Origin of the sequence: Sphingomonas cannabina (assembly GCF_021391395.1) — a bacterium.
Lineage (GTDB): Bacteria > Pseudomonadota > Alphaproteobacteria > Sphingomonadales > Sphingomonadaceae > Sphingomonas > Sphingomonas cannabina.
This window is the reverse complement of the sequence record NZ_CP090059.1, coordinates 57672-111405: the sequence shown is the minus strand read 5'-3', so window position 1 is coordinate 111405 and position 53734 is coordinate 57672. Positions and strand designations below refer to the sequence as shown.

At 69.3% G+C, this 53734-nt stretch carries 60 protein-coding genes and 2 tRNA genes (1 of these 62 running past the window's edge); 23 read left to right on the top strand and 39 right to left on the bottom strand.

Annotated elements, in window-relative coordinates:
* Positions 1-769, bottom strand: the 5' portion of a protein-coding gene (locus tag LZK98_RS00605) for an undecaprenyl-diphosphate phosphatase (RefSeq protein ID WP_233784465.1). Its footprint begins 29 nt before the window's first position; the window shows 769 of its 798 coding nt (coding positions 1-769); it begins with the start codon at positions 767-769; its stop codon lies off the left edge, out of view.
* 53 nt (positions 770-822) lie between these two features.
* Positions 823-1755, bottom strand: a complete 933-nt coding sequence (locus LZK98_RS00600; RefSeq protein WP_233784464.1) for a complex I NDUFA9 subunit family protein — start codon at positions 1753-1755, stop codon at positions 823-825.
* Between the two features lie 123 nt (positions 1756-1878).
* On the opposite strand from LZK98_RS00600, the gene LZK98_RS00595 reads away from it, so the two are divergent.
* Positions 1879-1965 (top strand) — tRNA-Leu (locus LZK98_RS00595).
* A 167-nt stretch (positions 1966-2132) separates the two neighbouring features.
* On the top strand, positions 2133-3059 hold the full coding sequence (locus tag LZK98_RS00590) for a tyrosine-type recombinase/integrase (protein ID WP_233784463.1): 927 nt from the start codon (positions 2133-2135) through the stop codon (positions 3057-3059).
* 32 nt (positions 3060-3091) lie between these two features.
* On the opposite strand, the gene LZK98_RS00585 is transcribed toward LZK98_RS00590, so the two are convergent.
* Positions 3092-4603 carry an FAD-dependent oxidoreductase gene (locus LZK98_RS00585; protein ID WP_233784462.1) on the bottom strand — a complete coding sequence of 504 codons (1512 nt, stop codon included), beginning with the start codon at positions 4601-4603 and terminating at the stop codon, positions 3092-3094.
* 88 nt (positions 4604-4691) lie between these two features.
* On the opposite strand from LZK98_RS00585, the gene LZK98_RS00580 reads away from it, so the two are divergent.
* On the top strand, positions 4692-5165 hold the full coding sequence (locus LZK98_RS00580; RefSeq protein ID WP_233784461.1) for a MarR family winged helix-turn-helix transcriptional regulator: 474 nt from the start codon (positions 4692-4694) through the stop codon (positions 5163-5165).
* A 443-nt stretch (positions 5166-5608) separates the two neighbouring features.
* On the opposite strand, the gene LZK98_RS00575 is transcribed toward LZK98_RS00580, so the two are convergent.
* The 6 genes from LZK98_RS00575 to ptsP form a co-directional block, all read right to left on the bottom strand.
* Complete coding sequence (locus LZK98_RS00575) at positions 5609-5977, bottom strand: hypothetical protein (RefSeq protein WP_233784460.1); 369 nt, start codon at positions 5975-5977, stop codon at positions 5609-5611.
* A gap of 177 nt (positions 5978-6154) precedes the next feature.
* Positions 6155-8119, bottom strand: coding sequence for an ATP-dependent zinc metalloprotease FtsH (gene ftsH / locus LZK98_RS00570; RefSeq protein ID WP_233784459.1), 1965 nt, complete (start codon positions 8117-8119; stop codon positions 6155-6157).
* 80 nt (positions 8120-8199) lie between these two features.
* Complete coding sequence (gene tilS, locus LZK98_RS00565; protein ID WP_233784458.1) at positions 8200-9174, bottom strand: tRNA lysidine(34) synthetase TilS; 975 nt, start codon at positions 9172-9174, stop codon at positions 8200-8202.
* A gap of 1 nt (position 9175) precedes the next feature.
* Positions 9176-10090 carry a tetratricopeptide repeat protein gene (locus LZK98_RS00560; RefSeq protein ID WP_233784457.1) on the bottom strand — a complete coding sequence of 305 codons (915 nt, stop codon included), beginning with the start codon at positions 10088-10090 and terminating at the stop codon, positions 9176-9178.
* A 68-nt stretch (positions 10091-10158) separates the two neighbouring features.
* On the bottom strand, positions 10159-10989 hold the full coding sequence (locus LZK98_RS00555) for a helix-turn-helix domain-containing protein (RefSeq protein ID WP_233784456.1): 831 nt from the start codon (positions 10987-10989) through the stop codon (positions 10159-10161).
* A 236-nt stretch (positions 10990-11225) separates the two neighbouring features.
* On the bottom strand, positions 11226-13505 hold the full coding sequence (ptsP, locus tag LZK98_RS00550; protein ID WP_233784455.1) for a phosphoenolpyruvate--protein phosphotransferase: 2280 nt from the start codon (positions 13503-13505) through the stop codon (positions 11226-11228).
* Between the two features lie 175 nt (positions 13506-13680).
* Between ptsP and LZK98_RS00545 the strand changes: the two genes are divergently transcribed.
* A complete protein-coding gene (locus LZK98_RS00545) occupies positions 13681-13962 on the top strand; it encodes a hypothetical protein (RefSeq protein ID WP_233784454.1) in 282 nt (93 codons plus the stop codon).
* Positions 13963-14077: 115 nt separating this feature from the next.
* Here LZK98_RS00545 and LZK98_RS00540 read toward each other — a convergent pair whose 3' ends face one another.
* Genes LZK98_RS00540 through LZK98_RS00530 form a run of 3 tightly spaced genes read right to left on the bottom strand, consistent with a single transcriptional unit; the run spans position 14078 to position 16994 of the window.
* Entirely contained in the window at positions 14078-14662 is a 585-nt protein-coding gene (locus LZK98_RS00540; RefSeq protein ID WP_233784453.1) for a YdeI/OmpD-associated family protein, read from the bottom strand.
* Between the two features lies 1 nt (position 14663).
* Positions 14664-15692: an NAD(P)H-dependent flavin oxidoreductase gene (locus LZK98_RS00535; RefSeq protein WP_233784452.1), complete on the bottom strand. Its 1029-nt coding sequence runs from the start codon at positions 15690-15692 to the stop codon at positions 14664-14666.
* A gap of 45 nt (positions 15693-15737) precedes the next feature.
* Entirely contained in the window at positions 15738-16994 is a 1257-nt protein-coding gene (locus tag LZK98_RS00530; protein ID WP_233784451.1) for an aspartate kinase, read from the bottom strand.
* Positions 16995-17045: 51 nt separating this feature from the next.
* On the opposite strand from LZK98_RS00530, the gene ubiG reads away from it, so the two are divergent.
* On the top strand, positions 17046-17783 hold the full coding sequence (gene ubiG, locus LZK98_RS00525; protein ID WP_233784450.1) for a bifunctional 2-polyprenyl-6-hydroxyphenol methylase/3-demethylubiquinol 3-O-methyltransferase UbiG: 738 nt from the start codon (positions 17046-17048) through the stop codon (positions 17781-17783).
* On the opposite strand, the gene LZK98_RS00520 is transcribed toward ubiG, so the two are convergent.
* Entirely contained in the window at positions 17784-18863 is a 1080-nt protein-coding gene (locus LZK98_RS00520; protein WP_233784449.1) for an alkene reductase, read from the bottom strand.
* Positions 18864-18921: 58 nt separating this feature from the next.
* On the opposite strand from LZK98_RS00520, the gene LZK98_RS00515 reads away from it, so the two are divergent.
* Genes LZK98_RS00515 through ssb form a run of 5 tightly spaced genes read left to right on the top strand, consistent with a single transcriptional unit; the run spans position 18922 to position 23280 of the window.
* Entirely contained in the window at positions 18922-19866 is a 945-nt protein-coding gene (locus tag LZK98_RS00515) for a DMT family transporter (protein WP_233784448.1), read from the top strand.
* Positions 19859-20518: a COQ9 family protein gene (locus LZK98_RS00510; RefSeq protein WP_233784447.1), complete on the top strand. Its 660-nt coding sequence runs from the start codon at positions 19859-19861 to the stop codon at positions 20516-20518. Before LZK98_RS00515 ends, LZK98_RS00510 begins: the two co-directional genes overlap by 8 nt.
* Before the next feature lie 54 nt (positions 20519-20572).
* Positions 20573-20842: a FeoA family protein gene (locus LZK98_RS00505; RefSeq protein ID WP_233784446.1), complete on the top strand. Its 270-nt coding sequence runs from the start codon at positions 20573-20575 to the stop codon at positions 20840-20842.
* Between the two features lie 37 nt (positions 20843-20879).
* Positions 20880-22724: a ferrous iron transporter B gene (gene feoB, locus LZK98_RS00500; RefSeq protein ID WP_233786665.1), complete on the top strand. Its 1845-nt coding sequence runs from the start codon at positions 20880-20882 to the stop codon at positions 22722-22724.
* Positions 22725-22734: 10 nt separating this feature from the next.
* The gene (gene ssb / locus LZK98_RS00495; RefSeq protein WP_233784445.1) at positions 22735-23280 is read left to right on the top strand and encodes a single-stranded DNA-binding protein; all 546 of its coding nucleotides are present in this window, start codon (positions 22735-22737) and stop codon (positions 23278-23280) included.
* A gap of 114 nt (positions 23281-23394) precedes the next feature.
* Here the strand turns inward: ssb and LZK98_RS00490 are convergent, their stop codons facing one another.
* The 4 genes from LZK98_RS00490 to metX are packed head-to-tail and all read right to left on the bottom strand — an operon-like array spanning position 23395 to position 25803.
* The gene (locus LZK98_RS00490; RefSeq protein WP_233784444.1) at positions 23395-23631 is read right to left on the bottom strand and encodes a hypothetical protein; all 237 of its coding nucleotides are present in this window, start codon (positions 23629-23631) and stop codon (positions 23395-23397) included.
* A 28-nt stretch (positions 23632-23659) separates the two neighbouring features.
* The gene (gene metW, locus LZK98_RS00485) at positions 23660-24262 is read right to left on the bottom strand and encodes a methionine biosynthesis protein MetW (protein ID WP_233784443.1); all 603 of its coding nucleotides are present in this window, start codon (positions 24260-24262) and stop codon (positions 23660-23662) included.
* Entirely contained in the window at positions 24240-24692 is a 453-nt protein-coding gene (locus LZK98_RS00480) for a GNAT family N-acetyltransferase (protein ID WP_233784442.1), read from the bottom strand. Before LZK98_RS00480 ends, metW begins: the two co-directional genes overlap by 23 nt.
* Positions 24685-25803, bottom strand: coding sequence for a homoserine O-acetyltransferase MetX (metX, locus tag LZK98_RS00475; protein ID WP_233784441.1), 1119 nt, complete (start codon positions 25801-25803; stop codon positions 24685-24687). The genes LZK98_RS00480 and metX overlap by 8 nt, the downstream gene beginning before the upstream one ends.
* A 95-nt stretch (positions 25804-25898) precedes the next feature.
* Between metX and hisC the strand changes: the two genes are divergently transcribed.
* Together hisC and LZK98_RS00465 are read left to right on the top strand one after the other, a co-directional pair.
* Positions 25899-26999, top strand: coding sequence for a histidinol-phosphate transaminase (gene hisC, locus LZK98_RS00470; protein ID WP_233784440.1), 1101 nt, complete (start codon positions 25899-25901; stop codon positions 26997-26999).
* Positions 26999-27907 (top strand): prephenate/arogenate dehydrogenase family protein, encoded by a 909-nt coding sequence (locus LZK98_RS00465; RefSeq protein ID WP_233784439.1) that lies wholly within the window; start codon positions 26999-27001, stop codon positions 27905-27907. Before hisC ends, LZK98_RS00465 begins: the two co-directional genes overlap by 1 nt.
* On the opposite strand, the gene LZK98_RS00460 is transcribed toward LZK98_RS00465, so the two are convergent.
* From LZK98_RS00460 to ftsE, 5 genes are read right to left on the bottom strand one after another with little or no spacing between them, the layout of a single operon-like run.
* Positions 27901-28392, bottom strand: a complete 492-nt coding sequence (locus LZK98_RS00460; protein WP_233784438.1) for an anthrone oxygenase family protein — start codon at positions 28390-28392, stop codon at positions 27901-27903. The genes LZK98_RS00465 and LZK98_RS00460 overlap by 7 nt on opposite strands.
* Positions 28393-28397: 5 nt before the next feature.
* On the bottom strand, positions 28398-29096 hold the full coding sequence (locus LZK98_RS00455; RefSeq protein WP_233784437.1) for a lysophospholipid acyltransferase family protein: 699 nt from the start codon (positions 29094-29096) through the stop codon (positions 28398-28400).
* Positions 29093-29629 carry a YdcF family protein gene (locus LZK98_RS00450; RefSeq protein WP_233786664.1) on the bottom strand — a complete coding sequence of 179 codons (537 nt, stop codon included), beginning with the start codon at positions 29627-29629 and terminating at the stop codon, positions 29093-29095. The genes LZK98_RS00455 and LZK98_RS00450 overlap by 4 nt, the downstream gene beginning before the upstream one ends.
* Positions 29630-29631: 2 nt before the next feature.
* The gene (locus LZK98_RS00445; RefSeq protein ID WP_233784436.1) at positions 29632-30531 is read right to left on the bottom strand and encodes a cell division protein FtsX; all 900 of its coding nucleotides are present in this window, start codon (positions 30529-30531) and stop codon (positions 29632-29634) included.
* Positions 30528-31232 carry a cell division ATP-binding protein FtsE gene (gene ftsE / locus LZK98_RS00440; protein ID WP_233784435.1) on the bottom strand — a complete coding sequence of 235 codons (705 nt, stop codon included), beginning with the start codon at positions 31230-31232 and terminating at the stop codon, positions 30528-30530. The genes LZK98_RS00445 and ftsE overlap by 4 nt, the downstream gene beginning before the upstream one ends.
* A gap of 178 nt (positions 31233-31410) precedes the next feature.
* Between ftsE and LZK98_RS00435 the strand changes: the two genes are divergently transcribed.
* A complete protein-coding gene (locus tag LZK98_RS00435; RefSeq protein ID WP_233784434.1) occupies positions 31411-32238 on the top strand; it encodes an MJ0042-type zinc finger domain-containing protein in 828 nt (275 codons plus the stop codon).
* Positions 32239-32385: 147 nt separating this feature from the next.
* On the opposite strand, the gene LZK98_RS00430 is transcribed toward LZK98_RS00435, so the two are convergent.
* Positions 32386-33729 (bottom strand): MATE family efflux transporter, encoded by a 1344-nt coding sequence (locus tag LZK98_RS00430; RefSeq protein WP_233784433.1) that lies wholly within the window; start codon positions 33727-33729, stop codon positions 32386-32388.
* Positions 33730-33839: 110 nt separating this feature from the next.
* Between LZK98_RS00430 and LZK98_RS00425 the strand changes: the two genes are divergently transcribed.
* Positions 33840-33926 (top strand) — tRNA-Leu (locus LZK98_RS00425).
* A 26-nt stretch (positions 33927-33952) separates the two neighbouring features.
* On the opposite strand, the gene LZK98_RS00420 is transcribed toward LZK98_RS00425, so the two are convergent.
* From LZK98_RS00420 to flgB, 13 genes are all read right to left on the bottom strand, one after another.
* On the bottom strand, positions 33953-34858 hold the full coding sequence (locus tag LZK98_RS00420) for a flagellar motor protein MotB (RefSeq protein WP_233784432.1): 906 nt from the start codon (positions 34856-34858) through the stop codon (positions 33953-33955).
* A 3-nt stretch (positions 34859-34861) separates the two neighbouring features.
* Positions 34862-35725 carry a flagellar motor stator protein MotA gene (gene motA / locus LZK98_RS00415; RefSeq protein WP_233784431.1) on the bottom strand — a complete coding sequence of 288 codons (864 nt, stop codon included), beginning with the start codon at positions 35723-35725 and terminating at the stop codon, positions 34862-34864.
* A 154-nt stretch (positions 35726-35879) separates the two neighbouring features.
* Entirely contained in the window at positions 35880-36782 is a 903-nt protein-coding gene (gene flgL, locus LZK98_RS00410) for a flagellar hook-associated protein FlgL (protein ID WP_233784430.1), read from the bottom strand.
* 11 nt (positions 36783-36793) lie between these two features.
* Positions 36794-38125, bottom strand: a complete 1332-nt coding sequence (gene flgK / locus LZK98_RS00405) for a flagellar hook-associated protein FlgK (protein ID WP_233784429.1) — start codon at positions 38123-38125, stop codon at positions 36794-36796.
* The gene (locus LZK98_RS00400; protein ID WP_233784428.1) at positions 38122-38439 is read right to left on the bottom strand and encodes a rod-binding protein; all 318 of its coding nucleotides are present in this window, start codon (positions 38437-38439) and stop codon (positions 38122-38124) included. Before LZK98_RS00400 ends, flgK begins: the two co-directional genes overlap by 4 nt.
* Positions 38436-39539, bottom strand: a complete 1104-nt coding sequence (locus tag LZK98_RS00395; protein WP_233784427.1) for a flagellar basal body P-ring protein FlgI — start codon at positions 39537-39539, stop codon at positions 38436-38438. The genes LZK98_RS00400 and LZK98_RS00395 overlap by 4 nt, the downstream gene beginning before the upstream one ends.
* A 2-nt stretch (positions 39540-39541) precedes the next feature.
* Positions 39542-40225: a flagellar basal body L-ring protein FlgH gene (locus tag LZK98_RS00390; RefSeq protein WP_233784426.1), complete on the bottom strand. Its 684-nt coding sequence runs from the start codon at positions 40223-40225 to the stop codon at positions 39542-39544.
* A gap of 8 nt (positions 40226-40233) precedes the next feature.
* Positions 40234-41022, bottom strand: a complete 789-nt coding sequence (gene flgG / locus LZK98_RS00385) for a flagellar basal-body rod protein FlgG (RefSeq protein ID WP_233784425.1) — start codon at positions 41020-41022, stop codon at positions 40234-40236.
* A 16-nt stretch (positions 41023-41038) separates the two neighbouring features.
* A complete protein-coding gene (gene flgF / locus LZK98_RS00380; protein ID WP_233784424.1) occupies positions 41039-41788 on the bottom strand; it encodes a flagellar basal-body rod protein FlgF in 750 nt (249 codons plus the stop codon).
* A 28-nt stretch (positions 41789-41816) separates the two neighbouring features.
* Positions 41817-43145: a flagellar hook protein FlgE gene (locus LZK98_RS00375; protein ID WP_233784423.1), complete on the bottom strand. Its 1329-nt coding sequence runs from the start codon at positions 43143-43145 to the stop codon at positions 41817-41819.
* A gap of 29 nt (positions 43146-43174) precedes the next feature.
* Positions 43175-43861, bottom strand: a complete 687-nt coding sequence (locus LZK98_RS00370; protein ID WP_233784422.1) for a flagellar hook assembly protein FlgD — start codon at positions 43859-43861, stop codon at positions 43175-43177.
* A gap of 2 nt (positions 43862-43863) precedes the next feature.
* Entirely contained in the window at positions 43864-44274 is a 411-nt protein-coding gene (gene flgC, locus LZK98_RS00365) for a flagellar basal body rod protein FlgC (protein WP_233784421.1), read from the bottom strand.
* Positions 44275-44276: 2 nt separating this feature from the next.
* Positions 44277-44624 carry a flagellar basal body rod protein FlgB gene (gene flgB, locus LZK98_RS00360; RefSeq protein WP_233784420.1) on the bottom strand — a complete coding sequence of 116 codons (348 nt, stop codon included), beginning with the start codon at positions 44622-44624 and terminating at the stop codon, positions 44277-44279.
* Positions 44625-44907: 283 nt separating this feature from the next.
* Here flgB and LZK98_RS00355 point away from each other — a divergent pair, with 283 nt between their 5' ends.
* The 8 genes from LZK98_RS00355 to LZK98_RS00320 all read left to right on the top strand — a co-directional run bounded on the left by LZK98_RS00355 (position 44908) and on the right by LZK98_RS00320 (position 51177).
* On the top strand, positions 44908-45567 hold the full coding sequence (locus tag LZK98_RS00355) for a motility protein A (RefSeq protein WP_233784419.1): 660 nt from the start codon (positions 44908-44910) through the stop codon (positions 45565-45567).
* Entirely contained in the window at positions 45564-46070 is a 507-nt protein-coding gene (locus LZK98_RS00350) for a flagellar motor protein MotB (RefSeq protein WP_233784418.1), read from the top strand. Before LZK98_RS00355 ends, LZK98_RS00350 begins: the two co-directional genes overlap by 4 nt.
* The gene (locus tag LZK98_RS00345) at positions 46067-46600 is read left to right on the top strand and encodes a flagella basal body P-ring formation protein FlgA (RefSeq protein ID WP_233784417.1); all 534 of its coding nucleotides are present in this window, start codon (positions 46067-46069) and stop codon (positions 46598-46600) included. The genes LZK98_RS00350 and LZK98_RS00345 overlap by 4 nt, the downstream gene beginning before the upstream one ends.
* A gap of 67 nt (positions 46601-46667) precedes the next feature.
* A complete protein-coding gene (gene flgM / locus LZK98_RS00340) occupies positions 46668-46979 on the top strand; it encodes a flagellar biosynthesis anti-sigma factor FlgM (protein WP_233784416.1) in 312 nt (103 codons plus the stop codon).
* The gene (locus LZK98_RS00335; protein WP_233784415.1) at positions 46966-47277 is read left to right on the top strand and encodes a flagellar protein FlgN; all 312 of its coding nucleotides are present in this window, start codon (positions 46966-46968) and stop codon (positions 47275-47277) included. Before flgM ends, LZK98_RS00335 begins: the two co-directional genes overlap by 14 nt.
* 229 nt (positions 47278-47506) lie before the next feature.
* Positions 47507-48349: a lytic transglycosylase domain-containing protein gene (locus LZK98_RS00330; RefSeq protein ID WP_233784414.1), complete on the top strand. Its 843-nt coding sequence runs from the start codon at positions 47507-47509 to the stop codon at positions 48347-48349.
* 3 nt (positions 48350-48352) lie between these two features.
* Positions 48353-50437 carry a flagellar biosynthesis protein FlhA gene (gene flhA / locus LZK98_RS00325; RefSeq protein ID WP_233784413.1) on the top strand — a complete coding sequence of 695 codons (2085 nt, stop codon included), beginning with the start codon at positions 48353-48355 and terminating at the stop codon, positions 50435-50437.
* Positions 50437-51177, top strand: a complete 741-nt coding sequence (locus LZK98_RS00320) for a sigma-70 family RNA polymerase sigma factor (protein WP_406694242.1) — start codon at positions 50437-50439, stop codon at positions 51175-51177. Before flhA ends, LZK98_RS00320 begins: the two co-directional genes overlap by 1 nt.
* A gap of 3 nt (positions 51178-51180) precedes the next feature.
* Here LZK98_RS00320 and LZK98_RS00315 read toward each other — a convergent pair whose 3' ends face one another.
* Both LZK98_RS00315 and LZK98_RS00310 read right to left on the bottom strand, forming a co-directional pair.
* The gene (locus LZK98_RS00315; RefSeq protein WP_233784411.1) at positions 51181-51519 is read right to left on the bottom strand and encodes an antibiotic biosynthesis monooxygenase family protein; all 339 of its coding nucleotides are present in this window, start codon (positions 51517-51519) and stop codon (positions 51181-51183) included.
* On the bottom strand, positions 51516-51821 hold the full coding sequence (locus tag LZK98_RS00310) for an NIPSNAP family protein (protein ID WP_233784410.1): 306 nt from the start codon (positions 51819-51821) through the stop codon (positions 51516-51518). Before LZK98_RS00310 ends, LZK98_RS00315 begins: the two co-directional genes overlap by 4 nt.
* Before the next feature lie 71 nt (positions 51822-51892).
* On the opposite strand from LZK98_RS00310, the gene LZK98_RS00305 reads away from it, so the two are divergent.
* Entirely contained in the window at positions 51893-52561 is a 669-nt protein-coding gene (locus LZK98_RS00305) for an ArsR/SmtB family transcription factor (RefSeq protein WP_233784409.1), read from the top strand.
* 103 nt (positions 52562-52664) lie between these two features.
* Here LZK98_RS00305 and LZK98_RS00300 read toward each other — a convergent pair whose 3' ends face one another.
* The gene (locus LZK98_RS00300; RefSeq protein WP_233784408.1) at positions 52665-53483 is read right to left on the bottom strand and encodes a flagellin N-terminal helical domain-containing protein; all 819 of its coding nucleotides are present in this window, start codon (positions 53481-53483) and stop codon (positions 52665-52667) included.
* Positions 53484-53734: the final 251 nt, after the last annotated feature.

The following is a 53734-nucleotide window of genomic DNA, read 5'->3' as shown; positions in this document are numbered from 1 at the left end:
GCGCGCCGGCGGCGATTCGGTACCAGGCGAAGGGCGCGAAGCCGTGGCGGGTGACGATGCCGACGAACCAGCGGATCACCAGCAGCGCGACGACGAACGATACGACAAAGCCGACCGCGATCTGGCTCCAGCCGGTGTCGCCGAGATGTTCGTGGTTCTTGTAGAGGTCATAGGCCGAGGCGGCGAGCATCGTCGGCACAGCCAGGAAGAAGCTGAACTCGGCCGCGGTGCGCCGCTCGACCCCCAGGCCCAGCGCGCCCATGATCGTCGCCCCCGAGCGGCTGACGCCGGGAATCATCGACAGGCACTGGATCACGCCGATGCCCAGCGCGGTGCGCCAGCTCATCCCCTCGACGCTGTGCACCTTGGCGTCGCGCACCAGCCGTTCGATCACCAGGATGGCGACGCCGCCGACGATCAGCGCGACCGCGACGATCGTCGGATTCTCGAGCATCGCCTTGACCGCCTTGTAGACGATCACCCCGATCACCGCCGAGGGCAGGAAGGCGAGAGCCAAGTTGCGGATGAAGATCAGCGCCCCGCGCTCGACGCGGAACAATCCCTGCGCGACGTCCCAGAACCGCCGCCAGTAGAGCACCACCACTGCCAGGATCGCGCCGAGCTGGATGACGATGTCGAAGGTGCCGGCGCTCTCGCCATGGAAGCCGAGCAGCGCACCCGCCAGGATCAGGTGCCCGGTCGAGGACACCGGCAGGAATTCGGTCACGCCCTCGACGATGCCGAGCAGGATCACGGTCAGAAGGTCCATCACGGCCTCACTTTCAGGCCGCGGACGGGCGGCACGCTAACAGGAACTCGGGTTCAGGCGGGCAGGCGCTTGGCGAAGCGTCCGTGGCGGCGGAAGCGTACCAGCCAGGCAGGCGCGACGCTGGCGAGCGGCGTGGGATCGATGCCGAAGGCGCCCAGCCCCTCGGCGCCGACGCTCACGACATTGTCGCGCTGGAGCATCCGCCACTGGTCCATGGTGATCGGCGCGCCCGGTAGGAAGCCGAACGCCGCGATCAGGCTGCCGAGCGAATCGGGCAGGTCGATCATCGGCGGCTCGCGCCCGATGGTGCGGCCGAGCCAGCGATAGAGCTCGGTCATGGTGAGCACGTCCGGCCCGCCGAGCTCATAGGTGCGGCCGGCATGGTCCTCGGGCGCGGCGAGCGCTTTCACCGCCGCGCTCGCGACGTCCTTGACGTAGACCGGCTGGAAGCGGGTCGCTCCGCGCAGCACCGGCAGCACGGGCGCGCCCGCGATCATCCCGGCGAAGCGGTTGGTGAACTGGTCTTCGCGCCCGAACACCAGCGACGGGCGCAGGATCGTCGCGCCCGGGAACGCGGCGAGCACTGCCTTCTCGCCCTCGCCCTTGGTGCGGCCGTAGGTCGAAGGCGACTCGGGATCGGCGCCGAGCGCGGAGACATGGACGAGCGCGCCGATGCCCTTGGCGGCCGCCGCCTCGGCGACGACGCGCGCGCCGCCGGCGTTGACCGCGGCCATGTCGGCGAAGCTGCCGACGAGATTGACGACGCCGTCCGCCCCCTCGATCGCGCGGGCGACGGTGGCGGGCCTGGTCACGTCCGCGGCGACGAACTGGGTCTGCCCGAGGCCGCCGAGCGGCTTCAGGAACCAGGCGTCGCGGGGGACGCGCTGCGCGACTCGCACGCGCGCGCCGGCGGCAAGCAGTGCCTGCGCCACATAGCGGCCGACGAATCCGCCGCCGCCGAACAGGGTGATGAGCTGGTCCTTCATTGCGCCTGTCGAGGATTCCTTGGGTAGTCGCCGGCTCCATGCCCCGAGCGCGCGCGATCGGCAAGGCCAACAGCCGGTTGACAACCGCAGATCCCATTCATTAGAGCGCGCCGCCTACCCCGTGCCCAGATGGCGGAATTGGTAGACGCACCGTCTTCAGGTGGCGGCGCTCGAAAGGGCGTGGAGGTTCGAGTCCTCTTCTGGGCACCACTTTCCCGTCCACGGACGTCCAAGAACGTCCCGTAAGTGGCTCGGAAACAAGCGCTTTTTCTGCTACTTTGTCCGGCGAGGTTCGGGTGGGTTTGCCCACAGATACCCCGCTTTTGGGGTACTTTTCGGGGCCCATGATCCACCCGTTTTCGGATGGAGATACCCCCTTGGCGCTCACCGTTCTCGCCATCAAGAATGCCCGGCCTCGAGCAAAGGCGTACAAGCTCTTCGATGAGCATTCGCTCTTCCTTCTCGTCACTCCGACCGGTTCGAAATACTGGCGACTCAAGTATCGCTATCTCGGCAAGGACAAGGTGCTGTCGCTCGGCGTCTGGCCCGAAGTCAGCCTACCGGAGGCACGGGAGGCGCGTGATGCCGCCCGCAAGCTGGTCGCGGACGGCATCGATCCAGCTGCGGAAAAGAAGCTCAAGCGGATGCGGGCGCAGTTCGACGCCGGCAACAGCTTCAAATCCGTCGCGGAGGAATGGGTCACGAAGATCACCCGCGAAGGCCGCGCCGGGATCACGCTCGAAAAGGTGCAGTGGCTGCTCGGGATGGCGTATTCCGATATCGGCTCGCGCCCGATCAACCAGATCGAGGCGCTGGAAGTCCTGGCCGTGCTGCGCAAGCTCGAGGCGACGGGGCGCTATGAAAGCGCCAGGCGCATGCGCAGCGTTATCAGCCGCGTCCTCCGCTACGGCATCGCGACTGGCCGGGTGCAGCGGGACGTGGCCGCCGACCTAAGGGGCGCGATCGTTGTCCCGAAGACCCGCCACTACGCGGCCATCACCAACCCCAGGGACGTGGGTGAGCTGCTGCGCGATAGAGGCGTTCTCCGGGTACGGCATCACCCAGTACGCGCTACGGATGTCGCCGCATGTGTTCGTCCGGCCGGGCGAGCTGCGTCAGGCCGAATGGAGCGAGTTCGATTTAGAGCGCGCGAGCGGCCGAACGTTAGCCGCCATGTGGCCTGCGACGCCCGCGAGGAAGAACTAGGAGAACCATTGGTGGATCACCACCATCAATCCGCGATCCAGCTCGAAGAACATCAGCAGACCTGTGCCCGCCATGGGGGAAGAACGCGCCGATCGTAAGTGGCGTCGCCCATCCTCTAAGCATCGGCAGCTTAGGCATCGGCGTGCGCTGGGACGGCGAGGCCCATCGCATCGAGATGGCGCTCCAGTTCGGCGAGATGCGCGGCATCGACGATCGCCCCGACATATCCGTCGGGCCGCACCAGCACCCAGTCGCCTGTCGCGACGCCATAGGCATTCTGGAAGTGCCGTTCCCGGTCGACCAGGGCCTCATCGGCGCCGATGCGGTGGATGTGCAGACCCTCGCGTGGAGCAATCCCGGTGCCACCGGGCTCATAACCGAGCAGCGTCCAATGCGGCCCGGCGAACAGCTCGAATAGGCGGCGATCCTGGCCGGCCGCTCCGGCCACGGGTGCGTCGGGTGCCCGTTCGCCGGCGAGCAGCATGCCCTCACGCGCCGGCACCTCGAGCGACAGCGGCGAATCCGGATAACCGATGTCGAGTTGATGCACCTCCCGCCCGCGCCGCATGTCGCCGCGCTTCGCCGCATCGAGCAGCCTCGTCGCGAGCCCCAACATCGCCCCGGCGACCGGCCGGCGTTCATCCTCATAGCTGTCCAGCACCGCGGGCGAAGCCCCGGCGAGGGTCGCAGCGATCTTCCAGCCGAGATTATAGGCGTCCTGAACGCTGGTGTTGAGGCCCTGTCCCCCCGTGGGCGGATGGATATGGGCGGCATCACCCGCGAGAAACACGCGTCCGACCCGATACCGGTCGGCGAGACGCGCGTTCATCGTATAGGCCGAGGCCCAGGAAACGCTCTCGATGCGAATCCCGCTTCGTCCGATCCGCGTGTCAACCATCGCCTGGAGGCCCGACGCGGTCAGGTCGGCGTCGCCTTCGAGCGGGATCGGGGCCTGGATCTGGAACATCGGCGTACCCGGCAGCGGGCAGAAGGAGATCTGGGTCTCCATGTCGCCTTCATTGAAGCGATGCCAGGCATCGCGCCCCAATCCGGTCAGCACCACGTCGGCGACCATCGCGCGGATGCCCAGCGTCTTGCCGGGGAAGTCCAGCTCGAGGCTCTTGCGCACGAAGCTGCGGCCGCCGTCGGTGCCGACCAGATAACGTGCGCGCACCGTCTGCTCCCCGCTGGGCATGAGCAGCCTGGCGGTCACGCCTTCGTCGTCCTGCACGAACGCGACGAGCTCGCATCCGAATTCCGGCCGGTGCCCCAGCTCGGCAAGCCGCTCGCGCATCACCCGTTCGGTGAGAAACTGCGGGACGAGCAGCGCGAGGTGGAAGGGTTCGGCGGGCGTCGGAGCAAAGGATTCCGCCACCAGCGAGTCCTGGAAGCTGCCGTCGCCGCGATATTCACGCAGCGGCGGGTAGAGCCCGCCTGTGGCGACAATGCGGTCGAGGATGCCGAGATCCTCGAAAATCTCCTGGCTACGCGGTTGAATACCCTTGCCGCGCGAGCCGGGGAACGGGGCCGGCAGCTTGTCGATCAGACGGAACCGTACGCCCCGGCGCGCAAGCTCGATGGCCAAGGTCAGGCCGGCGGCGCCGGCGCCGGTGATCAGCACGTCGATATTTGCCGCTTCCATGTTGGCCTCCATTGCGTGTAAGTTGCACATATCCATCGGGAGCCGGACAGTGTCAATAAAGAAAGTGCATCATACACATATTTCGGAGGTGCTCCCCCGACTGCACCGCTCGCTCCTCGACATCGTCGCGGTGATCAACGAGCCGGAGCGGGACGAGGAAATCCTGCGGCTGGCCGGGCTTACGCTCGAGCGTGCGCTTTTCCCGCTCATCGTGGGGATCGAGCGGCTGGGGCCGATCGGGGTCGTCGATCTCGCCGCGAAAGCCGGCCGCGACTATACGACCGTGAGCCGTCAGGTGGCACGACTCGAGGAGCTCGGCCTGGTCGAGCGCCGCCCTAGCGCGGCGGATCGTCGTGTGCGGGAGGCGGTGATCACCAAACGCGGCAAGGCGGCGACCGATGCCCTGGATGCCGCGCGCGAGCGGCTGGCGATCGAGATGTTCCGCGACTGGAGCCGGCAGGATTTCGACGATCTGGTGCGGCTGCTCCGGATGCTCGCCGACGGTATGAACCGCGACATCACTGCTGGACGCGACATCGCTCCGCCCGGTCGGGAGAGCTGATCGGCGGGCCGGCCGGAAAGGTCGTATGAGACCATTGAGAAACCACCGCGGTTCTTCCGGATGCCGCGGCCACGCGGGCGGCTCGCTTCAGGTCTCCGGCCGCGTCGACGAATAAGCGATCGAGGCGATACGCCACCACCGCCGCCCTTGACCAGCTGTCAGCATTCGCTGTCTCGCCTCACAATGCGCGGGCGGTCCGCGACGGCGCGATCCGGACGCTCGAGGGCCGCACGATAGCGAGAACCGGGCCTCTGCCTGTCGCATCGGCTGCGCAAGACGATGACCGACAAGGCCTGTGATGTCGTGATCGACACGATCTCGTTGACGGTTCGCTGTTCTACGGCGAGCATGTGATTGCGGCGAGAAGGACGGCGAAGTGCTGATCTCCGCAGCCTGTCAGCGTGCTGACGTGCCTGCAACGAGTGGAAAATGGCTGCTCCACGTCAGCGGATGAGATGCTCTGCCTGGAGGGCGTTCAGCATCATGATCACGACACCGGCCGCCACGATAGGGAACAGGATGATATAGGCGATGACATTGTTTCTGTAGAGGCTCGGAGCGTCATCCCGATATACCCGCTTTTCTGGAACGCCGGTCACGACGTAACCGTGCATCGCGGCGGTGTAGAGTTGCCTGGCCAAGTGCCAAATAGCCCACGGTCCCGGAACGAAAACTGCGAGCAGCCACAGAAGATTCGAGCGCCCCGCGATCGGGGGAACGGCCCATAACAACACCGGCGCCGCAACAGCGATAATGATTGCGAACATGCTGCGGCGAGTAAGCACGATGCTGAACTTGTCCTCCGCTGGCATCAGCGACAGGTGGCGATGAAATCGGCGACCGTCGTCGGCGGCTGCTGCGCCACCGCCGCCGGAACGACCGCCATCGCCAGCGCGAGCGCCAGCCCGGCAAGTCTCATGAAAAACCCTCCCGCACCTTTCGATGCGGGAGGGCTAGGAGCACAGAGTCAGCCGTCAATCGGCCCGCGATCAAGCGCCCTGCGGGGCCGGATTGCCGAACGGTCCCTTGGGTCGGCGCGTCTTGGGCACGGAGGTGCCGCTGACCGGCACCGGCGCCGCCGCCGCACCGGAATCGCCGCGGTCGATCGTTTCGCCGGCAAGCAGCCGCTTGATCTCGTCGCCGGACAGCGTCTCGAACTCGAGCAGCGCCTGCGCCAGCGTGTGGAGCTGGTCGCTGTGCTTGGTGAGCAGCTCCTTGGCGCGGGTGAGGCCGGACTCGACGATCCGCTTGATCTCGGCGTCGATCTTGAGCGCGGTCTCGTTCGACATCTGGCGCGAGCGGTTGACCGAATAGCCGAGGAACACCTCCTCGTCGGCCTCGGCGTACTGGAGCGGCCCCAATTCGTCGGACATGCCCCAGCGCGTCACCATGTCGCGGGCGAGGCCGGTCGCGTACTGGATGTCGCTCGACGCGCCCGAGGAGACCTTGTCGTAGCCGAAGATGATCTCCTCGGCGACGCGGCCGCCCATCGACACCGCCAGGTTCGCGTACATCTTGTCGCGATGATAGCTGTAGCTGTCCCGCTCCGGCAGACGCATCACCATGCCCAGCGCGCGCCCGCGCGGGATGATCGTCGCCTTGTGGATCGGGTCCGAGGCCGGCTCGTGCAGCGCGACGATGGCGTGGCCGGCCTCGTGATAGGCGGTCATGCGCTTCTCGTCGTCGGTCATGACCATCGAGCGGCGCTCGCTGCCCATCATGACCTTGTCCTTGGCCTCCTCGAACTCCTGCATCGCCACCAGCCGCTTGCCCTTGCGCGCGGCCATCAGCGCGGCCTCGTTGACGAGGTTGGCGAGGTCGGCGCCCGAGAAGCCCGGCGTGCCGCGGGCGATCGTGCGCGCGTCGACGTCGGGCGCCAGCGGCACCTTCTTCATATGGACCTGCAGGATCTTGACCCGGCCCTCGATGTCCGGGCGCGGCACCACCACCTGGCGGTCGAAGCGGCCGGGGCGCAGCAGCGCCGGGTCGAGCACGTCCGGCCGGTTGGTCGCGGCGATGATGATGATGCCCTCGTTCGCCTCGAAACCGTCCATCTCGACCAGCAGCTGGTTGAGCGTCTGCTCGCGCTCGTCGTTGCCGTTGCCGAGGCCGGCGCCGCGATGGCGGCCGACCGCGTCGATCTCGTCGATGAAGACGATGCACGGCGCCGACTTCTTGGCCTGCTCGAACATGTCCCTGACACGGGAGGCGCCGACGCCGACGAACATCTCGACGAAGTCCGAGCCGGAGATGGTGAAGAACGGTACGCCCGCCTCACCCGCGATCGCGCGGGCGAGCAAGGTCTTGCCGGTGCCGGGCGAGCCCACCAGCAGCGCGCCTTTCGGGATCTTGCCGCCCAGGCGGGCGAACTTGGTCGGGTCCTTCAGGAACTCGACGATCTCCTGCAGCTCCTCGCGCGCCTCGTCGATGCCGGCGACGTCGTCGAAGGTCACGCGGCCTTCCTTCTGCGTCAGCATCCGCGCGCGCGACTTGCCGAAGCCCATCGCGCCCGATCCCGAGCTCTTCTGCATCTGCCTAAGCACGAAGAAGGCGATGCCGAGGAACAACAGGAACGGCAGCGATTGGTAGATCAGCAGCAGCCAGATATTGGTGCCCTCGTCCGGACGCGCGTTGATCTGGACGCTCTTCTTGCGCAGATTCTGGATCAGCGTCGGGTCCTGGATCGGATAGGTGCGGAACTTCTCGCCCGAGGAGAGCGTGCCGGTGATGACGTCGCGCGATATGTTGACGTCCTTGACCGTGCCTTCGTCGACCTTGTCGAGGAAAGTCGAATAGGGGATCGAACTCCCCGCGGTCGCGGTCGAACGGCCGTCGATCAGCGTGACGAACAGCGCCAGGCCGAGCAGGATTGCCACCCAGATCAGCAGGCTCTTCATCCAGGGGTTGCCGCCGCCGTTGTCCTGGCCGCCGGGCTGCTTGTCGTTGTCGTTCATCGCGTGGGAATCACCTTTCCGCCCGATAAGATAGGACTTGCCGGGTTAATGGCAATGGAACGGACGAGGGATCGGGTCGATCAGTGCGGACGCCGCGGCGGGGCTGCGGCGAAACGCCAACGCCCGCGGGAGGAGCGGATCGCCACTCCGGCCTGCGTCGCGCCGCGGCCGCCGTCGAGCGCGTCGAGCAGCGGCTCGACATTGGTGGCGTCGGACCAGGCGGGGGCGGTGATGCCCGCCGTGCGACGGATCTCGGCGATTCCGCGGCGCACCGCCCGGCGGCGAAGCTCGCGCGGCAGGCCGGCCGGGTCGAAGGTCAGAGCGGCCCCGTCGATCCGCGCCCGCTCCGCCCAGAGCTGGTCGAGCCAGGCGGCGAGCGCCTGTTCCGCCTCGGCGAGGTGCGCGGCGCTGCGAGCGAGCCCGGCGGCGTCGAACCAGCGGTTCTCCTCCAGCAGGCGCCGCACGCGCGTGCGGTCGAACGCGTCGTCGCGGTTGCTGGGGTCGTCGACGAACGGCAGGCCACCCGCCTCCACGATCGCGCGCAGCTCGGCCCGGCTCCAGTCGAGCAGCGGACGGATCAGCGGCACCACACCCAGATCGCGCCGCACCCGGACCGCAGCGAGCCCGGCCACGCCCGACCCTCGCGCCGCGCGCATCAGGAGGGTCTCGGCTTGATCGTCGCGATGATGCGCGGTGAGCAGCGCCGCGGCGCCTTGCTCCTCCGCCCAGCCACTGAGCAGCGCATAGCGCGCCTCGCGCGCCCGCGCCTGGATGCTGGCGCCGGCGATCGGCTCGGCCGGAACGAGCGTGGCGTGGGGAATGCCACGCCCACTGCACCAGGCGGCGACCATCGCCGCTTCCTCGGCGGAGGCGGCACGGAGGCGGTGATCGACGGTGGCGGCGACTACGCGCCCGGGAAAGGCGGCATGCGCCAGCGCCAGCATCGCCATGCTGTCAGGCCCGCCGGAGACGGCAAGTGCCAGCCGCTCGCCTTCATCCAGCCCGCGCCCGAGCGCCGCCGCGACGTCGACGGCGAAACGCTCGGGGCCGGTCACGTCACTGGCACTTGGCAGCCGCGCGACCCTTGGCGATGTCGGCGGCCATGGCGGTCGTGATCTTGCCGGCATAAACCGAGCTCAGCTCGCTGTAGACCTTGCATGCATCCGCCGGCTTCTTGAGCTGGACCAGCGCCTGCGCCAGGTAGAACAGGCTGTCCGGCGCCCGCTCGCCGTCCGGGAACTTCTTGTAGCTGTCGTAGAAGGCGAGCGTCGCAAGGTTGGGCTTGCCCTCGTCCAGATAGGCGCGGCCGAGCAGGTTCTGGGCATAGCTCGCGCGGCGGTGCTTGGGGAACTTGTCGGCGACCGTCTTCAGCGCCGCCTCCGCCTCGGGATAGAGCTTCGCCTGCCACAGGCGATAGCCGTAGACATAGCCGTCCTCGGCCTCATCGCCGGTCTTGGGACGCTCGATCCCGGCCGCGGCGGCGCGTGCCGGATCGGCGCCCGCGGACGCCGCCGGGCGGGTCGGCGTGACCGGCGGCGGCGCAGCCTCGGCCGGCCCGCCCACCGCGGGGGCATCGCCTGCCGGGACGCCGCCGCCCTCCAGCGCCTTCAGCCGTGCGTCGGTCGCGGTTTTATAGGCGTTGAACGCCTCCTCAAGCTGGCGGACCCGGTAGTTGGCCTGCTCGACCTGCCCGGTGACGTTGCGCACGCCCGCTTCCAGCGCACTCACCCGCGCGGTCAGGTCGACGAGCCCGCCGCCCGCCGGCGTGCCCGGTTCGGCGATCGGGGCCTGCGGCGCGGTGATCTGCGGCTCGACCGTCATCCCGGCGCCGCCCGGGAACACCTTGCGCTGCACCGCGCGCATCTCGCTCTCGAGCTTGCCCACCCGTCCCTCGAGCCCGCTCTGCGCCTGCGCCGGAGCGGCGAACCCGAGCGTTGCGGCAACCAGCGCTGCGGCCAAAACGATACGCATCCTCATCAATCCCCGGTGTCTCGAACCCAGGGCGCCCCTATCGCAGCTTTGGCGTCATGCCGCCAGTATCAGGGTGCGGCGGTCGTGTTCGACCCACCGGCCTCAGCCGGCGCCGCGCCGCGCGCGAGCAAGGCGGCGGCGCTGATCGGCACGTCCTTGATCGCGACCTTGCCGTTGCCGAGCGGCGCCACCTTCGAGCCGTTGACGGTGACGTCGAGCTTGTCCGGCCGGCCGATGTTGATCATCGGCCCGTTGGCATCCATCGGCACGTCGTAGCGCTCGCCGGGCGCCAGCGTCTTTATCAGCAGCGTATTGTTCGCCGCGTCATAGATGCGCACCCACACCTCGTCGGTCGCGGTGAGCGTGACCTGGCCGCCGGCCGGCGTCGGCGCGGGCGTCGGCACCGCCACGGTCGCCGTGTCGGCCGGCGCCGCCTGAGGCTCCGCAGTCGCCTCGGCCGCGGTGGGCGCACTGTCGCCGCGGAAGATGCCGGTGCCGTACCACAGGCCGATGCCGGCCAGGATCAGCAGCGCGAGCAGCGCCCCGCCCCACACCAGCCCGCTCGGCGGCGTGCGCGAGGGTTCGTCGGCCTCGTAGATCGGCGTCGCCGGCTCGCGGCTCGGCAGCATCGACAGCTCACCCCGCACCTGCGTGCCGAGCGTCACCTCGTCGACGCCGACCGCGCGGGCATAGGCCTTGGCGAAGCCGATCGCATAGGTGGTCGACGGCAGGCTCGCATAGTTGCTCGCCTCGATCGCCTCGAGATGGCGCTGAGGGATGCGCGTGCGGGCGGCGACGTCGGCGATCTCCAGCCCCTGCGCGATCCGCGCGTCGCGCAGGACCTCGCCCGACTGTTTCGGGAACAAATTCGCGTCGCCTTGCGCCTCGCCTTCGACCATCGCCGTCTCCGTGGGGGCCACGCCACGAACTGCGGCGCGCGGGTGTGTCCCATGGCCCCGAAGCGCTTGTCAATGGCGGAAAAGCGCGATTCGGTGCCGAACCCGAACTCCGGAGTCGGCTCTGATGAAGTCAAATCGTGCTCCTGTGAAAGCAGGAGCGCAGGCCGCAAGCGGGTCGGCAGTGATCCTGGGCTCCTGCTTTCGCAGGAGCACTGACACGCTTCGATCTAAGAAGACTAGTCGAGCACGACCCCGTGCGCCCGCGCCCATTCTTCCAGCACACCCCTCAGGTCGCGCGACGGCGGCGCGGCGAGCCACTCCTGCATCTGCGCCATGATCGCAGCGCGGTCGAGGCTGCGCACCATCGCCTTGATCGGCCCCACCGCCGCCGGGGTGATCGAGATGCGATCGATGCCGAGCCCGATCAGCGCCATCGCCTCAAGCGGCCGCCCGCCCATCTCGCCGCAGACGGCAAGCGGCTTGCCCAGCGCCTGCGCCGGCGCCGCGACGCGGGCGAGGAAGCGCAGGATCGAAGGGCTCAGCCAGTCGTAGCGCAGCGCCAGCTTGGGATGCGCGCGGTCGGCCGCGAACAGGAACTGGGTGAGGTCGTTGGTCCCGACCGACAGGAAGTCGAGCCGCGGCAGCAGCTGGTCGAGCACCTCGGCCAGCGCCGGCACCTCCAGCATCGCGCCGTAGCGGATCTCGTGCGGCATCTTGCGGTTGCGGCCGGCCAGCCATTCGCGCTGTGCCTCGAACAGCGCCTTGGCCTCGTCGAACTCCCAGGGTTCGCTCACCATCGGGAACATGACGTTGAGCTGCCGCCCGGCCGCCGCCTCGATCAGCGCGCGCGCCTGCGCCTTCATCAGCCCCTCGCGCTCCAGTGCCAGGCGCAGCGCGCGCCAGCCCATCGCCGGGTTCTCCTCCTCGCCCATCTCGTCGTGGTTGAGGTAGGGCAGCGCCTTGTCCCCGCCGATGTCGACGGTGCGGAAGGTGACCGGCTTGTCCGCCGCGGCGTCGAGCACGTCGCGATACAGCCGCTGCTGGCGCTCGCGCTGCGGCAGCGTCGCCGAGACGAGGAACTGGAACTCGGTGCGGAACAGCCCGATGCCGTCGGCCCCGCTCAGGTCCAGCGCGGCGACGTCGTCGCGCAGGCCCGCGTTCATCATCACCGTGACCCTGTGCCCGTCCTTGGTGACCGGCGGCTGGTCGCGGAGCGCGGCGAAGGCGGCACGGCGCTTCTGCCCCAGCGCCAGCTTGGCCTCGAACGCCTCCTCCATCGCCGTCGAGGGACGGACGATCAGGCTCTCGGCAGTGACGTCGAGCAGCAGCTTGTCGCCTTCCGCCACCAGCCGGCGGAGGTCGCGTGCGCGGCCGAGCACCGGCACGCCCATCGCCCGCGCGACGATGGTGACGTGCGCGGTGAGGCTGCCCTCCTCCAGCACCACGCCCTTGAGCCGCCGCCGGTCGTATTCGAGCAGCTCGGCCGGCCCCAGGTTGCGCGCCAGCAGGATCGAATCCTCCCGGAGGCCCATCTGCGCCGCGGTGCCGAGCCGGCCCGAGACGATACGCAGCAGCCGGTTGGAGAGATCCTCCAGGTCGTGCATGCGGTCGCGGAGCAGCGGATCGTCGATCTCGCGCATCCGCATCCGCGTGCGCTGCTGCACGCGCTCGATCGCCGCCTCGGCGGTCAGGCCGCTGTCGATCGCCTCGTTGATGCGGCGCGACCAGCCCTCGTCATAGGCGAACATCTTGTAGGTCTCGAGCACCTCGTCATGCTCGCCGCCGACGCCGAACTCGGCCTGCGCCGCCATGCGCTCGATCTGGTCGCGCATCTTGTCGAAGGCGGAATAGACGCGGCGCCGCTCCTCCTCGATGTCCTCGGCGACGGTATGCTCGATGACGATGCGCGGCTGGTGGAACACCGCGACGCCCGCGCCCATGCCGTCGACCAGCTTGAAGCCGCTGATCCGCGCGGTCGCGGTCGACTGCGGCCGGGTGGTGCCGCCGCCGGTCATGTCGATCAGGCCGGCGTTGGCGATCAGCTCGCTCAGCACCATCGCCACCGTCTGCAGCGCCTCGATCTCGACGTCGTCGTAGCGCCTGGGCTCGACATGCTGGACCGCGAGCACGCCCACCGCACGCTCGCGGCGGATGATCGGCACGCCGGCGAAACTGTGGAAGCGTTCCTCGCCCGTCTCCGGCCGATAGGCGAAGTCGGGATGGCTGGCGGCCTCGTCGAGGTTGAGCGTCTCGACATTGCCGGCGATCGTCCCGACCAGGCCTTCGCCGGGCGCCAGCTTGGTGACGTGCACCGCCGCCGCATCGAGCCCGCGCGTCGCGAACAGCTCGAGCACGCCTTCGCGCAGCAGGTAGATCGAGCAGACCTCGCTCTCCAACGCCTCGCCGATGATGTCGACCACCGCGTTGAGCTTCGCCTGCGCGCTGGTCCGCGCCGCCATCACGTCGTGAAGGCGGACCAGGATCTCGCGGGCGGAGGCGGCGGCGGTGAGGGCCATGGCCTATCAGATAGACGGGGCCGGTGCCAACGCAAGCGATAGCTGCAACGGTTGCCTGCCGCCCGCTCGTCGCAAATCGATTGCTTTGCGGCAGCTTGCGGGCAAATAGCGGTAGCGAGGGCACTGAGGGGGCCGCATGATCATGAAGTTCGGTTCGTTTGCCTGCGCGCTGGCCATGAGTGCGACGCTCCTGCCGGCGGCGGCGCATGCCGACGACCCCCGCGATCCGGCCATGCGCAGCGCCGCGGCGCGCGCACGCGATAGCGCGACCATCAGGCGGATGAACCAGGATCAGCTCGACTATGTCCGCCGGCGCGACGGCAGGAATTGGCAGAACTATCGCGACGCGCGCGACACCTATGCCGACGCCCATGCGGAATACAGGCGCAAGATGGCGGCCTGGCGCCGCGCCGTCGCCGCCTGCAACGCCGGCCGCTGGGAATATTGCGACGATTGAGCCGGCGAGCGGGTGCGGCCGGGCCTGAACGGCTCGCTCGATATCTGGCGCGAATCTGGGCCAGGTCGCGTCGGGTGACGCCGATAAGCCCGACCATCGCGCTGTAAGGCTGGCTCTATTTCCCGTGGATCGTCTGGCCCGCCGCGCACATCGCCACGAACTTGGCGATCCGCGCCGCGCGCGTTTCAGGCTTCTTTGCGTCGTGAATGCGATGAAGGATCGCGTAGCGATTGGCGCCGGTCAGCGTATCGAAGAAGCTGCGCGCGGCCGGTTCGGCGTCCAGGGCGGCGGCGAGATCGTCGGGCACTTCGGCGGCCGAGGCCGACGCATAGGCGGCATCCCAGCGACCATCAGCCTTCGCGCGATCGATTTCGGCCTGCCCGGCGGCCGCCATCCGTCCATCGGCGATCAGCTCGATCGCCCGCGCCCGGTTGTTCGCCGACCATTTGCTGCGTGGTTTGCGCGGGGTGAAGCGGGTGAGGAACCAGGCGTCGTCATAGGGGGCGAGCTGACCGTCGATCCAGCCGTGTATCAGCGCGGCGTCGATCGCCTGCGCCTTGGTGACCGAGGATTCCGGATTGCCGGCCTTCGCGAACTTCAGCCACACCCCCGGCGAGGTCCGCGGCTGCACGGCGAGCCATTCCTCCCAATCGGCGACATTGGCGAAGGCGCGGATCGGAAGGCCATTCCGCTGCTCCATGTCACCCCGCCCGCTTCTCCAGCGCATGCGCGGCCTCGACCATCAGCGTGGCGACGATCTCGGCGACCGGCTCCTCCCTGGTCACCATGCCGACCGACTGGCCGGCCATCAGGCTGCCGTGCTCGACGTCGCCGTCGATCACCGCGCGGCGCAGCGCCCCGGCCCAGTAATGCTCGATCTGGAGCTGCGCCTCCGCCATCTCGATGCCGCCTTCGTCGAGCGCCTGCGCCACCTCGCGCTGCTTGGCGGTGAACAGCTCTGTGCCGGCGTTCTTGAGCGCACGCACCGGGATCACCGGCAGCCGCGGATCGACCTGGACGCTGGCGACCGCATCGCGGGCCGAGGCGCGGAGGAACGCCTTCTTGAAGTTGGGGTGCGCGATGCTCTCGGCCGCGCAGACGAAGCGGGTGCCGAGCTGCACGCCGGCGGCGCCCATGTCGAGATAGCCCGCGATCGCCTCGCCCCGGCCGATGCCGCCGGCGACGAACACGGGCACGTCGGCGGCGACCTCGGGCAGGATTTCCTGCGCGAGCACGCTGGTCGAGACCGGGCCGATATGACCGCCGGCCTCCATCCCCTCGATCACCAGCGCATCGACGCCCGAGCGGATCAGCTTCTTCGCCAGCGCCAGCGCCGGGGCAAAGCAGATCAGCTTGGCGCCGTTGCCCTTGATCGCGTCGAGACTCCCCGCCGGCGGCAGCCCGCCCGCGAGCACGACATGGCTCACCCGGTGCCTGGCGCAGACCTCGATCAGGTCGAACAGCTGCGGGTGCATGGTGATCAGATTGACGCCGAACGGTCGGCCGGTCAGCGCCTTGGTCCCGGCGATCTCGGCGTCGAGCAGCTCGGGGCTCATCGCCCCGCACGCGATCAGGCCGAAGCCGCCCGCATTGGAGATGGCGGCGACGAGGTTGCGCTCGGACACCCAGGACATGGCGCCGCACAGGATCGCGACGTCGGAGCCGAGGAACTGCGCGCCGCGCGCCATGCGCCGGGCGAGACGCTCGCGGCCGATCGAGGAATCAGTCATAAGGCACGGCGGTAGCTTCGCCGCCGCGGCGCGGCAAGCGGCTCGTCAGGCCGCCGCATCCTCCGGCGCGTCGAGGCCATAGGCAGTGTGCAGCACGCGCACCGCGAGCTCGGTATAATCCTCCTCGATCAACACGCTGACCTTGATCTCGCTGGTCGAGATTGCCTGGATGTTGATCCCGCGCTCGCCGAGCGTGGTGAACATCGTCGACGCGACGCCGGCATGGCTGCGCATCCCCACGCCGACGATCGAGATCTTGGCGACGCGGGTGTCATGGACCAGCTCGCCGAAGCCGATCTCGCCCTGCGCGCGGTTCAGCACGTCGATCGAGCGGGCGAGGTCGGCGGACGGCACGGTGAAGGTGACGTCGGTCGACCCCGCATTGTGCGCGATGTTCTGGATGATCATGTCGACGTTGATGCCGGCCTCGGCCAGCGGCGCGAAGATGCTGGCGACCGCGCCCGGCTTGTCGGGCACGCTGGTCAGCGTGATCTTCGCCTCGTTCTTGTCGTGGGCGATGCCCGTGATGAGCTGGCGTTCCATGTCTCCGATCTCCTCTTCCCCGACGATCATCGTGCCGGGCTCCGCCTCGCCGTCCTCGTCGACGAACGACGAGAGCACCTGGACGCGGACATTCTCCTTCATCGCGAGCCCGACCGAGCGCGTCTGCAGCACCTTGGCGCCGACGCTGGCGAGCTCGAGCATCTCCTCATAGGTCACCCGCTTGAGCTTGCGCGCCCTCGGCACGATGCGCGGGTCGGTGGTGTAGACGCCGTCGACGTCGGTGTAGATGTCGCAGCGGTCGGCCTTCATCGCCGCCGCCATCGCCACCGCCGACGTGTCGGAACCGCCGCGGCCGAGCGTGGTCACGCGCTCCCCCGCCGCCAATCCCTGGAAGCCTGGGATCACCGCGACCTCGCGGTTGGCGAGACTGGCGTTCAGCGCGGTCGTATCGATTTCGGCGATGCGCGCCGAGCCGTGACCGTCGGAGGTGCGGATCGGCAGCTGCCAGCCGAGCCAGCTGCGCGCTGGCACGCCGATCGCCTGCAGCGCGATCGCGAGCAGTCCGCTCGTCACCTGCTCGCCACTGGAAACCACCACGTCGTACTCGCGCGGATCGTAGAGCGACGACGCCTCGCGGCAGAAATTGACCAGCCGGTCGGTCTCCCCGGCCATCGCCGAGACGACGACCGCGACCTCGTTCCCCGCCTCCCACTCGCGCTTGACGCGCGCGGCGACGCTGCGGATTCGCTCGATGCCCGCCATCGAGGTGCCGCCGAACTTCATCACGATGCGGGCCATGGGTGTCGCTTATCCCTTGGGTGAGGTGGGGCGCCCTGATAGGGAGGCGGCATGGGTCACGCAACCGTAACAGCCGCAACTATCGATCCGGCCGAGGCCGCGCATTTCGGCAGGCTCGCCGCCGACTGGTGGGACCCCAAGGGCTCCTCGGCGATGCTCCACCGGCTGAACCCGCCGCGACTCGCCTACCTGCGCGAGCAGGTCGATGCGCATTGGGGCGGCGATCCGGCGAGCTTCACGCCGCTTGCGGGGAAGACCGCGCTCGACATGGGCTGCGGCGCCGGGCTGCTCGCCGAGCCGCTCGCCCGGCTCGGCGCGGCGGTGACCGGGGTCGATGCGGCACCGGAGAACATCGGCGCCGCCCGTGCGCATGCGGCGGCGGGCGGCCTCGCCATCGACTATCTCGCCGGCGGGATCGAAACCGTTGCCGGCCGGCGCTTCGACCTGGTGGTGAGCTTCGAGGTGATCGAGCACGTCACCGATCCGGCCGCCTTCGTCCGCGGGCTGGCGGAGGTGCTGACGCCGGGCGGCCTGATGCTGCTGTCGACGCCCAATCGCACCGCGCTGTCGCGCCTCGCGATGATCACCATCGGCGAGGGCACCGGCCAGATTCCCAGGGGCACGCACGACTGGGACAAGTTCCTGACGCCCGACGAACTGACCGCGCTGGTCGAGAATGCGGGGCTGGAGGTGATCGACACGCGCGGGCTCAGCCTGTCGCCGGGCCACGGCTTCGTGCTCAGCGACAGCCGCGCGCTCGATTATTTCATCACCGCCCGCCGCGCCTGATCAGGCAGCCCTGGTCTCGGGCAGCGCCGGATAGTCGGTATAGCCCTCGGGACCCGGCGTGTAGAAGGTCCTGGGGTCGGCCGGGTTGAGCGGCGCCCCTTGGCGCAGGCGCTCGGCCAGGTCCGGATTGGCGATGAACGGCCGGCCGAAGGCGATTGCATCGGCCAGGCCCGCATCGAGCGCGGCCTGCGCGGCCGCAAAATCATAGTCCTGGTTGAGCACTAGCGGCCCAGGGAAGACCTCGCGAATCTTGGGGCTGAGCGGAGGCACCTCGCTCTTGCCGAAGGTCCCCTCCGGCGTGAGCTCGCGCAGCTCGAGGAAGGCGATGCCGCGCTCGGCGAGCGCCCTCGCCGCCGGCACGAAAATCGCTTCGGGATCGCTGTCGTCGGCGCCCTGCGTCTCGCCGTTGGGCGACAGGCGCACGCCGGTGCGATCCGCGCCGGCCTCGGCGATCAGCCGGTCGACGACTTCGAGGAGCAGGCGGATGCGGTTCTCGGGCAGACCGCCGTAGTCATCCTCGCGATGATTGACGCCGTCACGCAGGAACTGGTCGATCAGATAGCCATTGGCAGCGTGCAGCGCGACGCCGTCGAACCCGGCGCGCAGCGCGTTGCGTGCCGCCGCGGAATAGTCGTCGAGCACGCGTCTGATGTCGTCATGCGTCGCCGGCCGCGGCTCGTCGTACGGGTTGGGCTTGCCCGGCGCATAGGGCGCCTGGATCGGCGAGGACGACAGCGATTGCTGGCCGGTGACGTCCGGCCGCGCGAGCCGGCCCATGTGCCAGAGCTGCGGCACGATCCGCCCGCCCGCCTCGTGCACCGCGTCGACGATCGGCTTCCACGCGTCGACCTGCTCGTCGGTCCACAGGCCCGGCGCGTTGGGCCAACCCAGCCCTTCGCGACTGATGCCGGTACCCTCGGTGATGATCAGGCCGGCACCGGCACGCTGGCGGTAATAGTCGATCATCAGCGGCGTCGGCACATGGCCCTCGGTCGAGCGGCCGCGGGTGAGCGGCGCCATCAGCACGCGGTTGGGTGCGCGGATCGCACCGAGGTCAATGGAATCGAACAAGCTGGGCATGACCGGATAAAACCTCCCTTGGGGGCGACGCGGCGAAGCTAGGACGTTACAGGGCCGCATGCACCGGAGCGGAGAGCCAAGAAAAGCTGCGCCGCAGCAAAGCCAAATCTTACCCTTGCTGGCCGTGGCGGGGGCGAACGTCGCGCTCGCGTTCGGGCCGTGGTTCGTGCGGATGGCCGATGTCGGGCCGGTGGCGGCCGCCTTCTGGCGCATGGCGATCGCCGCGCCGCTGCTGCTGGCGGCGACCTGGTCGCTCCGCCAGCGCCCGATCGCCAGCGCCAAGGGGCTGTGGTGGGTGCTGGGGGTGAGCGGCATCGCCTTCGCCGCCGATCTTGGCAGCTGGCATGTCGGCATCCACCAGACCACGCTCGCCAACTCCACGCTGCTCGGCAATGTCGCGACTTTGGTCTTTCCCGTCTACGGCTTCATCGCCGCGCGGAGCTGGCCGACGCGGTCGCAGGGTGTCGCGCTGGGGATCGCGGTGGCCGGCGGCGCGCTGCTGCTCGGGCGCTCGGCCGAGCTGTCCTCCCGCAATCTCGTCGGCGATCTCCTCTGCCTCGCCGCCGGGCTGTTCTACGCCCTTTACTTCATCGTCATGTCCCGGGTGCGCGAGCGCATGGCGCCGCTGCCCGCGCTCGCGCTGTCGAGCATCACCAGCGTGCTGCCGCTGCTCGTAGCCGCCTGGCTGCTCGGTGAAGCGATCCTGCCGCATCGCTGGGGGCCGCTGGTCGCGCTGGCGGTGCTGAGCCAGGTGGTGGGGCAGGGACTGATGATCTACGCGCTCGGCAAGCTCTCGCCGCTGGTGGTCGGCATCGCGCTGCTGATCCAGCCGGTGGTGGCGGCGGCGATCGGCTGGGTCGTCTATGACGAGCGGCTCGGCACGCTCGATTTCGTCGGCGCCGCGCTGGTCGCCCTCGCGCTGGTGCTGGTGCGCCGGGGCGGCCGCACGCCAGTGCAGCTTGCGCCGGTCGGCGCGCAGGCGCAAAGGAGCCTGGATGGCTGACCTCCAAGATGCCACGCTCGACGAGATTCGCGATGCGCTGATCGGCGACGTCGCGGTCAATGCCGCGTTCGACGGCTGGACGCCGCGCGCCGTCGCCGCAGCCGCCGCGATGCGCGGGGTCGATCCCGACGTGGCGAAGCTCGCCTGGCCGGGCGGCGCGGTCGAGATGATCGATGCCTGGTTCGCGCACATCGATCGGGAGATGCTCGCCAAGCTGCCGCCGGCGACGCTGGCGGCGATGAAGGTGCGGCAGAAGATCGCGGCGCTGGTCGAGGCGCGGCTCGAGCTGCTCGCCCCGCTGCGCGAATCGCTCCGGCGGGCCTATGCGGTGCTGGCCCTGCCGCAGAACCTGGTGCGGGCGGCGAAGCTCGGCTGGCGCTCGGCCGACGTCATGTGGCGCGCGGCGGGCGACACCGCGACCGACTATAACCACTATACCAAGCGGGGCATCCTCGCCGGCGTCTATGCGGCGACGATCCAGGTATTCCTGGGCGACGAGAGCGAAGGCCACGTCGATACCAGCGCCTTCCTCCAGCGGCGCATCGACGGCATCATGGCGTTCGAGAAGACCAAGGCCGGCTTCCTCGCCCGCATCGCCCATCGGCCGAGCCTGTCGCGCTTCGTCGGGCGCTTGCGCTATCCGGTACGCTAGGGGTCGCACTTTGCGCTGGCATCGCCGCGCTACTATTGATAATCACTCGCAGCAATGAATGCCCCTGTCTCCTTGTCCGCTCCCGTCCGACTCGGCCACCTCCCCCGTCGCGTGCCCGGCACCGTCGCCGCGGTCGACTGGGACACGCTGAGCGCCCCGGAGGCGCGGCGGCTGCGCGAGCTCGGGCTCGACGAGGGCGTCGAGGTCGAGCTGCTGCACAAGGCCTCGCTCGGCAGCGGGCCGATCGCCTGCCGGATCGGGCGGATGACGGTGGCGATCCGCCGCCACGTCGGCCACGCCATCCACGTCGCCCCCGCCAGCTAGAGTAAGTCCGACGCACGCCCCCGCCACCCTCGCGCCGCTGGTCGCGGTCGTCGGCAATCCCAATGCCGGCAAGAGCGCGCTGTTCAACGCGCTCACCGGCGCGCGGCAGAAGGTCGGCAACTATCCCGGCGTCACCGTCGAGCGCCATTCCGGGCGGATGGCGCTGCCCGACGGCCGCCCGGTCGAGCTGATCGACCTGCCCGGCGCCTACAGCCTCGACCCCGCCTCGCCCGACGAGCGCGTGACGCGCGACGTCGTGCTCGGCCGGCAGGAAGGCGAGCGGCTGCCCGATGCGATCCTGGTGGTGGTCGACGCCGCCAATCTCGACAACCACCTGCGCTTCGCGCTCCAGCTCATCGCGCTCGGCACGCCAGTGGTGATCGCGCTCAACATGATCGACCTCGCCGAGCGCGACGGGCTGGTGCTCGATCCGGCGCAACTCGAGGAGGAGCTCGGCGTGCCGGTGGTGCCGACCGTCGCGGTCCGCAAGCGCGGCATCGACCAGCTCAAGGACCGGCTCGCCGCCGCGGTGCAGGTCAGCGGTGCGCGGCCGATCCGGGCCGGCGGCGGGCCGGTCGACGACATCGCCACGCTCCAGCGCCTCGCCCGCACCATCGCGGCCAAGGCCACCGTCTCGGAGACGGCGGTGCGGCGCTGGACCCACCGGCTCGACGCGATCGCGCTGCACCCGGTGGCGGGACCGGCGCTGCTGCTGGCGCTGCTGTTCGTGATGTTCCAGGCGGTGTTCACCTGGGCGGTCATCCCCGCCGATGCGATCGACGCGGGCTTCACCTCGCTCGGCAACTGGGTGCGGGAGGTGATGCCGGACGGCTTCGTCCGATCGCTGATCACCGACGGGCTGATCGCCGGCGTCGGCGCGGTGATCGTGTTCCTGCCGCAGATCCTGATCCTGTTCCTGTTCATCCTCGTGCTCGAATCGACCGGCTACATGGTGCGCGCGGCGTTCCTGATGGACCGGCTGATGGCGAGCGTCGGCCTGTCGGGCCGCGCCTTCATCCCGCTCTTGTCGTCCTTCGCCTGCGCGGTGCCGGGGATCATGGCGACCCGCACCATCGACGATGAGAAGGATCGGCTCACCACCATCCTGATCGCGCCCTTGATGACCTGCTCGGCGCGCTGGCCGGTCTATACTCTGATCATCGGCGCGATGATCCCCAACACCCAGGTGCTGCCGTTCGTGCGGCTGCAGGGGCTCGTCATGTTCGGCCTGCTGATCGTCGGCGTGGCGGGAGCCTATGGCGCGGCGCTGGTGCTGCGGCGCACGGTGACCAAGGGCGCCTCCTCGGGCTTCATGATGGAGATGCCGAAGTATCAATGGCCGAGCATGCGCGACGTGCTGCTCGGCCTGTGGCAGCGCGCGATCATCTTCCTGAAGCGCGCCGGCACGATCATCGCCGCGACCACGGTGGTGCTGTGGCTGCTGCTGAGCGTCCCCAAGCCGCCCGAGGGCTCGGGCATCTCCCCCGTCGATTACTCCATCGGCGGCCGCATCGGCCATGCGATCGAGCTGGTGGTGAAGCCGATCGGCTTCAACCGCGACATCTCGCTCGCGCTGCTGCCGGCGATGGCGGCGCGCGAGGTGGCGGTGGCGGCGATCGGCACCGTCTATGCCATCGACGGCACCGACGCCGCCAACGAGGGGCGCATCCAGGACCAGCTCAAGGGCCGCTGGTCGTTGCCGACCGCGCTCGCCTTCCTGATGTGGTTCGTGTTCGCGCCGCAGTGCATCTCGACCATCGCCGTCACGCGGCGCGAAACCAACGGGTGGAAATGGCCCGCGTTCATGGTTGGCTATTTGTTCGCACTGGCCTACATCGCTGCGGGAGCGACCTATTGGGTCGCGACGGCAATTGGATTGTAGGAATTTTTGAATGGCGGGCAGCGTCAACAAGGTCATCCTGGTCGGCAACCTGGGACGCGATCCCGAGAGCCGCAGCTTCCAGAACGGCGGCAAGGTCGTCGAGCTGCGCATCGCGACGTCGGAGAGCTGGAAGGACCGCAACACCGGCGAGCGCAAGGAGCGCACCGAGTGGCACACGGTCAAGGTCTTCAACGAAGGCCTCGCCAACGTCGCCGAGCGCTATCTGCGCAAGGGCAGCAAGGTCTATGTCGAGGGCGCGCTGCAGACGCGTAAGTGGCAGGACCAGCAGGGCCAGGACCGCTATTCGACCGAGATCGTGCTGCAGGGCTTCAACAGTGTGCTGACGATGCTCGACGGCGCGCCGGGCGGCGGCGCTGGTGGCGGCGCCCCGCGCGGCGGTGACGACTGGGCGGGCGGCAGCGACGATTTCGCCGGGCAGAGCTCGGGCGCGCGCGGCGGCAACTTCAACTCGGGCGGGCAGCGTTCGGGCGCGGCCAAGGGCAACGACTTCGGCGGCGGCTTCGCTGACGACCTCGACGACGACGTGCCGTTCTGAGCTGCCCGAAGCTTCGCATTAAGTGACCTCGTGCTCCTGCGAAAGCAGGAGCCCTGGATCATCGAGGGTATCGCGCGAGGCCGGAGCTCCTGCTTTCGCAGGGCACGATCGATCTCAAGGCTTGTTGCCGCCCGTCGTCTCATTGGGATTGTCGGGTCCGTGATAGTCGACCTCGCTCAGGCCGCCGTGGCCGAGGAAGCCCGACCATTCGCCCTTTCGCTTGACCAGATTCTTATCGGCGTAGGCACCGCCGCCCGATTCCCCGCCACCCTTGCGGCTGGCGATGTCGCTGACACCGTCTCGCTTGCCGCCGGGACCGCCGCTCGCCTGCGTCGGCTGCTTGTCGCTCATCATCGCTCTCCTTCGAGGAGAGAACGCATCAGCGGCGGGGTTGGCTCAGGAGGAACACGGCGTGCTCGGCGAACAGGTTCGCCGCGGCCGGCCGCGCCGGAGCGCCGTTGGCGAGGAACCAGGCGCCCTCCACCGTGATCCCGCGCTGCCGCACGAAGGCGCGGAAGTCGTCGACGGTGACGTGGTGGATGTTGGGCGTCTCATACCATTCGAGCGGCAGCAGCCGCGTGACCGGCATCCGGCCGCCGAACAAGAGCGACGCGCGCACCCGCCAATGCGCGAAATTGGGGAAGGACACGAAGGCTCGCCGGCCGATCCGCAGCAGTTCGTCGAGGACATGGTCGGGCCGCCGCGTCGTCTGGAGCGTCTGGCTCAGGATCGCATAGTCGAACGCGTCGGTCGGATAGTCCTTGAGGTCGGTGTCGGCGTCGCCCTGCACCACCGACAGCCCGCGCGCGACCGCCGTCGCGACATCGCCCGGATCGAGCTCGAGCCCGCGCGCGTCGACCCCGCGCTCGTCGCGCAGCGCCGCCATCAGCGCGCCGTCGCCGCAGCCGACGTCGAGAACGCGGCTGCCCGGCGCCACGTTGGCGGCGATGATCGCCAGGTCAGGACGCAGGCTGCTCGGCATCGTCCTGCATCAGCTGAAGGGCCCAAGGCGCCAGCCGCTCCATGAAATAGTCGGGCCGGTGGAGCGGCGTGAAACCGCACGCCGCATAGACGTCATGCGCATCGCGCGTGACGAGGCCGGTCCGCCGGATCGTGGCGAAGTCCGGATGGTCGAGGAACCAGCGCACCATCCGCCGGGCGATGCCGAGCCCGCGCGCCGCCTCGTCGACCCACACGTCCGCCAGCCAGGCGAAGGTGGCGTGATCGGTAATCATCCGTGCGAAGCCGACCTGCTCGCCGCCCCGATAGGCGCCGAGGCAATGCGATCCCGCAATCGCGCGCTCGACCAGCGACCGCTCGATGCCCGGCGACCAGTAGCTGGAGGCGAGCCAGCCGTGGATGCGATCCACGTCCAGGCGGGCCCGATCGTCGGAGAGGATGATCTCAGTCATGTCCGTTGGTCCTGAGGAAACCGTCGACGACCCGGTTCAATTCGGGCGATTCGAGCAGAAACGCATCGTGACCGTAGGGCGAGTGGAGCTCGACGAAACTCGCGGCGGCCCCGGCGGCGTTGAGGGCGTGGACGATCGTGCGCGATTCGGCAGTGGGATAGAGCCAGTCGGTGTCGAAACTCACCAGGCAGAAGCGGGTCTTCGAACCACGAAAGGCATTGGCGAGCAGGCCGCCATGCTCCTCCGCCAGGTCGAAATAGTCGAGTGCGCGGGTGATGTAGAGATAGGAGTTGGCGTCGAAGCGATCGGTGAAGGTCAGCCCCTGGTGGCGCAGGTAGCTCTCGACCTGGAAATCGGCGTCGAAGCCGAAGGTCTTCACCTCACGCGCCTGGAGCTTGCGGCCGAATTTCTCGGTGAGACCGGCCTCGGAGAGATAGGTGATGTGCGCGGCCATGCGGGCGACGGCGAGGCCCGCGGTCGGCGGGTCGCCGGTGCCGTAATAGTCGCCGCCGCGCCACTTGGGATCGGCCATGATAGCCTGGCGACCGACCTCGTGGAACGCGATGTTCTGGGCCGAATGGCGCGCGGTGGACGCGATCACCACCGCCGCGCGGACGCGCTCGGGATAGGTCGCGGCCCAGCTCAGCGCCTGCATTCCCCCCATCGATCCGCCGACGACCGCCGCGAGCGTCGGAATGCCGAGATGGTCGAGCAGCATCGCCTGCGCCCGCACCATGTCGCGGATGGTGATGACCGGGAAGCTCATGCCATAGGGACAGCCGTCCGGTCTCAGGCTGGCGGGACCGGTGCTGCCCATGCAGCTTCCCAGCACGTTGGTGCAGATGACGAGATAGCGATCGGTGTCGATCGGCTTGCCCGGCCCGACCATCCGCGTCCACCAGCCGGGCTTGCCCGTGCGCGGGTGGTTGGAGGCGACGTGCTGGTCGCCGGTCAGCGCGTGGCAGACGAGGATCGCATTGTCCTTCGCCGGCGAGAGCTCCCCATAGGTCTCATAAGCGATCTCGACCGACGCCAGGCTGGCACCGCCGTCGAGCGACAGCGGCGTTGCGAGACGGGCAATGCGGTCGAGGCCGAAGCGGGCGTCGCTCATCGTCCCGCTGCTAGGCCGTTTCCCCGGCAACGCAAGTCCCGTGCCGCGCCGCAACGCTTGCCAGCACGCGCGCATTGGGCCATCGGCTCGCCTCCATGAACGCTCCTCTCCCCAAGCCCTGGATCATGGCGATCGCGCCCTATGTGCCGGGGCGCTCGACCACCGACGACGGCCGCAAGGTCGTCAAGCTCTCGTCGAACGAGAATCCGCTCGGCACCAGCCCGGCCGCGCGCGCGGCGTTCGCGAGCGCCGCCAGCCGGCTGGAACGCTATCCCGACGCCAGCGGCGCCGAGCTGCGCGAGACGCTGGCGGCGAAATACGGGCTCGATCCCATGCGGATCATCTACGGCAACGGATCGGACGAGATTCTGCATCTCGCCGCCGGCGCCTTTGCCGGGCCGGGCGACGAAGTGATCTTCGTGAAGTACGGCTTCGCGGTGTACGAGATCGCCGCGCGGCGCGTCGGTGCGACGCCGATCGTGGCGCCCGACAAGGACTATGCGACCGACGTCGACGCGATCCTCGCCGCGGTCACGCCGCGCACGCGTATCGTCTACATCGCCAATCCCAACAATCCGACCGGCACCTATGCCAGCAAGGCGGAGATCGCGCGGCTGCACGCGGGCCTGCCGGGCGACGTGCTGCTCGTGCTCGACCACGCCTATGCCGAATATATCGACGGTGATGCCGAGGACGGCGGCATGGCGCTCGCGGAGAGTGCGCCCAACGTGCTGGTCACGCGCACCTTCTCCAAGATGTACGGGCTCGCCGCCGAGCGGATCGGCTGGGGCTATGCCGCCGCGCCGATCATCGAGGCGATGCACCGCATCCGCCTGCCCTTCTCGATCACCATCGCCGGCACGGCCGCCGCGATCGCCGCGCTCGGCGACACCGGCTTCGTCGAGCATACCCGCGCGCACAATGCCGAATGGCGGCGCTGGTTCGCCGACGAGGTGGCCAAGCTCGGCAACGCAGGCCTGCGCGCGGTGCCCAGCCAGGCCAATTTCGTGCTGGTGCTGTTCGAGGGCAAGCTGACCGCCGAGGCGGCCTACAAGGGGCTGATGGACGCCGGCTATATCGTGCGCTGGCTGCCGGGACAGGGCCTGCCGCACGGCCTTCGCATCACCATCGGCACCGAGGACGAGACACGCGGCGTCGCCGCGGCGCTGCGCGACCTGGTCGAGAAGGCCGGCTGATGCTGCCGTTTTCGCGCATCGCGGTCATCGGGCTCGGGCTGATCGGCTCGTCGATTGCGCGCGGCGTGCGGGAAGCGATGCCGAGCGTGGCGCTGTCGGGCTACGACGCCGATCCCGAGGTCCGGGAGACCGCGCGCGCGCTCGGGCTTTGCGACGATATTGCCGATAGCGCCGGCGCATCGGTGATCGACGCCGATCTCGTCGTGCTGTGCGTGCCCGTCGGTGCGATGGGAGCGGCCGCGGCGGAGATCGCCGCCGACCTACCCGCCGATGCCATCGTCAGCGACGTCGGCTCATGCAAGGCCAGCGTGGTCGAGGCGCTGGCGGCGGCTCTACCCGGCGCGAAGATCATCCCCGCCCATCCTGTCGCCGGGACCGAGAACAGTGGCCCCGAGGCTGGCTTCGCCGCGCTGTTCCACAAGCGCTGGTGCATCCTGACCCCACCCGAGGGTGCCGATCCGGTCGCCGTCGAGCGGGTCGCGGAGTTCTGGCGGCGGCTCGGCGCCAATGTCGAGCAGATGGCGCCCGACCACCACGACCGCGTGCTCGCGGTGACCAGCCATCTGCCGCACCTTATCGCCTACACCATCGTCGGCACCGCTTCCGATCTCGAGGAGGTGACGAGCTCCGAGGTGATCAAATATTCGGCCGGCGGCTTCCGCGATTTCACCCGCATCGCCGCCTCCGATCCCACGATGTGGCGCGACGTGTTCCTGGCGAACCGCGAGGCGGTGCTCGACATGCTCCAGCGCTTCTCGGAGGACCTGACCGAGCTCCAGCGTGCGATCCGCTGGGGCAAGGGCGAGGTGCTGTTCGACAAGTTCACCGAGACGCGCGCCGTCCGCCGCTCGATCATCGAGCAAGGCCAGGACGACGCGCGGCCGGACTTCGGCCGGTCGGATCACTGACGGCTGAAGTCCCTCCACCCGAACACCAGCAGCACCATGGCCACCACCGCAGCCCAGGTGCGGACCGTGTTCCAGAAGGTCCAGTCCTTGAGATAGGTCGCCCACAGCGCCGCGGCTTCCTGCGTCGCCGGATCGGCCGCTGCGAGTTGGTTGTTGAGCGGCACGTTCAGCATCATCGTCACGCCGAAGGTGCCGATCGCATAGGCGAGCCCGCCGACGATCGCGAGCACCGCGCCCGGCGTCCCCAGCCGCAGCACCCCGCCGCCGGCCAGCACCGCGCCGACCACGGCCGTCCCCATGAACACGGACAGGAACAGCGGGTTCAGCACCACGACGTTGACGTGCTGCATCGCCGTCGCCCCCTGCGCCGGCGGCATCCGGCCGAGCGCGCCCATCACGGTGTTCGAGAAGGCGAAGAAGAAACCCGCCATCAAACCCGACCCGATCGCGCCGATCAGCGCCAGCCAGCACAGCACCGTCTTCATCGTGGCTATCCTCTCACATTGGACTCCAGGACATTGATCGCGGCATGGACACGCGCCTCGATCTCGCGGCGCGGCAGGCCCGGGGGGATGGGATCGCCGAAAGCGATGGTGACGGTGCCGGCGCGCTTGGCGCCCCGCTTCGGCCACAGCCGACCGCTGTCGAGCGCGACGGGGATCACCGGCAGGCCGAGCGCGCGGTAGAGGCCGGCGAAGCCGGGCTTGAGCGGCGGCATCTCGCCTGGCTTCACGCGCGTCCCCTCGGGGAAGATCACCACCGGCCGGCCCTCCGCCAGTGCCTGCTCGGCATCGCGCATCATCCGCCTCAATGCCGTGGCGGAGGCGCTGCGGTCGACCACGATCACGCCATAGCGCTGCGCCGCCCAACCCCAGACGGGGATGCCGGCGAGCTCGCGTTTCATGATCGGCGCCGGCGTGCCCAGCATCCGCGCGACCTCGAAGGTCTCGAACATCGCCTGGTGCTTGCAGGCATAGAGCGCCGGCCCTTCCGTCGGCGCGCCGACGATGCGGGTGCGGATGCCGATCAGCCGGCGCGTCGCCCAGCTGTGGAAGTCGAGCCAGGCATGAGCGTAGCTCCGAAGCGCCGCCCGCCCGAACAGCGCGGCGACCGGCGCGCCGAGCACGAACGGCACCGATCCTCCCCAGAAGACGAGGATGAACAGCAAGGTGCGCGCCCAGGCGATCATCCGCCGATCCCGAACAGGATCGCCGCCCGGCGGACGAGGTATTTGTTGTATTCGCGCACCAGCATCCCGAACCTCGGATGAGTGACGACGGCGTCGCCAACCACCTCGACATCCGGCCCGAGCGCATGGGTCAGCTCGAGCCGGGCGCGCGGCATGTGCCATTCCGCCGTCACCAGCCGCACCGATCGGAAGCCGTGGGTGCGCACCCATTCGGCGGTCTCGTCGCCGTTGGAGCGGGTGTCGACCGCCTCCTGCCCCAGATCGATGCAGCAGGCGAACCATCTGGGCTCGACGCCATATTCGATCGCGAGCTCGATCGGGCGCACGTCCGGGGCGGTGCCGCTGATCAGCATCCGCTTCGCCTCGCCCGCCTTGAGCACCGCGATCCCACGCGAGATGCGGCCGGGGCCGCCGGTCGGCACCACGATCGCATCGGTCTTACGCGCACCGAGCGGACGGCCGAGCGAGAAGCTGAACAGCGCGAAGCCAAGCAGATAGAGCAGCGCAGCGACCGCGAGGAGGCGGACGAGGATCCTCACAACACCTGCCTCAACGCACGGATCACGGTGACGCGCGCCGCCGCCATCGCCAGCAGCGCGAAGGCGAGCGGCATCAGCGCGAGCAGCGCCCAGCCGAGCGCCGAAAGCCCGATCCCGTTGGTCAATGCCGAATCGAGGCTGGCGATGCGGCTGCCGAGCAGCGCCACCGTCGCCAGCGCGAAGACGGTCCCAATCGCGCCGCCGATCAGCGTATCGAGCGCGATGCGCCGCTGGAACAGGCGCGCGACCTGGACGTCGGTCGAGCCCAGCATGTGCAGCACCTCGATCGTGTCGCGGTGCGTGTCGAGCCCGGCGCGCGCCGCCAGCAGCACGATCGCGGTGGTCGCGCCCGCCATCAGCAGTACCAGCCCGCCCGCCAGCCAGGCGAGCGACAGCACGAAGCTGCGCACCGGCGCCAGCCAGGCGGCATTGCGGTCGACCCGTGCGCCGGGAGCGGCGGCACGGACGGCTGCCGAAACGCGTGCGGCGGCGGCGTCCGCGGGATCGCGGAGGTCGACGTCGATCATCGCCGGCATCGGCAGGTCGGCATCGAGCCCGGCGTCACCGAGCCAGGGCTCGAGCAGCTCTGCCAGCTCGGTGCGGGGCACCTGCCGCACCGCCTTCACCTCGGGCATCGCGCGCAGGCGCCGGGCAAGGTCCGCCGCCGCATCGTCATCTGCGCCCACCAGCTGCACCGTGAGCCGCCCCGCAAGCTGGCTGTCGAGACTGGTCGCCGCGCCGAGCGTGCCGAGCCCCAGCGCGCCGGCAAGCACGGTCAGGAACAGCATCACCGCCATCACCCAGCTCATCGCCCGCGTGCGCCGGCCGTCGTCGAGCAGCCGCCAGCGCGACTTGACCCGGCCGACCTCCACGATCTCCTCCTCGATTTCGCTCATGTCGGCCGCCCGGGCGGATGGCGGAGGCTGCCGGTCGGGTCGAGCAGCTGGCCGTGCTCGATCCGCATCATGTGCGCGTTGGGGATGCGGCTCAGGAGATGAAAGTCGTGCGTCGCCACCACCACGGTGGTGCCGAGCCGGTTGAGGCTGTCGAACAGATGGAGCAGCCGCGCCGCCATCTCGGGATCGACGTTGCCGGTGGGCTCGTCGGCGACCAGCATCTCGGGCCGGCCGATCACCGCGCGGGCGATGGCGATGCGCTGCTGCTCGCCGCCCGACAGCGTTGGCGGCCGGGCGTGCGCACGCTCGGACAGGCCGACCCAGGCGAGCATCTCGCGCACCGGCGCCTCGATGTCGCCCTCGGGCACCCCCGACAGGCGCAGCGGCAGCGCGATATTGTCCCAGGCGGTGAGGTGCGGGATCAGGCGGAAATCCTGGAACACCACGCCGATCCGGCGGCGGAAGCCCGGCAGGCGCGAGCGCGGCAGCATCACCGCATCCTCGCCGAACAGCCGGATGGTGCCGCGCGTCGGCCGCTGCGCAAGGTAGAGCAGCTTCAGGAGGCTGGTCTTGCCCGCCCCGCTGGCACCGGTCACGAAATAGAAGGCGCCGGTCGCCAGCGTGAAGCTGACGTCGGACAGCGTCTCCGGCCCCGTGCCGTAGCGCAGGCCGACATTCTCGAACTGGACGATGTTCGCCATGCCGGCGCCGGCTTACCCGCTGCTTGCCCCGATGCCCACAGCCATCGCACAGGCGCCACCGTGCCACAATATGTCTCTTGACTCTTTCGAGACTCTTGCTCCCCGAGTCGTTTCGTGTTTAGATTCAGCGCGGTTGATCGGGTGTGATGAGCCGAACAGCCTGTGTGAGTGACGACGCATGATCCTAGAATGCGCCGAGTGCGGCACGCGATACCTCGTTCCCGACAGCGCCGTCGGTGCGGATGGCCGCACCGTCCGCTGCGCCAATTGCAAGCATAGCTGGTTCCAGGCGCCGGCCTCGGCGGCGGTCGACCGATCGACCCCTGCGGTCGAGCGTGCGGCGGCACCGCCTGATCCGGTGCCATCGGCGCCGCGGCCGATAGCGGCCGAGCCTGCTCCCGCGGCACCGGCACCCCAGCCGGTGGCGGCCGAAGCGGCGCCAGTTGCGGCAACGCGGGCCGAAGCGGCGCCTCCCGCCGCCGAACCGCGGCCGGCGCCGGTCCGAAGCTATGTCGACGATGCCGTGGCCGAGCCGCGGCGCGATTTCGACGCGTTCGCGCACCGCCCGCCGTTCAAGCCGCGGCGCAATCCCGCGCGGCGCTGGACCGCGGCGGCGATGGTCGCGGGCGCTTCGATGCTGATCGGCGCGGGGGCGATCCTCTACACGGGTCAGCCCGGCATTGCCGCGCAGCTCGGCCTGCCGCTGGGCGACGCCGAGACGCCGCTGCGTTTCGCCGACAAGTCGATCGACCGCCGCAACCTCGCCAGCGGCAACGAGCTGTTCGCGATCTCAGGCCGGGTGGTGAACCCGACCGGCGCGGTGCAGCGCGTGCCCGACATCCGCGCGGAGCTGCGCGATGCGCAGGGGCGGCTGGTCTACAGCTGGACGATCGAGCCCAAGGTGCGCTCGCTCGCGCCCAACGGCGGGATCGAGTTCAATTCGGCCAAGCTCGACGTGCCGGCCAATTCGCACGTGCTCGAGCTGAGCTTCGCGCGGGGGATTTAGCCCTCCAGATCCTCCCCGAGCTCGCTCGGGGAGGGGGACCGCCGCCAAGGGCGGTGGTGGAGGGGCGGCGGCGCAGCCGCCGTTCCGGCGGTCCCCCCCACCATCGCTGCGCGATGGTCCCCCTCCCCAAGCAAGCTCGGGGAGGATTTAGAGTCGCCGGCTCACCCAGCCGAGCCGGAGGCCGTTGAACAGCGCCGCCGCGACCATGCCGATGCCCGAGGCCCAGACCAGCGCCATCGGGCCGACGCCCTGCTCGACCAGCAGCCAGCCGAGCCCGCCGGTAACCACGAAAAAGGCGGCGATGCCGTTGAGGCCTGCCGCGACCTGGTCACCGAGCGAACGCAGCGTGTAGACCAGCACCACCTGCATCCCGTCGAACAGGATGAAGGGCGCCCAGACGAGCAGCATCGCCGCGGCCAGCACATGCACCTCGGCGGCGGCGGGGAAGGCGCCGGTGACGCTGCGGTCGAACACGAGCAGAATCAGGGCGCACACCCCGGTCGCCGCGGCTGCCAGCGCCGTCGCGATCGTCGCGCGCCATGGCGCCTCGCGCGGCAGGCCCTCGCCCACCGCATTGCCCGCGCGCACGCCGGCCGCCGAACCCATGCCGAGCGCGAGCGCGAAGGTCACGTTGTGGATCGAGAAGACGATCTGGAAGGCGTGGGTCGCCGCCTCCCCCAGCCGCGTCGACAGCGCGATCAGCACCGAGAATCCGGCAAGCTCGAGTGCGGACGCGATCGCAGGCACCAGGCCGAATGCGGCGAGCCGGCGCACGCCCTCTCCCGTCGCCCGCCACCGGCGCACCCCGCGCTCCTCGGCCCGCGCCAGCGTAAGCGCGGCGCCGATCATCAACGCGGCGCCGAGCACCGACGCGATCGCCGTCGCTGCCGCCGCGCCGACCGCGCCGAGCGCGGGCAGCCCGGCGTGGCCGCCCGACAGCGCCCAGGCGAGCACCGCATTGACCGGCAGCGTGATGAAGTTGACCACCGTCACCCGCCGCGGCCGGCTGACGCCTTCGAGGAAGAAGCTCGCCGCGATGATCAGAGTCTGGAAGGGATAGGCGAGCGCCATCACCCGCACCACCGCGGCCGCGTCCGGCGCGATCGCGGGCGCCACGCCGATCGCCAGCAGCATCGGCTCGGCGAAGGCGAACAGCAGCGCGCCCGCGGCGAGGCCCAGCGCCAGGCCGAGCACCAGCCCCTCCTGGAACACGCGGCCCGTCGTCGGCAGGTCGCGGGCGCCGTCGGCGCGGGAGGCGAACACCAAGATGCCGGTCAGCCAGCCGAGCACGGCGACGATGCCGATGAAGGTCAGCGCCCGGCTCGCCCCCAGCGCCGCCGCCTGCTCGGTCGAGACCAGCCCGACCACCACCACGTCGGTGACGTGGAGGATCGTCCAGTTGAGGCTGGTCAGCACCACCGGCCAGGCGAGCGCCAGCAGCCGCCGGGTCTCGGCGGCGACGTCGCGGGCGGGAATGGCGGGTTCGGACATGGTTTCGCCGGTAACCGTTCCCGCGCGATCAAGGAAGCTTGCCAGCACGGTCCGGCTGCGCTAGGGGCGCTCGCCTTACCAGCCGCCGGCACGTCCGGCGGGTTTCATGTGCGGTCGTGGCGGAACTGGTAGACGCGCAACGTTGAGGTCGTTGTGTCCGAAAGGACGTGGAAGTTCGAGTCTTCTCGACCGCACCATCACCCCGGCTGAGCCCATAGGCCGCTCAGCCTCCGAAGGTCCCCCGCCGATAGAGCAAGGTGATCGCGACGCGCCGGTTGCGCGGATCGGCGGCATTCTTGACGATCATCGGCTCGCGGTCGGCGACTCCCTCGATCCGCTCGAAATGCGTCTCCGGCACGCCGCCCAGCGCCAGCCGGCGGCGCGTCGCCTCCGCGCGGCCTGACGAGAGCATCCAGTTGTTCATCGCCCTGGGATCGCCCCAGGCGAGGCTGTCGGTATGGCCGCGGATCATGATCGGATTGTCCATGCCGCGGATCGATTCGGCGACCAGGCCGATCAGCTCCGACGCATCGGGCACCAGCGCGGTCGTGCCGAGCGCGAACATCGAATAATCGGCATCGTCGAGCAGATCGATGCGCATCCCGTCGCGCGTCGCGACGAACTTGACGTGCTTGCCGAGCTTGGCGAGCCGCGCGTTCTGCTTGATCTTGAGCTCGACCTGGCGGCGCAGGCGATTGAAGTTGGCCTCGTCCTCCGCGAAGATCGAGGCGCGCTTCATCGAACCGCGATCGCCCGAGCCCTCGCGCAGCCCGCCGGTCGCGCTCACCGGCACGGTCAACGCGCGCGTGCCGGTCTGCGACGCGCGGTGCGGATAATTGTCCTTGTCGACGAGCGAGGCCCCGCCGAACAGCCCGTTGGAGCCGGCGCTTTCCTGCCGCATCTCGACCAGCGTCGGCGCGAAATAGTCGGCGATCGACTTGCGCTGCTTCTCGGTGGTGGCGCCGAGGATCCACAACAGCAGGAAGAAGGCCATCATCGCCGTCACGAAATCGGCATAGGCGACCTTCCAGGCGCCGCCGTGATGCGCGCCGTGCTCCTCGACATAGACCTTCTTGACGATGATCTTGGGCGGCTGGTTCGAGCCGTGCGGCGCCCTTGCGGCGGGCATGGCCTATCTTCCCCTCAAACCGTCGAATACCTCGCCGAAGCCCGGCTGGTTCTTGTGCGCGATGCCGGAGCGCGCCGCCTCGATCACCAGCGGCTGCGGGTGGCCGTGGAGCGAGGCGATGATGATCTGCTTGACGACGTGGTAGATCGCGCCGTCGGCGTCGATCACCTGCTTGAGGCGATTGGCGAGCGGGCCGACGATGCCATAGGCGAGCAGCACGCCGAGGAAGGTGCCGACCAGCGCCGATCCGATCATCGCGCCGAGGATCGCCGGCGGCTTGTCGATCGAACCCATCGTCTTCACCACACCCAGCACCGCGGCGACGATGCCGAGCGCGGGCAGCGCATCGGCCAGCGACTGGAGCGCACCCTGCGGGCTCTGCACCTCGTGGTGGTGGGTCTTGATGGCGTTGTCCATCACCTCCTCGACCGCGTGGACGTCGAGCGTGCCCGACGAGACGACGACCAGGCGCAGCGTGTCGGCGATCAGGTTGACCAGCGTATCGTCGGCGAGGAGGCGCGGATATTCGGCGAAGATCGCGGAGGACTTGGGGTCCTCGACATGCGGCTCGAGCGCAATCGGGCCGTCGGTCCGCAGCATCTTCATGAGCTTGGAGACGAGGAAGATCGTATCGAGATAATCCTGCTTCTTGTACTTGGGGCCCTTCAGCACCTTCATCACGCCGCCGCCGAGCGCCTTCAGCTCCTTGCCCGAGTTGCCGATCACCAGCGCGCCCAGCGCGGCGCCGCCGATGATCAGCATCTCGTGCGGGATGGCATGCATCACCGGCCCCAGCGCGCCGCCCGTGATGACGAAGCCGCCGAAGACCATTGCGAGCAGGATGACGAGACCGATCGCCGGAAACATGAACTCGATTACCCCCTGGCGAAGACCGTTCCTGTCAGGGTTAACGGCCGTTTCGGGTTATCTTTGAGGGCTGGAGGTGGGAATTTGGTTAAAGCGGGTGAGGAATCTTTTCCGCCTCTCAAAGCCCCTCCCCAGGGAGGGGCTTTCCTCCCAGCTAGCTCAGATAGTTGAACAGCGACAGCGACGTGAGCTTGGAAAAGCTCGCCTGGGTCGCCTGCAGCACCGTCATCGTCTTCTGCAGCTCGATCACCGTGGCGGTGACGTCGGTATCCTCCAGCGAGCTGCGCGTCTCCTCGCGCGCCGCGGCAGCCTTGGTGAGGCGCTGCTGCTCGAGGTCGAGCCGGGCGCCGCGCGCGCCGAGCGAGGCGCGGGCGTTGCCGATCGAATCGATCGCGGTCTTGAGGTCGTCGATCGCGGTACCGGCGTTACCGCCGGCCTTGAGCGAGGCGGAAAGGTCCTGGAGGACCTTGAACATGTCGGTGGTGGTGCCGTCCGCCTTGGGCAGGTTGTTGAACACCTCTTCGCCCGTGATCGTCGCGCGCAGGCTCGAGCCTTCGCCGATCGGGATCGCGCCGGGTGTGCCGGTGCCCATGTAGCTGATCGTACCGTCGGCCGCCTGGGTGTAGGCGGTATCGCCGCTCGCCCCGCCGAACAACGGAGCGCCGCTGGTGTCGCGGGTGTTCACCAGCTTCAACAGGTCCTCGATCATCGCATCGAGCGTGGAGGCGATGGTCTTTTTCTGATCGGCGGGCAGCGTGCCGCTATTGGCCTGGATCGCCAGCTCGCGCGCCTGCTGGAGCTGCTCCTCGATGTCGCCGAGCGCGGCGTCGGAGGCGCTGAGCAGGGTGCTCGCCAGCGTCACGTTCTTGGCGTCCTGGGTGGCGTCGGCGCCGGTGCGGGTGACGTTCGACAGCTGGCGGTAGGCGACCGCATCGCTCGACGGCGCGGTGAGCTTCTTGCCGGTCGAGATCTGCGTCTGCAGCTCCCCCGCGCGCTCGCTGAGCGTGCCCAGCGTGGCGGTGGCCTGATTGTAGAAGAGGCTGGAGGCGATGCGCATGGGAAGGCTCCTCAGCGGATATCGAGGATGTTTTGAAGCGTCTCGCGCGCGACCTGGATGATGCGGCTCGACGCCTGATAGGCCTGCTGGAAGCGGATCAGCTCGACCGCGCTTTCGTCGAGGTCGACGCCCGTCACCGAATCGCGCGCGGCGACCGCGGCGTCGCGGATCGAGTTCTGCGCCGCGGCGACGTTCTTGCGCGCGGCGAGCGCGGCGGCGTTGGTGGTGATGGTGTCGGACAGCCCGGCCTCGAACTTGCCGTCGGTGCGCAGCGTCGCGAGGTTCTGGAGGTTGGAATTGCCGCGCGTGCCCTCACCAGGCGCCGCCGCGGCGATACCGCGCGGGTCGGTCAGCACGAGGCGGACCTCGGTCGGCGGGTCGCCCGCCGCGAACATCGGCGTGCCCGCCGCACCGTCGAGGTCGCGGCCGCCGGCCTGCACCGCGTTCACGCCGTCGACGAAGCGGGTGGCGAGATCGTTCAGCGCGTCGCGCGCGTCGGCGAGGCGCTGCGCCCCTTCGGTGATGCCCGCGAAGGCGCCGCCCTGCGCCGGGATCACCGTCGCGCTGGCGCCGCGGTGGAGCTGGAACTGCGCGGCGCCGGTGGCGCTCATCGCGAAGCTGACCTGGCTCGCGCCGGCCGCGTCGACCAGCACCGGCCCGGCTGCGCCGCCGGTGCGGACGATCGCGCGGCTCTGTGCGTCGAAGGTCACGTCGACGTCGACCAATGCGCTCATGCTCTCGAGCAGGCGGTCGCGCTGGTCAAGCATCGACATCTGCATCGCCGAGCCCTGATCGGCGCGGGAAAGCCCCTGGTTCACCTGATAGAGCTGCTGCGCGAGGTCGTTGAGGTCGCGCGCGGCGTCGCGGCCGGTGAGGCTGAGGTCGCCGATCGCGGTGTCGAGCGCGCGGCCGGTGGCGGTGAACGAGTTCGCCAGCGTCGCCGCGCTCTCGATCATCACCCCGCGCGGCGCGACCGAAGCGGGATCGGCGGCGACGCCCTGCGCCGCGTTGAAGAAGGCGGTGAGCTGCGCGCTAAGCTCGTTGCCGGTCAGCACCTGCTCGACCCGGTCGAGCCAGACGATGCCGGCTTCGGTCCGCGCGAGATCGGAGCCTGACGTGCGAACGTCGGTGTTGCGGAACTCGTTCGCCGAGCGGGTCAGCGCGGTCGCGAGCGAGCCGTTGCCCGACATGCGCAGGCCCTTGGTCGCCGGGATCTCCTGGACCTGGACGGCGCGGCGCGCATAGCCGGCGGTGCCGACGTTGGCGATGTTCTCCGACGTGGTGCCGAGTGCCGACTGATAGGTGCGGACGCCCGAGGCGCCGATGTAGAGCAGGTCGCTCATGTCGTCGTCTCCTCGGCGGTCGGTGTGGATTTGGCGAGGAACTCGGTCATCGCCTTGCCGATGCCGATCGGCGTGTGCGCGGCCATGCTCTCGGCGAACTGCTGGTCCTGCATGTCGCGGAACTGCTCGCCGGCCTTGTTGTCGAACAGGCCGTCGGCGAGCTTGGCCGAGCGCATCGACTTCAGCATCATGTTGACGAAGATCGCCTCGAAGCGCTCGCCCGCCTTCTGCAGGTTGTCGCGCGACGCTGTGCGCGACGTGTCATTGGACACGCCGCCCGCGGTCGAGGCGATCGGGGTGCCGACGCTCGTCACAGCACCACCAGCTCGGCGTTGAGCGCACCGGCCTCCTTGAGCGCCTCCAGGATCGCGACCAGGTCGGCCGGCGAGGCGCCGATGGCGTTGACCGCCTTGACCACGTCGCTGAGCTTGGGTCCCGGCTCCAGCAGGAACATCGGGCGCTTCTCCTCCTCGACGCCGACCGCGCTCTGGCGCTCCAGCGCGGTCTGGCCGCGGCTGAAGGGGGCGGGCTGGCTGATCCGCTGCGATTCGTCGATGCGGACGGTGAGCTTGCCGTGCGTGACCGCGGCCGGGCTGACGCGCACGGCGGAGTTGATGACGACGGTGCCCGTGCGCGCGTTGACGATCACCCGGGCGGGCGCCTCGGCAGCGGTGACGGGCAGGTTCTCGATCGCGCTCATGATCTGCGCGCGCACGTCGCTGCCCTGCGGCGCCTGCACGGCGACCGAGACGGCATCGACGGCGCGGGCGGTCCCGACGCCGAAGCGGCCGTTGATCGCGTTGGCGACGTTCTGTGCCGTGGTGAAATCGGCGCGGGCGAGGTTGAAGGTCAGCGTCGGCGCGGTGGCGAAGCCGGTGTCGACCGCGCGCTCGACCGTGGCGCCCTCGGGGATACGCCCGGACGAGGGGATGTTGACGACGATCTTCGAGCCGTCCGCGCCTTCCGCGCCGAGCCCGCCGACCGCGAGGTTGCCCTGCGCCATCGCGTAGATCTGCCCGTCGGCGCCCTGCAGCGGCGTCAGCACCAGCGTGCCGCCGCGCAGGCTCTTCGCCTTGCCCATCGCCGAGACAGTGATGTCGAGCTTCTGCCCCGGCTTGGCGAACGGCGGCAGCTCGGCCGTCACGATCACCACCGCCGAGTTCTTGAGGCTCGGGTTGACGCTCTGCGGCAGCTGGAGGCCGAAGCGCGAGGCGACGCCCTTCATCGACTGGACGGTGTATTCGAGATTGTCGTCGCCCGTGCCCGGCAGGCCGACGACGATGCCGTAGCCGGTGAGCTGGTTGGTACGGATGCCCTGGAACGCGCCGAGGTCCTTGACGCGCTCGGCGTGGGCCGGAGCGGCGATCAGCAGCGCTGCGAGGGTAGCGAGGATCAGACGGAGCATTTGGCGCATCCTCAGAACGGGCTGATGACCTGGAAGAAGCGGCTCAGCCACCCCTGGCGGCTGGCGCGGGCGACGTCGCCGCGGCCGGTGTAGGCGATGCGGGCGTCGGCGACGCGGGTCGATAGCACACGGTTGTTGACGTCGACATCGGCGGGACGGACCAGGCCGCGGATCTGGACGAACTCGTCGCCGCGGTTGAGCGTCACCGTCTTCTGGCCCTGGACGACCATCGTGCCATTGGGCAGCACCTCGGCCACCGTCACGGTGATCTCGCCCGACAGCGCGTTCGACTGGTCGGCGGTGCCGGTGCCGTTGAAGTTGCGCTTGCCGCTGGCGCTGGCGTCGGTCGGATCGAACAGATGGAGCGCCCCGGTGCTCGGGCCGGTCAGGCCGAAGCCGCCGCCCGAATCGAGCTTGGAGCCGGCCGATTTCGATGCCGAGGTGCGCTCGACCAGCACGATCGTCAGCGGATCGCCGACCGACCGCGCGCGCGCGCCCTCGTAGAGCCCGGCATAGCCGCGGGTCGGCTGGAAGATCGCGCCGTTGGCCGGCTCCGGCGGTCGGATCGGCTGCGGCGGGGTCGCCTGGTATTCGGGCGGCGGCGCGACCTTCTTCTTGCCGCCGAAGATGCCAGCGTCGGCGGACGCCGGCGCGAGCATGGTGGCGAAGGCGCCGAGGATGAGGGAAGAGCGCATCGTCCGCCTCAGATGTTCTGGTTGACGTATTTGAGCATGTCGTCGGTCGCCGAGATCATCTTCGAGTTGACCTCATAGGCGCGCTGGGTCTCGATCATGTCGACCAGCTCCTCGACGACGTTGACGTTGGAGCCCTCGAGCATCCCCTGGCGGACCTTGCCGCGGCCGTCCTGGCCGGCGATGCCGAGGTTGACCGGGCCGGAGGCGGCGGTCTCGACGACATAGTTGTCGCCGCTCGCCTGCAGCCCCGCCGAATTGGGGAAGCTGGCGACCTGGATCTGGCCGAGCTGGCTCGCCTCGGTCTGGCCTGGCACGGTCGCGGAGACGGTGCCATCGGTGCCGATGGTGATGTTGGTGGTGCCCTCGGGGATAGTGATTCCCGGCATCACCTGATAGCCCTCGCTGGTCACCAGCAGCCCTTCGGGCGAGCGCGTGAAGTTGCCGGCGCGAGTATAGGCGAGCGTGCCGCCCGGCATCTGCACCTGGAAATAGCCGTCGCCGTCGAGCGCGAGATCGAGGCTGTTGCCCGTGGTTTGCATCGACCCCTGGGTATCGATCCGCGCCGTACCCTGGATGCGCACGCCGGTGCCGAGGTTGAGCCCCGTCGCGTAGCGCGTCTCCTGCGTGCTGGCGGCGCCGGGGGCGGTGACGACCTGATAGGCCAGCGTCTCGAACGCGGCGCGATCCTTCTTGAACCCCGTCGTGTTGACGTTGGCGAGGTTGTTCGAGATCACCCGCATCCGGGTGTCCTGCGCGTCGAGCCCGGTGCGGGCGATATGGAGAGCGGCGGACGACATCGCTTGATTTCCTTTCTCAGACCGGCATCCGCATCAGCGATGCGGAGCTTTCGTCGAGATTCTTGGCTTCCTTGAGCAGGTTGGCCTGCACTTCGTAGCTGCGCTGGTTCTCGATCATGTCGACCAGCGCCTGCGTCAGGTTGACGTTCGATCCCTCGAGCGCGCCCGACTTGACCCGCGCCTCGGCATCGTCGGGCAGCACGCCGCCGCCGCGCACATGGAGCAGGTTGTCGAGGCCCTTGACGGTGTCGGAACCCTCGGCGCTGGCGAGCCTGATCTTGTCGATCTCCTGCGGCGCCTGGCCGGGTTCGGCGCCGAGCGGCACGATCGAGATCGTGCCGTCCTCGCCGATGATCACCTTGTCGGCGGGCGGCATGGTGATGGGGCCCCCCGACCCCATCACCGGGAAACCGTCGCCGGTCTCCAGCACGCCCGAGGCCGCGATCCGCAGATCGCCGCGCCGGGTGTAGGCTTCGCTGCCGTCGGGGGCCTGCACCGCGATCCAGGCGGTGCCGGTGACGGCGACGTCCAGCGGGTTGCCGGTGTCCTGGATGGCGCCGCCGCTACGGTCGGCGTCGCGCACTTCCTCGCCGGAGGGCGCGCGCGATTCGAGCCCGCCGCCGCCCTTCAGCATCATCGCCTCGAAGGCGACGCGGTCGGCGCGATAGCCGGTGGTCGAGGCGTTCGCGATGTTGTTCGCGATCGCCGCCTGCGCCGCCATCTGGCCCTTGAGCCCTGACAATGCGGTGTAGACCATCCGGTCCATCGTTCAGCCTCCCTGGGGGTTCGCGCCGTTACGAACGGATGTTGAAGATCGACTGCGAGATCTGGCTCGACGCATCGAGCGCCTTCGCATTCGCCTGGAAATTGCGCTGGGCCGCGATCAGGTTGACCAGCTCCTCAGTGATGTCGACGTTCGAGCGCTCGATCGCGCCCGACATCAGCGCGCCGAAGCCGTCCGCGCCGGGCTGGCCCATGCGCGGATCGCCCGACAGGCCGGTCGGCGACCAATAGCTGTTACCGAGCTGGCGCAGGCCCGAAGGATTGGAGAAATTGGCCAGCGCGACCATGCCGAGTGCCTGGCTGTCGCCGTTCGAGAAGGTGGCGCGGACCATGCCGTTCTCGTCGACGCTGAGCCCCTCGAGCTTGCCGACCGCGGCGCCGTCCTGGCTCTGTGCGACCAGGTCGAACGGCTGGGCGAGCTGGGTGGTGGCGCTGCCGAAGTCGAGCGAGATCGTCTGCGGCTTGGCCGCCCCGGTCGGGGTGAACTCGCCGAAGGTGGTGGCGCCGGTCGGCGCGGTCAGCGCGCCGTTGACGTCGAAGCTCAGCGTGATCGGATTGGCGCCCGCGGTGCCGGCATCAGCATCGAGCTGCTGGTCGCCGACGAAGGTGTAGACCTTCCAGGTGCTCGGCCCCAAAGGCGCGACCGTCGCCGGCGGCACCACCGCAGGGGCGGTTTCGCGGACGAAATAGCTGGTCATCGTCATCGCGTTGCCGTCGGTGTCGTACACCGTGGTCTGGGTCGAATTATTGTAGGTCGCCGGGTTGAAGCGGTCGAAGGCATAGGGGTTGGCGGTGGTGAACACCGGATTCGACGACGGCACCGACGCATTGCCCGACAGGTTGAGCGACTGGCTGACCGCGCCGGTGGCCTTGGGCGTACCGCTGAAGGCGGGGACCCGCAGGCTCGTCGTCGCGCCGGCGCCGGTGGCGACCACAGTGCCCGAGCCGTCGACCGGATAGACCTGGAGATGTCCGCCGTTCGCATCGACGACGTAGCGGTCGGGATCGACCATGAAGCCGCCGTTGCGGGTGTAGTTGACCTTGCTGCCCTCGAGGTCGGGCTTGACCACGAAGAAGCCGTCGCCCGAGACCGCGAGGTCGAGCGAGGATTCAGACTGGACGAGTCCGCCCTGGCTGAATTCCTGGCGGATCGCCTTCACCACCGAACCAGAGCCGACCATCTGGTTCGGGTTCACCGACACGCTCGACGCGATGACGTCGGCAAACTCGGTGCGGCTCTTCTTGAAGCCGTTGGTCGAGACGTTGGCGAGGTTGTGCGAGATGGTCGACATCTCGGTCTGCGAACCCTTGAGCCCGCTGAGCGACGTGTAGAAGGACATGGAACTTGCTCCCTTGAAGGTTCTTGGGTTCAGCCGACCTGGCGGACGGCAGAGACTGGGACCTGGCCGATGCCGGCCACCGACAGCACCGGCTCGCCGGTCGACGGGATCGAGACCGAGGCGACGGGCGCCCACACCAGGGTGCGGCTGTCGACCTTGGTGGTGCCGTTGCGGGCGGTGGCGGTGATGGTGAACGGGCCGTCGCCGGCTTCGCCGCCGGTGTCGGTGCTGCCGTCCCAGTCGAAGTCGACGGTGCCCTTCTTCTGGGCGCCGAGGTCGACGGACTTCAGGACCTTGCCGTCCTTGTCGGCGATGGTGACGATGACGCCGGTCGTGTCGCCGTCGAGCTCGACCTGGCCGGCGAAGCCACCCGCGGTCCGCGGATAAGCGACCGATCCTTCGGTCAGCACCGTCTTGCCGACATAGGCCATCGCGTCGCTGGCGGAGGTCGCATTGAGCTTGTCGGCGATCGACTTCAGCGTGGTCGACATCTCGGTGATGCCGGCCAGGCTGGAGAATTGCGCCATCTGCGCGACCATCTGGGTGTTGTCGACCGGGTTGAACGGGTCCTGGTTCTGCATCTGCGCGGTCATCAGCTTCAGGAAATCGGCCTGGCCGAGCGTCGTGTTCGCCGACGAGGCGGGCTGGACCGGCGTGCCCGAGTTGGTGCGCGGTATGCCGAGCGCGTCGAGCGTGGAATCGAAGGAAGAGGCCATGGTCAGCGTCCCAGCTTGAGGGTATCGACGATCAGCGACTTGGCGGTCTGCATGACCTCGACATTGTTCTGGTAGGTGCGCGCAGCCTCGAGCATGTCGACCAGCTCGCGCGTCTCATCGACGGCGTTCTCCCAGACGTTGCCGTCCCGGTCGGCCATCGGATTGCCGGGGTCGTAGCGCTTGGTCGGCGCCTCGCCGGCGGTGACGACCTGCTCGACGTTGACCGTCGCCATGCCGCTCGCCTGGTCGAACTGGGTGCGGAACACCGGCTTCATCGTCCGATAGGCCGCATCCGGCGTCGAGGCGACGCCGCCGGCGTTGGCGAGGTTGGACGCCGTGGTGTTCATCCGCACCAGCTGCGCGCTCATCGCGCGGCCGGCGACCTGGAAGATGGACATCGGATTGTCGGCCATCGTCATTCGCCCTTCAGCGCGCGGGTGATCTGGCCGATGCGGCCGTTGAGAAACGACAGCGTCGTCTGATAGGCGATCGCGTTCTCGGCGAAGGCGGTCTGCTCGGTGGCGAGCTCGACGGTGTTGCCGTCCATGCTCATCTGCAGCGGGGTGCGGTACTTGGTCGCCGCGGCGATGCCCGTGTCGACATGCCCGCTCTCCGCCGAGCGCAGCGCCTCGGCGAAGTCGATGTCCTTGGCCTGGTAGCCGGGGGTCGAGGCGTTCGCGATGTTCGACGCGAGCACGCCCATGCGCTGCGAGCGCACTTCGAGCGCCGCGCCATGGACGCCGAACAGGCTGTCGTTGCTCATCTCGTCGGTCTCCCGCACTGGTTCGAGGGCAGCTTTGCAATGGGCGTGCCAAATTGATGAGGGCGCCGGATTTGTTGTTGTCGGCCAAGGGAAGCGGCAAGGTCTTGCCGGTGGCGGCAAGCGATTGCCGGATGCGCGTCGCCCTATTCATCGTCATGCCGGGCTTGACCCGGGATCCAGAGTCGCAGGCAACGCCGCTCGTGACCCTGGATCCCGGATCAAGTCCGGCATGACGAGCGAGGGGGCGAAATTGGCCCCACCCTTGCAACGCGTGAGGGTGATGATGCTGCATTCACTTCCCTCCCTCGGTAGCTTTGCCGATCCCGCCGCGTTGGCGATCGTCGGCGGCGGCACGCTGCTCGCCCTCGTGCTGCGCACCCCCGGTCGCGACCTGTTCCGTGGGTTCGCCGCGCTCGGCGTGCTGTGGCGCAAGCCCTTTCAGGCGGACGCGCTGCTGACGCAGATCGACGCCCTGTCTCGCATCTCGGCACGGCACGGCGTGGTCCGGCTCGACCGTACCGTCATCGCCGATCCGGACATTGCCGCAGCCGTCGGCCGCATCGTCGATGGTGCGGGCGGCGAGGAGATCTCGGCATTGCTCGACCAGCGCCGCGTCGCGCGTGCCGAGCGGCATCGCGCCGCGATCGACCTATGGTCGGCGGCGGCCGAGATCTTCCCGGCGATGGGCATGGTCGGCACGCTGATCGGACTGGTCAGGATGTTCGCCGGCATGACCGATCCCGCCACCATCGGCGGATCGATGGCGGTGGCGGTGCTGGCGACGCTCTACGGCGCGCTCGCAGCCAACCTGATCGCCATGCCGATCGCGGCGCGCCTCAAGCGTCTCGCCCGCGCCGAGCTGATCGAGCGCGCACGCCTGGTGCAACCCCTCGCCGCGCTCGCCGAGCGCGAGCGCCCGCGCGTCAGGAGGGATGCGGCATGAGCGACCTCACCATCGACGATCCGTTCGAGGAAGGCGCGCGCCGGCCGCTGTGGCTGATCACGCTCGCCGATCTCATGCTGCTGCTGGTCGGCTTCTTCGTTTTCCTCCAGGCGAATCGCGCGCTCGATGGCCGCGCCATCGCCGAGGGGCTGCGCCAAGGCTTCGATGCCGAGCGCGTCGCGCCGATGCCGGTCGATGCCAGCGTGATCGCCGGGTTCGCGCCCGGCTCGGCAGCATTGCCTTCCAATGACGCGATCGCCTGGGCGCGCGAGGCCGCGCGCGACCCGCGCACTACGCTGCGGGTGATCGGCGGTACCGACGGCACCCCTGGCGACGTCGACCGCGCAACCGGCAGCGCCGCGATTCTCGCCGCCGACCGTGCTCGCGCCGCCGCCGCGCTGCTCGCCCGCGCAGTGCCGGCCGACCGCATCGCCATCGAGACCCGCCCCGGCGCCGGCCGCGCCGTCCAGCTCCAGATCGGTTTCGCAGGAGACCCGCAATGATCCGTCCGCTGCTTTTCGCCATCCTCCTCGCGCCGCTGCCTGCGGTTGCGCAGACGATCCGCTTCCAGGATACCACGGCGATCGACGTCGCCGTCGCCGCCTTCACCGGCCACGCCGTCGGCGAGGAAGGCGGCGCCCGTGCCGCCGTCGACAAGCGCCTCAAGCTCGCCGCCTGTCCGCTGCCCAAGCTCGACTGGCGCGGCAGTTACCAGGACTCGGTGGTCGTCACCTGCGACGCACCGGCGTGGCGCATCTACGTGCCGGTGATGACGCCGCCGCGTCCGCGGCCGGTGGTCGCCGCCGCCGCGCCGATCGCACCTGCGCCCAAGGCCGAGCCGGTGATCCGCCGCGGCGACGCGGTGACGCTGGAGGTCGGCGCGCCCGGCTTCTCGATTACCCGCGACGGCGTCGCGATGGGCGATGCGCCCGCGGGCGGGAGGGTCGCGATCAAGGTCGATTCCGCCAAGCCGCCGGTGCAGGCGGTCGCGGTCGAAGCCGGCCGGGCGACGCTGCCCGGCTGGGCCCAATAAAAAATGCTTAAACTTGTCGGCGGCCGGTCGTTTGATCGTCTGAAGATACTATTCGAGGACGGAGACCATGGTGGATCCGATCGGGTCCAAGCCCAGCGTACCGATCGACCGGCGCATCGCACCGGTCGCATCGAGCGCGCCCGTGTCTGCAGCCCAGCCGGCGACGCAGGACGTGGCGGTGCGCGCCGATCCCTCGACTTTGCGTGCGCTGGCGCAGCCCCTCGCGGCGACGCCGCCGGTCGACGCCGATCGCGTCGCCAAGGTCCGCAAGGCAATCCAGGACGGCAATTTCCCGCTGCTGCCCACGACGGTCGCCGACCGGCTGCTGGCGCTGAAGATGCAGTGGGCGCCGCATGGAGGCAGCGATGACGCGTCGTGACGCGCTGGTTCGCGTGATCGAGGCGCTCCATGCCGAGATCGCCGCGCTCAAGGCCAACGACATCGACGCGCTCGAGGCGGCGACCAGCGCCAAGCTCAAAAGCATCGACGCGGTCGCCGCGGCTCGTGAGCCGTCGACCCCGGAGATCGAGGAGCTCGCGCGCGAGGCGCACCGGCTCAACGAGACCTGCCGCGTCTACGTCAACCTGATGGCGGCAAACGTTCGCCGCCGCCTGCAAGTTCTTGCCGGTGCCCCGGCGCAATCCTATCGGCCTCTGGGTGGGGCCGCCATCGCCTAACCCCGCCCCGTTCGCCCGGAGCTTGTCGAAGGGCTGTTTTTTCCAGAGCCTATCCTACCCTCGTCCGTGCTCCTGCGAAGGCAGGAGCTCTAGATCATAGGTGCATCGCTTGCGGCCAGGGCTCCTGCCTTCGCAGGAGCACGATTCCGTTTCGCCTCCGCCACCTCCAAATCTTGGCACGCTCCTTGCTGAATGTCCCGGTAACCATGGGACTTCAGGCAAGAGCTCGATGAGCATACCCTCGATCCAGCGCCTCGGCGGCGTCCAGAACGCGATCGCCGTCGCCAGCGAACGCACCGGCATCGACTTCAACTATCTGCTGGGCCAGGCCCAGGTCGAAAGCGGCCTGCGCCCGAATGCCCGCGCCGGCACCTCCAGCGCGACCGGACTCTACCAGTTCATCGAGCAGAGCTGGCTCGGCGTGGTCAAGCAGCATGGCGCCGAGCACGGCCTCGGCTGGGCGGCCGACAGCATCAGGCAGACCGGCAGCGGCCGCTTCGTCGTGAGCGACCCCGCCGCGCGGCGGGCGATCCTCGACCTGCGCAACGATCCCGCCGCCGCCTCGCTGATGGCGGCAGAGCACGCCAGTGACAACAAGGATGCGCTGGAGGCGAGCCTCGGCCGCGCGGCGACCGGGACCGACCTCTACATGGCTCATTTCCTCGGGATCGGCGGCGCGAAGAAGTTCCTGTCGGCGATGGACGCCAATTCCGGCCGCAGCGCGGCGTCGCTGTTCCCGGCGGCTGCCCGCGCGAACCGCAACGTTTTTTATACCGCTGAAGGCCGCGCGCGATCGCTCGGCGAGGTCTATCAGCGTTTCGCGGCCAAGCTCGACAAGGGCGCGGCGGCAGGCGGCGGCACCGGGCTCGCCTCGGATGCGCTCGATGCCGGCGATCCGAACGTCGAGGTGGTGCTCGGCACCGGCGCCGCCAACGGCGACCGCGATTGGCTGGCGAGCACCCTCGACCGGCTCAAGGCGGCCCAGCCCGCCGCCGCAACCGGCTCGCTGCTCCGGCCCAATCCTCAGAATGCGCGGCTCGCCTATCTGATGCTCGCGAGCCTGGGCGGCTAAGCGATGGCGACGCTTCCGTTCCTGCCGGCGCGCGCGGCGCCGATGGCCAAGAGCTTCGCGCTGCCGATGGCGATGCTGACGCTGGTCGCGCTGATGGTGGTGCCGATCCCGGCGGCGCTGCTCGACGTGTTCTTCGTCACCAACATCATGATCAGCCTCGCGGTGCTGATGGTCGCCCTCAACGCGCAGAAGCCGCTCGACTTCTCCGCCTTCCCGACCGTCCTCCTGTTCGCGACGCTGTTCCGGCTCGGCCTCAACGTCGCCTCGACCCGCGTCGTGCTGGTCCATGGCCACGAGGGCGAGGCCGCCGCGGGCCATGTCATCGAATCCTTCGGCACCTTCCTGATCGGCGGCGATTATGTCGTCGGCCTGTTCGTGTTCGCGATCCTGATCATCATCAACCTGATGGTGGTGACCAAAGGCGCCGGCCGCGTCTCCGAAGTCTCCGCGCGCTTCACCCTGGATGCCCTTCCCGGCAAGCAGATGGCGATCGACGCCGATCTCAACGCCGGCCTCATCACTCCTGACGAAGCGCGCGCGCGCCGGGTCGAGGTCGCGACCGAGGCCGACTTCTACGGCGCGATGGACGGTTCGTCGAAGTTCGTGAAGGGCGACGCCATCGCCGGCCTGCTGATCCTCGCGGTCAACATCGTCGGCGGCCTGATCCTCGGCACGCTGAGCCACGGGCTCGGCGTCAAGGAAGCGGCGCAAACCTACGTCCTGCTCGCGATCGGCGACGCGCTGGTGGCCCAGCTCCCGTCGCTGATGCTGTCGATCGCCGCCGCGGCGATCGTGACCCGCGTCACCTCGACCGACGACCTGGCCGGCCAGATCGGCAGCCAGTTCAGCAGCCACAAGACCTGGACGCCGGTCGCGGCGATCCTCGCCATCCTCGGCGTGATCCCGGGGATGCCGCACTTCGTGATCCTACCCGCCGCCGCCGCCGCCGGCTTCGCTGCCTGGCGGCTCAAGAAGGCCGCGGGTCGCCCCACTCCCGTCATCGAGGCCGCGCCCGAGCCGCAGGACCTCTCCAAGATCGGCTGGGACGAGGTCACCGACACGATGCAGGTGATGCTCGACATCGGCTATGGCCTGGTGCCGCTGGTCGACGAGCGCAAGGGCGCGCCGCTGATGGGGCGCATCACCGGGGTGCGGCGCCAGCTCTCCAAGGAACTGGGCTTCGTCGTGCCGCAGGTGCGCGTGCGCGACGACATCAACCTGGCGCCCTATACCTATCGTATCCTAGTCAACGGCGTGATCGTCGGCGAAGACCAGGCCTCGCCCGACGAGATGCTGGCGCTCGACACCGGCCAGGCGGTCGGCACCATCCCCGGCAAGAAGGTCAAGGACCCGACCTTCGGCCTCGACGCGATCTGGATCGGCCAGGCCGACGCCGACGCGGCGACCGGCGCGGGCTATCTGGTGGTCGACGCCGGCACGGTGATCGCGACCCATCTCAACCAGAATTTGCTCGCCCATGCCTCCGAGCTGCTCGGCCCGGACGAGGTCCAGTCGCTGCTCGACGGACTCAAGGAGCGCGCGGCTGCGCTGGTGGCGGCGCTGTGCCCGCAGCCGGTACCGCTCACCACGCTGACGCTGGTGCTGCGCGGGCTGCTGGCGGAGGGCATTCCGCTGAAGGAGTTCCGCCGCATCGCCGCCGCGATCGCCGTCGCCGCGCAGCGTACCGCCGACGCCGAGGAGGTGATCGAACTGATCCGGCCCGAATTGGGCGGCCTCATCATCCAGAAGCTGTGCGGCGTGCGCGAGCCCTTGCGCGTGATGACGCTCGAGGGCCAACTCGAGGCGCTGCTCGGCCAGGCGGTCCGTTCCGACCCTGCGCGCCGCCACACGATCGAGCCCGACCTCGGCCGCCGCATCGTCGACGCGATGCAGCGCGCGGCCCAGCCGCTGATGGCCGAGGCCAAGCCGTTCGCGCTGGTCGTCCAGCCCGCGATCCGCATCGCAATGCGCAAGCTGGTCAAGTCGGTGCTGCCCGACACGCCGGTGATGAGCTTCTTCGAGGTCCCCGAGGACAAGGCGGTCGAGGTCGTCGCCGTGATCGGCGCGCCGGAGGCGCTGCCGGCATGATGCACGCTCGTATCCAGCCCGATCCGGGCCAGCTGCTCACCTACGCGCCCACCCCGGCGCGCGACGTCGAGGGGCTGGTTCGCAAACACCTGCCGATGGTCCGCCGCATCGCCTGGCACATCCATGGCAGCATGAGCACGATCGTCGACATCGAGGATCTCGTCCAGGTCGGCCTGGTCGCGCTGGTCGAGGCGGTCGGCAGCTTCGAGGAGCGCGGCGCCGTCGCCTTCGAGCAGTATCTGCTGACACGCCTGCGCGGGAGCATGATCGACGAGCTGCGCCGCCAGGCGACGCTGACGCGCGGCGCGATGCGGCGGCGACGGGCGTATAACGACGCGGTGTCCGGCCTCGTGGAGGCGAACGGCCGTCAGCCCACGGACGGCGAGGTCGCGGAGAAGCTCGGCGTCACCGTCGAGAAGCTGCGCACCGACTATGCCACCGCCGAGGCGGTGCGCTTCGATCCGATCGACGACGTCTATTCGGACGAGGGCCCCTGGTTCATGTCCGACGAGCCCTCCGCCTTCGACCAGCTCGCCGAGGCCGACCAGCGCGACGCGCTCGCCGCCGCGATCGCCGAGCTGCCCGAGCGCGAGCAGATCGTCGTCCAGCTCTATTACGTCGAGGAAATGAACCTCGAGGAGATCGGCCAGGTGCTCGGCGTCGGCGCCGCGCGCGTCTGCCAGATCAAGGCATCGGCACACGGACGGCTCAAGAAGGCGCTGGCGCGGCGGCTGGGCTGATCGTCAGCCGTGCGCCGCCCGGCTGTCGTCGGGTGCTTCCTTGCGTCGCGTCATGCCGTAGTCGCGGATCACCTCCGCCACCCGCAGCCGATAATCGGCGAGCACGCCGGTGCGCCCCTCGGCCTGCGCGGCGCGGTGGCCTGGTCGGTTGCGCCACGCCCTTACCGCCGCTTCGTCGCGGAAGAAGGAAAGCGAGAGATAGCGGTTCGAGTCGCCCACGCTGCGGAAGCGTTCGATCGAGATGAAGCCGTCGATCGCCTCCAGCTCGGGCCGCAGGTCGCCGGCGAGCTCGAAATAGCGTTCGGCATCGGCGGGCTCGAGCTCGAAGATCACCGCGATCATCGATCGACCCTCTTGAGGAAGATCCGATCCTCCCGGCGGATGAAGCCCTCGGCCTTGGCGAAGGCGAAATTGTCGCGGCCTGCCGGATCGGCCTTGAGGCGGGTGCGATAGGCCTCGTAGGCGGCGAGATCGGCGATGTCGTAGACGCCATAGGCGGTGGTCGCGGACCCTTCGTGCGGGGCGAAATAGCCGATCAGGTCGGCGCCGCAGCGCGGGATCGCCTCGCCCCAGGCGCGGGCGTAACGTTCGAACCGGTCGACCTTGAAGGGATCGATCTCGTAGCGGATGAAGCAGGTGATCATTGCGTCGCCTCCATTTACTCGCCGCCGTCTAGCGCCTTGTCCGCGGACAATGCTTCGGTTATCACCGAAGCATGAAGGACGGGCCGAGCATCGCCGCCGTCGCCGCGCTGATCGGCGATCCCGCGCGGGCCAACATGCTGACCGCGCTGATGGACGGGCGCGCGCTCACCGTCAGCGAGCTGGGCGACGCGGCCGGCGTGGCGCTGCCGACCGCGAGCGAGCATCTCGCGCGACTGTCCGCGGCGGGGCTCGTCGCCGCCGAGAAGCAGGGGCGTCACCGCTATTATCGCCTGTCCGGCGCCGATGTCGCCGACGTGCTCGAGTCGCTGATGGGCCTCGCCCAGCGCACCGGTGCGACCCGGGTGCGGCCGGGACCGCGCGATGCGGCGCTCAGGGAGGCGCGAGTCTGCTACGATCACCTCGCCGGTGCGCGCGCCGTCGCGCTGGCCGAAGCCCTGGTCTCGCGCGGGTTGATCTCCGCCGGCGAGACGCCTCGGCTGACCGATGACGGCCATGGTTTCCTGGCCGCGCTCGGCATCGAGCCAGGCAAGGGATCGCGGCGTCCGCTCTGCCGCACCTGTCTCGACTGGAGCGAGCGGCGGCACCACCTCGCCGGACGGCTCGGCGCCGCCATCCTCGATCATGTGATCGCCAAGGGGTGGGCGCGGCGCGGCGAGGGGCGGGTAGTCAGCTTCACGCCGCAGGGCGCCGCCGCCTTCGACGCCGCCTTCGGCCTATGAGAAAAGCCCCGGCGGCCGTCCGGCCATCGGGGCTTCTCGATACGCGGTACGGGTCGCTTCCCGGCGCCCTGAAGGGGGGAGGCGCCGGGAAGGGACCTTGGGCTTAGCGCAGCAGCTGCAGGACGCCCTGCTGGCTCTGGTTCGCCTGGGCGAGCATCGCGGTCGAGGCCTGGCTCAGGATCTGCGCCTTGGCGAGCGCCGTCGTCTCGGCCGAGAAATCGGCGTCCTCGATGCGGCTGCGCGCGTCGGTCAGGTTGGTGACGTTGTTGGTCAGGTTGTTGACCACCGACTGCAGGCGGCTCTGCACGGCGCCGAGCTTGGCGCGGGTGTCGGTGACCGTCTTGAGGGCGGCCGAGACCGAACCCGCGGTCGCCGCATCGCCGAGCAGCGTATTCGCATTCGCCGCGGTCGTCACGTCGCCCAGCGTCAGCGTCAGCGCCGAGAGGCCCACGGTCACGGTTTCGCCGGCATTGGCGCCGACCTGGATGTCAACGTCCGCAGCGCCGGTGCCGAACAGGGTGACGCCGTTGAACTTGGTGTCGGTCAGAATGTCGGTGATCTGCGTCTTGAGCTGCTGGACCTCGGTGTCGAGGTTGGTGCGGTCGTCAGCCGAATAGCTGCCGCTGGCGCTCTGCACCGCCAGCTCGCGGATGCGCTGCAGCATGTTGCCGACTTCGTTCAGCGCGCCTTCCGCGGTCTGCGCCAGCGAGATGCCGTCGTTGGCGTTGCGGATCGCCTGGTTCATGCCGCGGACCTGCGTGGTCATCGACGAGGCGATGGCGAGGCCGGCGGCGTCGTCCTTGGCCGAGTTGATGCGCTTGCCGCTCGACAGGCGCTGCATCGCGACGTTGAGCGCGTCGTTGGCCTGGGCGGAGGCGTTCCCCGCGCGCAGCGCCGAAATGTTGGTACCGATGACAGTCATGTCTTGTCTCCGTTCAAAGCCGGCGATCCCGTCATCCCCCCGTTCACGGGAGCTCAGGCCGCCACAGGGGGTAACGGCCGGCCGCGGCGGCGATTAAGCACTTTCGCAAACCAAGGCGGCAAAGGGCCGGAAACCGCCCGGCGTTTCGCTTCCGCGGGGAATGGAAGAACCCCGCGTGCGGGCCTTCGCGCCCCCGGTTTCCTTCTCCGTGCAGGCGCGCCCGGAAAGAATTTGCCGCCGGGCCGCCGTGC

Bases quoted from the DNA above. Each gene is read 5' to 3' on its own strand.
- LZK98_RS00445 (WP_233784436.1), bottom strand. From the start codon at position 30,531: ATGAGCGAAATCGAGGAGGAGATCGTGGAGGTCGGCCGGGTCAAGTCG.
- ftsE (WP_233784435.1), bottom strand. From the start codon at position 31,232: ATGGCGAACATCGTCCAGTTCGAGAATGTCGGCCTGCGCTACGGCACG.
- flgK (WP_233784429.1), bottom strand. From the start codon at position 38,125: ATGAGCGACCTGCTCTACATCGGCGCCTCGGGCGTCCGCACCTATCAG.
- LZK98_RS00370 (WP_233784422.1), bottom strand. From the start codon at position 43,861: ATGGCCTCTTCCTTCGATTCCACGCTCGACGCGCTCGGCATACCGCGC.
- ssb (WP_233784445.1), top strand. From the start codon at position 22,735: ATGGCGGGCAGCGTCAACAAGGTCATCCTGGTCGGCAACCTGGGACGC.
- LZK98_RS00455 (WP_233784437.1), bottom strand. From the start codon at position 29,096: ATGATCGCCTGGGCGCGCACCTTGCTGTTCATCCTCGTCTTCTGGGGA.
- LZK98_RS00530 (WP_233784451.1), bottom strand. From the start codon at position 16,994: ATGGCCCGCATCGTGATGAAGTTCGGCGGCACCTCGATGGCGGGCATC.
- LZK98_RS00310 (WP_233784410.1), bottom strand. From the start codon at position 51,821: ATGATCACCTGCTTCATCCGCTACGAGATCGATCCCTTCAAGGTCGAC.
- LZK98_RS00490 (WP_233784444.1), bottom strand. From the start codon at position 23,631: ATGAGCGACAAGCAGCCGACGCAGGCGAGCGGCGGTCCCGGCGGCAAG.
- LZK98_RS00460 (WP_233784438.1), bottom strand. From the start codon at position 28,392: ATGAAGACGGTGCTGTGCTGGCTGGCGCTGATCGGCGCGATCGGGTCG.
- LZK98_RS00545 (WP_233784454.1), top strand. From the start codon at position 13,681: ATGAGTGCGACGCTCCTGCCGGCGGCGGCGCATGCCGACGACCCCCGC.
- metX (WP_233784441.1), bottom strand. From the start codon at position 25,803: ATGAGCGACGCCCGCTTCGGCCTCGACCGCATTGCCCGTCTCGCAACG.
- LZK98_RS00375 (WP_233784423.1), bottom strand. From the start codon at position 43,145: ATGTCCTTCTACACGTCGCTCAGCGGGCTCAAGGGTTCGCAGACCGAG.
- hisC (WP_233784440.1), top strand. From the start codon at position 25,899: ATGAACGCTCCTCTCCCCAAGCCCTGGATCATGGCGATCGCGCCCTAT.
- LZK98_RS00560 (WP_233784457.1), bottom strand. From the start codon at position 10,090: ATGCGTATCGTTTTGGCCGCAGCGCTGGTTGCCGCAACGCTCGGGTTC.
- LZK98_RS00305 (WP_233784409.1), top strand. From the start codon at position 51,893: ATGAAGGACGGGCCGAGCATCGCCGCCGTCGCCGCGCTGATCGGCGAT.
- LZK98_RS00330 (WP_233784414.1), top strand. From the start codon at position 47,507: ATGAGCATACCCTCGATCCAGCGCCTCGGCGGCGTCCAGAACGCGATC.
- metW (WP_233784443.1), bottom strand. From the start codon at position 24,262: ATGCCGAGCAGCCTGCGTCCTGACCTGGCGATCATCGCCGCCAACGTG.
- LZK98_RS00315 (WP_233784411.1), bottom strand. From the start codon at position 51,519: ATGATCGCGGTGATCTTCGAGCTCGAGCCCGCCGATGCCGAACGCTAT.
- LZK98_RS00600 (WP_233784464.1), bottom strand. From the start codon at position 1,755: ATGAAGGACCAGCTCATCACCCTGTTCGGCGGCGGCGGATTCGTCGGC.
- flgF (WP_233784424.1), bottom strand. From the start codon at position 41,788: ATGGACCGGATGGTCTACACCGCATTGTCAGGGCTCAAGGGCCAGATG.
- motA (WP_233784431.1), bottom strand. From the start codon at position 35,725: ATGTTTCCGGCGATCGGTCTCGTCATCCTGCTCGCAATGGTCTTCGGC.
- LZK98_RS00540 (WP_233784453.1), bottom strand. From the start codon at position 14,662: ATGGAGCAGCGGAATGGCCTTCCGATCCGCGCCTTCGCCAATGTCGCC.
- flgL (WP_233784430.1), bottom strand. From the start codon at position 36,782: ATGCGCATCGCCTCCAGCCTCTTCTACAATCAGGCCACCGCCACGCTG.
- LZK98_RS00480 (WP_233784442.1), bottom strand. From the start codon at position 24,692: ATGACTGAGATCATCCTCTCCGACGATCGGGCCCGCCTGGACGTGGAT.
- LZK98_RS00585 (WP_233784462.1), bottom strand. From the start codon at position 4,603: ATGGAAGCGGCAAATATCGACGTGCTGATCACCGGCGCCGGCGCCGCC.
- LZK98_RS00535 (WP_233784452.1), bottom strand. From the start codon at position 15,692: ATGACTGATTCCTCGATCGGCCGCGAGCGTCTCGCCCGGCGCATGGCG.
- flhA (WP_233784413.1), top strand. From the start codon at position 48,353: ATGGCGACGCTTCCGTTCCTGCCGGCGCGCGCGGCGCCGATGGCCAAG.
- LZK98_RS00300 (WP_233784408.1), bottom strand. From the start codon at position 53,483: ATGACTGTCATCGGTACCAACATTTCGGCGCTGCGCGCGGGGAACGCC.
- flgM (WP_233784416.1), top strand. From the start codon at position 46,668: ATGGTGGATCCGATCGGGTCCAAGCCCAGCGTACCGATCGACCGGCGC.
- LZK98_RS00555 (WP_233784456.1), bottom strand. From the start codon at position 10,989: ATGGTCGAAGGCGAGGCGCAAGGCGACGCGAATTTGTTCCCGAAACAG.
- LZK98_RS00465 (WP_233784439.1), top strand. From the start codon at position 26,999: ATGCTGCCGTTTTCGCGCATCGCGGTCATCGGGCTCGGGCTGATCGGC.
- LZK98_RS00515 (WP_233784448.1), top strand. From the start codon at position 18,922: ATGCACCGGAGCGGAGAGCCAAGAAAAGCTGCGCCGCAGCAAAGCCAA.
- LZK98_RS00350 (WP_233784418.1), top strand. From the start codon at position 45,564: ATGAGCGACCTCACCATCGACGATCCGTTCGAGGAAGGCGCGCGCCGG.
- LZK98_RS00520 (WP_233784449.1), bottom strand. From the start codon at position 18,863: ATGCCCAGCTTGTTCGATTCCATTGACCTCGGTGCGATCCGCGCACCC.
- ftsH (WP_233784459.1), bottom strand. From the start codon at position 8,119: ATGAACGACAACGACAAGCAGCCCGGCGGCCAGGACAACGGCGGCGGC.
- LZK98_RS00435 (WP_233784434.1), top strand. From the start codon at position 31,411: ATGATCCTAGAATGCGCCGAGTGCGGCACGCGATACCTCGTTCCCGAC.
- LZK98_RS00345 (WP_233784417.1), top strand. From the start codon at position 46,067: ATGATCCGTCCGCTGCTTTTCGCCATCCTCCTCGCGCCGCTGCCTGCG.
- LZK98_RS00395 (WP_233784427.1), bottom strand. From the start codon at position 39,539: ATGCGCCAAATGCTCCGTCTGATCCTCGCTACCCTCGCAGCGCTGCTG.
- ubiG (WP_233784450.1), top strand. From the start codon at position 17,046: ATGGGTCACGCAACCGTAACAGCCGCAACTATCGATCCGGCCGAGGCC.
- LZK98_RS00575 (WP_233784460.1), bottom strand. From the start codon at position 5,977: ATGCCAGCGGAGGACAAGTTCAGCATCGTGCTTACTCGCCGCAGCATG.
- LZK98_RS00510 (WP_233784447.1), top strand. From the start codon at position 19,859: ATGGCTGACCTCCAAGATGCCACGCTCGACGAGATTCGCGATGCGCTG.
- LZK98_RS00420 (WP_233784432.1), bottom strand. From the start codon at position 34,858: ATGCCCGCCGCAAGGGCGCCGCACGGCTCGAACCAGCCGCCCAAGATC.
- LZK98_RS00505 (WP_233784446.1), top strand. From the start codon at position 20,573: ATGAATGCCCCTGTCTCCTTGTCCGCTCCCGTCCGACTCGGCCACCTC.
- LZK98_RS00355 (WP_233784419.1), top strand. From the start codon at position 44,908: ATGCTGCATTCACTTCCCTCCCTCGGTAGCTTTGCCGATCCCGCCGCG.
- flgC (WP_233784421.1), bottom strand. From the start codon at position 44,274: ATGGCCGACAATCCGATGTCCATCTTCCAGGTCGCCGGCCGCGCGATG.
- flgB (WP_233784420.1), bottom strand. From the start codon at position 44,624: ATGAGCAACGACAGCCTGTTCGGCGTCCATGGCGCGGCGCTCGAAGTG.
- LZK98_RS00320 (WP_406694242.1), top strand. From the start codon at position 50,437: ATGCACGCTCGTATCCAGCCCGATCCGGGCCAGCTGCTCACCTACGCG.
- ptsP (WP_233784455.1), bottom strand. From the start codon at position 13,505: ATGGCCCTCACCGCCGCCGCCTCCGCCCGCGAGATCCTGGTCCGCCTT.
- LZK98_RS00430 (WP_233784433.1), bottom strand. From the start codon at position 33,729: ATGTCCGAACCCGCCATTCCCGCCCGCGACGTCGCCGCCGAGACCCGG.
- LZK98_RS00390 (WP_233784426.1), bottom strand. From the start codon at position 40,225: ATGCGCTCTTCCCTCATCCTCGGCGCCTTCGCCACCATGCTCGCGCCG.
- flgG (WP_233784425.1), bottom strand. From the start codon at position 41,022: ATGTCGTCCGCCGCTCTCCATATCGCCCGCACCGGGCTCGACGCGCAG.
- LZK98_RS00335 (WP_233784415.1), top strand. From the start codon at position 46,966: ATGACGCGTCGTGACGCGCTGGTTCGCGTGATCGAGGCGCTCCATGCC.